Origin of the sequence: Kordiimonas gwangyangensis DSM 19435 = JCM 12864, assembly GCF_000375545.1 — a bacterium.
GTDB classification, from domain to species: Bacteria; Pseudomonadota; Alphaproteobacteria; order Sphingomonadales; family Kordiimonadaceae; genus Kordiimonas; species Kordiimonas gwangyangensis.
In genome coordinates this window covers 1-57,671 of record NZ_AQXF01000005.1, presented here as the reverse complement: position 1 = coordinate 57,671, position 57,671 = coordinate 1, and the positions used below count along the sequence as shown (strand labels likewise).

The 57,671-nt window shown below is 55.6% G+C and carries 49 protein-coding genes and 2 tRNA genes (1 of these 51 running past the window's edge); 38 read left to right on the top strand and 13 right to left on the bottom strand.

What is annotated here, in order from left to right; all coding sequences use genetic code 11:
* Positions 1-62 carry the 5' portion of a JmjC domain-containing protein gene (locus tag B150_RS0114305; RefSeq protein WP_020400623.1) on the bottom strand. It extends 1,129 nt beyond the left edge of the window, so the window shows 62 of its 1,191 coding nt (coding positions 1-62); it begins with the start codon at positions 60-62; its stop codon lies beyond the left edge, outside the window.
* 462 nt (positions 63-524) lie between these two features.
* Between B150_RS0114305 and B150_RS21250 the strand changes: the two genes are divergently transcribed.
* The 6 genes from B150_RS21250 (at position 525) to B150_RS0114275 (ending at position 6,996) form a co-directional block, all read left to right on the top strand.
* Positions 525-2,111 carry a diguanylate cyclase gene (locus B150_RS21250; protein ID WP_025895921.1) on the top strand — a complete coding sequence of 529 codons (1,587 nt, stop codon included), beginning with the start codon at positions 525-527 and terminating at the stop codon, positions 2,109-2,111.
* Complete coding sequence (locus B150_RS21245) at positions 2,098-2,964, top strand: patatin-like phospholipase family protein (RefSeq protein WP_020400621.1); 867 nt, start codon at positions 2,098-2,100, stop codon at positions 2,962-2,964. Before B150_RS21250 ends, B150_RS21245 begins: the two co-directional genes overlap by 14 nt.
* A 122-nt stretch (positions 2,965-3,086) precedes the next feature.
* Positions 3,087-4,331: a cytochrome P450 gene (locus tag B150_RS0114290; protein ID WP_020400620.1), complete on the top strand. Its 1,245-nt coding sequence runs from the start codon at positions 3,087-3,089 to the stop codon at positions 4,329-4,331.
* Between the two features lie 3 nt (positions 4,332-4,334).
* On the top strand, positions 4,335-4,991 hold the full coding sequence (locus B150_RS21240) for a hypothetical protein (RefSeq protein WP_025895924.1): 657 nt from the start codon (positions 4,335-4,337) through the stop codon (positions 4,989-4,991).
* Positions 4,988-5,563: a hypothetical protein gene (locus tag B150_RS0114280; protein WP_020400618.1), complete on the top strand. Its 576-nt coding sequence runs from the start codon at positions 4,988-4,990 to the stop codon at positions 5,561-5,563. Before B150_RS21240 ends, B150_RS0114280 begins: the two co-directional genes overlap by 4 nt.
* Entirely contained in the window at positions 5,563-6,996 is a 1,434-nt protein-coding gene (locus B150_RS0114275; protein WP_020400617.1) for a Dyp-type peroxidase, read from the top strand. Before B150_RS0114280 ends, B150_RS0114275 begins: the two co-directional genes overlap by 1 nt.
* A gap of 46 nt (positions 6,997-7,042) precedes the next feature.
* Here B150_RS0114275 and B150_RS0114270 read toward each other — a convergent pair whose 3' ends face one another.
* The 4 genes from B150_RS0114270 to B150_RS0114255 form a co-directional block, all read right to left on the bottom strand.
* Positions 7,043-9,076 carry an alpha/beta hydrolase family protein gene (locus tag B150_RS0114270; RefSeq protein WP_020400616.1) on the bottom strand — a complete coding sequence of 678 codons (2,034 nt, stop codon included), beginning with the start codon at positions 9,074-9,076 and terminating at the stop codon, positions 7,043-7,045.
* Positions 9,077-9,142: 66 nt separating this feature from the next.
* Complete coding sequence (locus B150_RS0114265; RefSeq protein ID WP_020400615.1) at positions 9,143-10,978, bottom strand: MFS transporter; 1,836 nt, start codon at positions 10,976-10,978, stop codon at positions 9,143-9,145.
* Between the two features lie 10 nt (positions 10,979-10,988).
* Positions 10,989-11,894 (bottom strand): ABC transporter ATP-binding protein, encoded by a 906-nt coding sequence (locus B150_RS0114260; RefSeq protein ID WP_025895929.1) that lies wholly within the window; start codon positions 11,892-11,894, stop codon positions 10,989-10,991.
* Positions 11,895-11,904: 10 nt separating this feature from the next.
* Positions 11,905-12,324 carry a GntR family transcriptional regulator gene (locus tag B150_RS0114255; protein ID WP_035920693.1) on the bottom strand — a complete coding sequence of 140 codons (420 nt, stop codon included), beginning with the start codon at positions 12,322-12,324 and terminating at the stop codon, positions 11,905-11,907.
* A gap of 392 nt (positions 12,325-12,716) precedes the next feature.
* Between B150_RS0114255 and B150_RS21235 the strand changes: the two genes are divergently transcribed.
* The 7 genes from B150_RS21235 (at position 12,717) to B150_RS0114220 (ending at position 22,777) form a co-directional block, all read left to right on the top strand.
* Positions 12,717-13,325 carry an RNA polymerase sigma factor gene (locus B150_RS21235; protein ID WP_020400612.1) on the top strand — a complete coding sequence of 203 codons (609 nt, stop codon included), beginning with the start codon at positions 12,717-12,719 and terminating at the stop codon, positions 13,323-13,325.
* Complete coding sequence (locus B150_RS0114245; protein ID WP_081611471.1) at positions 13,312-14,403, top strand: FecR family protein; 1,092 nt, start codon at positions 13,312-13,314, stop codon at positions 14,401-14,403. The genes B150_RS21235 and B150_RS0114245 overlap by 14 nt, the downstream gene beginning before the upstream one ends.
* Before the next feature lie 117 nt (positions 14,404-14,520).
* Positions 14,521-17,241 (top strand): TonB-dependent receptor, encoded by a 2,721-nt coding sequence (locus B150_RS0114240; protein WP_020400610.1) that lies wholly within the window; start codon positions 14,521-14,523, stop codon positions 17,239-17,241.
* A gap of 29 nt (positions 17,242-17,270) precedes the next feature.
* Positions 17,271-18,665 (top strand): FG-GAP repeat domain-containing protein, encoded by a 1,395-nt coding sequence (locus tag B150_RS0114235; RefSeq protein WP_020400609.1) that lies wholly within the window; start codon positions 17,271-17,273, stop codon positions 18,663-18,665.
* Complete coding sequence (locus B150_RS0114230) at positions 18,640-19,131, top strand: hypothetical protein (protein WP_155860085.1); 492 nt, start codon at positions 18,640-18,642, stop codon at positions 19,129-19,131. Before B150_RS0114235 ends, B150_RS0114230 begins: the two co-directional genes overlap by 26 nt.
* A 1-nt stretch (position 19,132) precedes the next feature.
* Positions 19,133-21,199, top strand: coding sequence for a protein-disulfide reductase DsbD family protein (locus tag B150_RS21230; protein WP_040565484.1), 2,067 nt, complete (start codon positions 19,133-19,135; stop codon positions 21,197-21,199).
* Between the two features lie 516 nt (positions 21,200-21,715).
* A complete protein-coding gene (locus B150_RS0114220; protein WP_020400606.1) occupies positions 21,716-22,777 on the top strand; it encodes a hypothetical protein in 1,062 nt (353 codons plus the stop codon).
* Positions 22,778-22,833: 56 nt separating this feature from the next.
* Here the strand turns inward: B150_RS0114220 and B150_RS0114215 are convergent, their stop codons facing one another.
* The 3 genes from B150_RS0114215 to B150_RS0114205 are packed head-to-tail and all read right to left on the bottom strand — an operon-like array spanning position 22,834 to position 27,007.
* Positions 22,834-25,356, bottom strand: a complete 2,523-nt coding sequence (locus B150_RS0114215) for a TonB-dependent receptor (protein ID WP_155860084.1) — start codon at positions 25,354-25,356, stop codon at positions 22,834-22,836.
* Between the two features lie 3 nt (positions 25,357-25,359).
* Complete coding sequence (locus B150_RS22555; RefSeq protein ID WP_020400604.1) at positions 25,360-26,385, bottom strand: FecR family protein; 1,026 nt, start codon at positions 26,383-26,385, stop codon at positions 25,360-25,362.
* A gap of 55 nt (positions 26,386-26,440) precedes the next feature.
* Positions 26,441-27,007, bottom strand: a complete 567-nt coding sequence (locus tag B150_RS0114205; protein ID WP_020400603.1) for an RNA polymerase sigma factor — start codon at positions 27,005-27,007, stop codon at positions 26,441-26,443.
* Between the two features lie 186 nt (positions 27,008-27,193).
* Between B150_RS0114205 and B150_RS0114200 the strand changes: the two genes are divergently transcribed.
* The 3 genes from B150_RS0114200 to B150_RS0114190 all read left to right on the top strand — a co-directional run bounded on the left by B150_RS0114200 (position 27,194) and on the right by B150_RS0114190 (position 30,785).
* Positions 27,194-28,354 (top strand): inositol-3-phosphate synthase, encoded by a 1,161-nt coding sequence (locus tag B150_RS0114200; protein WP_025895945.1) that lies wholly within the window; start codon positions 27,194-27,196, stop codon positions 28,352-28,354.
* Between the two features lie 101 nt (positions 28,355-28,455).
* Positions 28,456-29,328, top strand: coding sequence for a CDP-alcohol phosphatidyltransferase family protein (locus B150_RS22550; protein WP_020400601.1), 873 nt, complete (start codon positions 28,456-28,458; stop codon positions 29,326-29,328).
* Positions 29,325-30,785 carry a lipopolysaccharide biosynthesis protein gene (locus tag B150_RS0114190; protein ID WP_081611470.1) on the top strand — a complete coding sequence of 487 codons (1,461 nt, stop codon included), beginning with the start codon at positions 29,325-29,327 and terminating at the stop codon, positions 30,783-30,785. The genes B150_RS22550 and B150_RS0114190 overlap by 4 nt, the downstream gene beginning before the upstream one ends.
* Here the strand turns inward: B150_RS0114190 and B150_RS21215 are convergent.
* On the bottom strand, positions 30,772-31,497 hold the full coding sequence (locus B150_RS21215) for a phosphocholine cytidylyltransferase family protein (RefSeq protein ID WP_020400599.1): 726 nt from the start codon (positions 31,495-31,497) through the stop codon (positions 30,772-30,774). The two genes, B150_RS0114190 and B150_RS21215, sit on opposite strands and share 14 nt — an antisense overlap.
* A 313-nt stretch (positions 31,498-31,810) precedes the next feature.
* Here B150_RS21215 and B150_RS21210 point away from each other — a divergent pair, with 313 nt between their 5' ends.
* The 5 genes from B150_RS21210 to B150_RS21205 all read left to right on the top strand — a co-directional run bounded on the left by B150_RS21210 (position 31,811) and on the right by B150_RS21205 (position 38,048).
* Positions 31,811-34,186: a TonB-dependent receptor gene (locus B150_RS21210; RefSeq protein ID WP_081611469.1), complete on the top strand. Its 2,376-nt coding sequence runs from the start codon at positions 31,811-31,813 to the stop codon at positions 34,184-34,186.
* A 179-nt stretch (positions 34,187-34,365) separates the two neighbouring features.
* Complete coding sequence (locus tag B150_RS0114175; RefSeq protein WP_020400597.1) at positions 34,366-35,604, top strand: glycosyltransferase family 4 protein; 1,239 nt, start codon at positions 34,366-34,368, stop codon at positions 35,602-35,604.
* A gap of 17 nt (positions 35,605-35,621) precedes the next feature.
* Positions 35,622-36,800, top strand: a complete 1,179-nt coding sequence (locus tag B150_RS0114170) for a glycosyltransferase (RefSeq protein ID WP_020400596.1) — start codon at positions 35,622-35,624, stop codon at positions 36,798-36,800.
* 26 nt (positions 36,801-36,826) lie between these two features.
* Entirely contained in the window at positions 36,827-37,525 is a 699-nt protein-coding gene (locus B150_RS0114165; RefSeq protein WP_020400595.1) for a glycosyltransferase family protein, read from the top strand.
* Positions 37,518-38,048, top strand: a complete 531-nt coding sequence (locus B150_RS21205; protein WP_162139708.1) for a DUF2141 domain-containing protein — start codon at positions 37,518-37,520, stop codon at positions 38,046-38,048. Before B150_RS0114165 ends, B150_RS21205 begins: the two co-directional genes overlap by 8 nt.
* Here B150_RS21205 and B150_RS0114155 read toward each other — a convergent pair.
* Positions 38,045-38,980 (bottom strand): hypothetical protein, encoded by a 936-nt coding sequence (locus tag B150_RS0114155; protein WP_020400593.1) that lies wholly within the window; start codon positions 38,978-38,980, stop codon positions 38,045-38,047. The genes B150_RS21205 and B150_RS0114155 overlap by 4 nt on opposite strands.
* A 189-nt stretch (positions 38,981-39,169) precedes the next feature.
* Between B150_RS0114155 and B150_RS0114150 the strand changes: the two genes are divergently transcribed.
* The 12 genes from B150_RS0114150 to B150_RS0114090 all read left to right on the top strand — a co-directional run bounded on the left by B150_RS0114150 (position 39,170) and on the right by B150_RS0114090 (position 52,795).
* Positions 39,170-40,351 carry an LptF/LptG family permease gene (locus tag B150_RS0114150; RefSeq protein ID WP_020400592.1) on the top strand — a complete coding sequence of 394 codons (1,182 nt, stop codon included), beginning with the start codon at positions 39,170-39,172 and terminating at the stop codon, positions 40,349-40,351.
* Positions 40,352-40,388: 37 nt separating this feature from the next.
* Complete coding sequence (locus B150_RS21200; RefSeq protein WP_020400591.1) at positions 40,389-41,141, top strand: DUF2334 domain-containing protein; 753 nt, start codon at positions 40,389-40,391, stop codon at positions 41,139-41,141.
* Positions 41,142-41,379: 238 nt separating this feature from the next.
* A complete protein-coding gene (locus B150_RS23640; RefSeq protein ID WP_425311195.1) occupies positions 41,380-41,553 on the top strand; it encodes a DUF6980 family protein in 174 nt (57 codons plus the stop codon).
* Positions 41,554-42,308: 755 nt separating this feature from the next.
* A complete protein-coding gene (gene yfcC, locus B150_RS0114130) occupies positions 42,309-43,772 on the top strand; it encodes a putative basic amino acid antiporter YfcC (RefSeq protein ID WP_020400589.1) in 1,464 nt (487 codons plus the stop codon).
* 10 nt (positions 43,773-43,782) lie between these two features.
* Complete coding sequence (locus B150_RS21195; RefSeq protein ID WP_020400588.1) at positions 43,783-45,039, top strand: cyanophycinase; 1,257 nt, start codon at positions 43,783-43,785, stop codon at positions 45,037-45,039.
* Positions 45,036-45,953, top strand: a complete 918-nt coding sequence (locus tag B150_RS0114120; protein WP_020400587.1) for an isoaspartyl peptidase/L-asparaginase family protein — start codon at positions 45,036-45,038, stop codon at positions 45,951-45,953. Before B150_RS21195 ends, B150_RS0114120 begins: the two co-directional genes overlap by 4 nt.
* 43 nt (positions 45,954-45,996) lie before the next feature.
* A complete protein-coding gene (locus tag B150_RS0114115; protein ID WP_020400586.1) occupies positions 45,997-48,273 on the top strand; it encodes a TonB-dependent receptor in 2,277 nt (758 codons plus the stop codon).
* A gap of 67 nt (positions 48,274-48,340) precedes the next feature.
* Positions 48,341-49,927, top strand: a complete 1,587-nt coding sequence (locus B150_RS0114110) for a tetratricopeptide repeat-containing sulfotransferase family protein (RefSeq protein ID WP_162139707.1) — start codon at positions 48,341-48,343, stop codon at positions 49,925-49,927.
* A 542-nt stretch (positions 49,928-50,469) separates the two neighbouring features.
* Positions 50,470-50,607 (top strand): hypothetical protein, encoded by a 138-nt coding sequence (locus tag B150_RS0114105; RefSeq protein ID WP_155860083.1) that lies wholly within the window; start codon positions 50,470-50,472, stop codon positions 50,605-50,607.
* Positions 50,608-50,619: 12 nt separating this feature from the next.
* Positions 50,620-50,979, top strand: a complete 360-nt coding sequence (locus tag B150_RS0114100) for a GntR family transcriptional regulator (protein WP_020400583.1) — start codon at positions 50,620-50,622, stop codon at positions 50,977-50,979.
* An 11-nt stretch (positions 50,980-50,990) separates the two neighbouring features.
* Entirely contained in the window at positions 50,991-51,866 is an 876-nt protein-coding gene (locus tag B150_RS0114095; RefSeq protein ID WP_020400582.1) for an ABC transporter ATP-binding protein, read from the top strand.
* Positions 51,863-52,795, top strand: a complete 933-nt coding sequence (locus B150_RS0114090; protein WP_020400581.1) for a hypothetical protein — start codon at positions 51,863-51,865, stop codon at positions 52,793-52,795. The genes B150_RS0114095 and B150_RS0114090 overlap by 4 nt, the downstream gene beginning before the upstream one ends.
* Positions 52,796-53,020: 225 nt before the next feature.
* Here B150_RS0114090 and B150_RS21190 read toward each other — a convergent pair whose 3' ends face one another.
* A complete protein-coding gene (locus B150_RS21190) occupies positions 53,021-53,878 on the bottom strand; it encodes a methyl-accepting chemotaxis protein (protein WP_020400580.1) in 858 nt (285 codons plus the stop codon).
* Between the two features lie 215 nt (positions 53,879-54,093).
* Between B150_RS21190 and B150_RS0114080 the strand changes: the two genes are divergently transcribed.
* Together B150_RS0114080 and B150_RS0114075 are read left to right on the top strand one after the other, a co-directional pair.
* Positions 54,094-54,441, top strand: a complete 348-nt coding sequence (locus B150_RS0114080; RefSeq protein WP_025895961.1) for an ArsR/SmtB family transcription factor — start codon at positions 54,094-54,096, stop codon at positions 54,439-54,441.
* An 11-nt stretch (positions 54,442-54,452) separates the two neighbouring features.
* On the top strand, positions 54,453-54,878 hold the full coding sequence (locus tag B150_RS0114075) for a VOC family protein (RefSeq protein WP_020400578.1): 426 nt from the start codon (positions 54,453-54,455) through the stop codon (positions 54,876-54,878).
* A gap of 54 nt (positions 54,879-54,932) precedes the next feature.
* Here B150_RS0114075 and B150_RS0114070 read toward each other — a convergent pair whose 3' ends face one another.
* Both B150_RS0114070 and rlmB read right to left on the bottom strand, forming a co-directional pair.
* On the bottom strand, positions 54,933-55,361 hold the full coding sequence (locus B150_RS0114070; RefSeq protein ID WP_020400577.1) for a cupin domain-containing protein: 429 nt from the start codon (positions 55,359-55,361) through the stop codon (positions 54,933-54,935).
* A gap of 31 nt (positions 55,362-55,392) precedes the next feature.
* On the bottom strand, positions 55,393-56,364 hold the full coding sequence (rlmB, locus tag B150_RS0114065) for a 23S rRNA (guanosine(2251)-2'-O)-methyltransferase RlmB (RefSeq protein WP_202899284.1): 972 nt from the start codon (positions 56,362-56,364) through the stop codon (positions 55,393-55,395).
* Between the two features lie 214 nt (positions 56,365-56,578).
* Here rlmB and B150_RS0114060 point away from each other — a divergent pair.
* The 3 genes from B150_RS0114060 to B150_RS0114050 all read left to right on the top strand — a co-directional run.
* Positions 56,579-56,663: transfer RNA gene (locus B150_RS0114060), tRNA-Tyr, on the top strand.
* Between the two features lie 83 nt (positions 56,664-56,746).
* Positions 56,747-56,820 (top strand) — tRNA-Gly (locus tag B150_RS0114055).
* A gap of 120 nt (positions 56,821-56,940) precedes the next feature.
* Positions 56,941-57,671 (top strand): elongation factor Tu (locus B150_RS0114050; RefSeq protein WP_020400575.1); only part of this gene is annotated, 731 nt, incomplete at its 3' end.

The following is a 57,671-nucleotide window of genomic DNA, read 5'->3' as shown; positions in this document are numbered from 1 at the left end:
GTGTCGTATGGCACCGGCATCAGCAACTTGGACACAATGTCCTGTGCTTCCCGCAAAATCATCGAACGTTCCCCGCGTTGCCGCGTATTTCCTTCTCAATATCCCGCTGTTCTGATGGGCGGTGACCAACCTGACTAGACCATAGGGCTAGCAACGCGCCATGTATAGTTCAAGATCGTTTTCAACGTGAAATTTGATGATGGTAAACAATATCGTTCGTGTAAAGTTTCCGCAATGCACCATTCGAAGAGGCTTGACACTATGAACCTTCTTGGGTGACACCGTGCGCAATCTCTTAAAAAAGTTGCAGATTTTACCGTTTAATTTGCTAGCATGCCCGATATTGATCTCGATGGGGGCATCGTTGCGGATGAGGTCGGTTTCAAGTTTGGTGAGGTCTGCCCATGTGGATGGGCACTTAATCGGTTAAGACTGTTGTGAAACTGACAAAAGCATTTTTTTGGGTTGTTCTGCTGTGCATTTCACCTTTGGTGCATGCGGCGCCAGGGCTTGAGCTCGAGGCTTTGCCGACAAAAGTAGACCTGACCCCCTATCTGGCAGTGATGGAAGATCCGGACAGTCAGTTCGGTGAGAAAGACCTGCAAGACGAGGCATTTAATGCCCGGTTCAAGCGTCTGGATGCGGGCACTGCAAATTATGGTTTCTCCACTTCTGACTGGTGGGTACGGTTTTCGCTGACCAACAATGACGCTGACCTTCACAATGTTATCGTGAAGCTCGACTACCCACTTCTCGACCATGTTGAAGTTTGGGTGTTTTCGGGTGATGAGCTTGTTCGTTCATGGAAAACAGGCAACCGTCATCCGTTCACAACCCGCGCAATAGAACACCGGGACTTCCTGTTTCCTCTCAGCCTTATGCCTGAGGAAGAGCAGACGGTATATGTACGGGTGCGCTCGAAGGGCCCCATAAATATCGGGCTGAGCCTTTTTGGCGACCGCACTTTGGTGCCTGAAATTGAGCTCGAATATCTCATATTCGGCGCCTATTTTGGCGGTTTCATGCTGCTGGCGCTGTGCATTTCGCTCCTGTATCTGATGGACCGGCAGGTAGCACTTCTTTACTACCTTACCTATATCATCAGCTACAGCAGCTACATGCTGGCGTTCAACGGCTTTGCGTTCCAATACTTATGGCCCGAAGCCCCCGAGTTCGGCCAGCTCAGCCGGCCCGTCCTTCTAACGCTATCCATCATTTTCCTGCTTCAGTTCTGCCGCTCGCTTCTGGGTATTCGCAAGCTATCCTACTTCCTCTATCGGGCGGTGACTTTGCTACAACTGGTACTGGGTGGCGTGCTGCTCGCGGTACCGGTGCTGGGCTACGGTATTCTGGTCAAGCCACTGGCGGTATTTCTGCTGCTCGCGCTTGTGCTGGTCATATCCATGGGCGTCGTCGCCCACCTGCGCGGCGAGGCTGCAGCGCGCTACTATCTTTGGGCATGGTCCGTATTCCTTGGCGGGCTGCTACTGTACCTTCTCAAGGTCTTTGCCATCCTGCCGCATAATTTCATCACCCATTACGGCTTTCAGGTTGGTTCGTTTTTCGAGTTTGTCTTCCTGTCTGTCGCGCTTGGCGTGCGGGTGCGGGAGTTGCGCATCCAGTCCAATTATGACGGCCTCACGGGCCTTGCCAACAGGCGGCATTTTGATGAAGAGCTGGAAGAGGAGTTTCAGGTCAGTGACCGGCCGGAAGCGGAACTTTCCCTTCTGGTGATGGACGTTGACCACTTCAAGGATTTCAACGACCGGCACGGCCACGCGGTAGGGGACAGGGTGCTGATCGAACTTGCGCTTGTGCTCAAGAAACAGATCCGCCGCCCTGGCGTTGCGTTCCGCTATGGCGGTGAGGAGTTTGCCGTACTGTTGCCGCGCACTGGCCTTGAAGAAGCCTGCGTGCTGGCAGAGCGGCTGCGGGAACGTGCCAGTGAAGATGTGCCGTTTGAGGGGGTGACTATCAGTATCGGAGTCGTCAGTCGGCAGGACGGCGAATTCTCCGACGCCGCAGAATTTTTTGATGCGGGCGACAAGGCGCTCTACCACGCCAAAAATACCGGTCGCAACCGGGTAACGGTATTTCATGACGGCGTTTGATAATCTGGTGTTCGAGGGTGGCGGTGTGCGCGGTATCGCTTTTGCGGGCGCGCTGAAAGCGCTAGAGGAACAGAGGCTGCTCACCTCGGTGCGGCGGGTGGCCGGTGCGTCTGCCGGCGCATTTGCCGCACTTCTGGTCAGCATGGGCGCAACATCGGAGGGGCTGGCGTCCGCACTCAAGTCAATCCACTTCGAGACATTGGAAGACAGCCCAAACCCACTACGCCTCGCTACGCACTACGGCTTATATAAAGGCGATGTGCTTTATAACTGGATCGAGGCACAGGTGACAAATGCGGGCCTGCCTGCTGATGTCACTTTCAATGGTCTTGCCGCGAGCGGTGCGCGTGACCTCAAAGTTTTTGCGACAGATCTCACGTCCTGTAATACCCGTGAATTTTCTGCGGAATGTACGCCAGATACTTCGGTTGTGGGGGCCGTGCGGGCTTCCATGTCTATCCCGCTGATGTATTCAGCATGGCAGTTTCCTGATGGCAAGCCGGATAACAACATCTATGTGGATGGTGGTACGGTCTATAACTACCCCATTGACGCATTCGATGGCCTTGGCGCGGGGGCGGGTCAAACCCTTGGCTTCTGTTTCCGGAATGCGGCAACGCCCTCAAGGCCCATTGATGGTATGTTCAGCTTTGCCAAAAGCCTTTTCGCAGCACTCCTGAAAGCGCAGACGATCGACTTTATGCAAGACCCTGCGCTTGTGGCGCGTAGTGTGTTGATTGACGACCTGGGCTTCCATGCCACAGACCTTACGCTGTCTGATGATGGGTTCGATCAGCTGTTTGCTTCTGGCTACAAAGCCACAGCCGACTATCTGGCTGTCACAAAGATATAACCTCAAACATAGTTAATGGACACTGGACAGTAACTCAGGCCTTGGGTACTCTCAACCAGTGGGTGTTACACATATCCCTGGGGGCGGGGGCGTTGCATGCATATGCAAAAGAGGGGGAACATATGGCACCTCAAGCCGACAGCGGTAACAAGTTCAGCCTGGATGATACCCGTCCGGGACCTATTGCCCAATTTTTCACTACTCTGCTTGTGCGGCAGCTTATCCCGTTCACATTCGGGATTTTGCGTAAATTGGCGCCAGTTTTTCGCTTTCCATTTACCAACACCGTGATTGTCACCAGTTTCGACAATGTGCAGGAAGTGTTTCAGCGCCAGAATGATTTTCCGGTGCCGTACCAGCGGCAGGTGAACTATCTGGACTGGAACCCCACCTTCCTTCTCGCCATGAAGGATACCCCTGCTTACTGGGAAACTCTGAAGCAGGTGAAGGAGCTATGGCGCATGAGCGACCTCGACTTCGTGCGCCAGATTGCGCGTGAGGTGAGCGAGGAGGAGCTTAAAAAGGCCGGTGGGCGCATCGATGCGATCCAGGGCCTGATGGTACCCGTCACGGAAGCTGTGATTGAGCGGTATTATGGCGTTCCCATCCCTGAAGAGGATAAACAAAGTTTCTTTGACGGCTGTATGCATGTGGCCGGGTTCCTGTTCGGATCGCAGTCCCTCGCGCCCAAGGTGGTGGAAAGCGCGCAGCAGGCCATTTCCATTGTCTGGAAAGTGATTGATGAGGCGATTGCCGCAGCACACAAGAACCCGCTGCCGGACACAACAATCATTGGTCGCTGCCACGCGCAAAAGATTGTCGATGACCAACATCTGCGATCCTACCTCATGGGTATGATCATGGGCTATCTGCCTACCAATACGCTGGCGAACGGCCACGCCTTCGACACCATCCTGCATAACAAGGACGGTTACCGCTTTGGGCTTGAGGCTGCGGGCGCCGGCGACCGAACCGGCATGTTGCATGTGGTGAAGGAAGCGCTGCGCATAAGCTATATCCTGCCCGGTCTATGGCGCACTGTGCCGGAGGATCAGGAAATCGGCATCGGCAGCACCAAGACCTACAAAATCAAAAAAGGCCGCATGGTCTATATCTCCGGCATGTCTGCGATGCTTGATAGCCGCCGCATCGTGAAGCCTTATGAATTCAACCCGAACCGGTCCCGCGATGTGTATCTCATCTATGGCTACCACTTCCATTACTGCGTTGGTGCCGCCATCGCTGATGTGATGATGGAGGAGATTTTCATCGCACTTCTCAAACGGGTGCCGAAACCAGTGGGCAAGATGACCTTCAATGGCAATTTCCCCTGGAATCTGGTGATAACCTACAATAGCGAGGAGTGAGGCATGCCGCTAATTCCAACGCATTTTCAAGGTAAGGCGTTCCCGATGACGGTGATAACGCCGATCCGTCGTGGTTGGCGGAGCCTTGGTTCCCGCATCATACTCCTTGTGTTCAAACATCTGCCGCTCACCATCGTGGGGCAGCTTGCCTTCATTCATTTTGCGCGCTGGATCACGGTGCCGGGCAATAAGCTGCCGCGCCTGAGTGCCGATCAGCCGGTCGAACATTGGCCGTATGATCTTTATGTCTTCACCACCAACTTCAATGGCTCGTGGGACCAGTATATCGATGCCTTTGGCCGCATTCATGCGGTCAGCAAGGGCCTCAATATGCTGTGGTACACAAGTGCGGGCTTCCCGGGGCCTTGGCCCATGCGGCTGTTCAAGCAGTATATCCGCTACTACCAGCAACCGCAGGACCTTTACTATAACGCCTATCCCGGTGCCTCGGTGCGCGATATCGCCAAGGCGAATGAGCTTGAACCGAAGCTGGATGCGTTTCTGGCTGCAACGCATGATGAGCTTTCGAGTGAAGAGTTCGGCAAGCTCTACCGCGCTTTTGTAACCGACGTGTCGCCAATGATCGCAACCACCGGTCAGCTTGAGGCCAGCCAGTCGGCGCTTACCTACCGTGCGCGGCCGCTGGAGGTGACAACATGACCGACCATAGCTTCCTGACCGCCCTGTCGCCCATTTGCCATCACCGGAATGATCCCGGTAACAAGATGCAAAAGCTGCGTGACACGTTGGCCGCCCACGAACAGGAAAATAGCCCGTTCAGCGATTGCCCCATGGTCCATATGGCGCGGCTGCAAATCCTTGACCAGTTGATACCGCCCATGGGCGATACGTCTGGCGCGCATATCAAGACCAAATACCTGCTTTTTGTGGTCGACCTTGATGGCCACATCGATGATTTCCTCGATTGCCTGTACCGCGTGCAGCCATCGTTTGTTGAGGCCGTATGGGGCCAGTGCATTGGCTACCCGGACTATAAGGGTTCGGTCTTTTTCCGGCGCTATATCGCGCGCTGCATGTTCAACAATCCGCTTGGCTATGCAGGTTTCCCGAACAGCGTGCAGGACACGCTGAAGGCTGTATCGCGCAAACAGATGCTGGGGGACTGGGTTTCGGCCCATGAAGGTCTTTCGGACGCCAAGCTCAAAAACGCATGGCAGAAAGACCGCGAGAAATTTGTCCATCCCGATATTCCGAAACCCGGGAGCTTCTGATGACATCACCGGCATCTATCAATACCAAAGACATTCAGGCGCTTTTCAAGGGTATCGGGCTTGGTTGGCCCAAGGGGCGGTTTTATTACTGCGCCTATAAAACTGATGATGCGGGCCGACGGCTCCTGCGCCACCTCAGCCCGCTGACAACGATCCATGACCTTGCCGACAAGCCAGATATTTGTGTCAACGCGGCGCTGACCCATGCAGGGCTGACGGCACTCAAGCTCGATAACGACCTGCTGTTCAGCATGCCGGAAGACTACCGCGACGGCATGCGCCGCCGCGCAGCCATCAACGGTGACTTTGGCGCCAGCAGCCCTGAGAAATGGGATGCCATATGGGATGGGCATCAGGTCCATGTCTGGGTCGGTGTTTATGCGCGCAGCGACGAGAGCCTTGAGGCATGGTGCGCGGGGTTCGAGAAATGGGTGAAGGGTGCGAAGGGCGTTGCCATTGTTGGGCAGCAGGATACCTCGCGCATTGTCTCAAGCCCCGACGTGCCGGTTTATATCGATGACCCCAAAAGCCAACCGGACAAGCCGTCCCTTCTGGAGCAGTTCGGCTTCCGTGACGGCATGGGCAACCCGCCTATCCGCGGCATTATGGATAAACATGTGGTCGGTGGCGGTGTGCTGGACCCAAAAGGCAAATGGCACACCTTTCCGCCCGGTGAGTTCCTGTTAGGCCACATAGATACCAACGGCGAAATTCCACCTGCTCCCAAACCGCCTGCTTTTTCGTGGAACGGTTCCTTCATGGTGCTGCGTAAACTGGCGCAGGACGTTGACCTGTTCCGCGACTATCTGAAGGGGCAGGCCAAAAAGCTTGGCCGGTCCGGTGATGATATTGGCGCGCGTATGGTTGGCAGGCGGCGGGACGGTACACCGCTGATGGCTTCCAAGGGTGACTATGACTTCACCTACGCGAGTGATCCGGACGGACGGCAATGCCCCATGGGTGCACACATCCGGCGCACCAACCCGCGCGACAGTTTTGGCGCAGATTATGGCTCGCTCCTCGTTGACCGGCACCGCATCCTGCGCCGCGCCATCACCTATGGCGACCTCGTGCCGCGCAACAAATCGCAAGCAGAGGTCAACGGCGAGGAAGGGCAGGGCATCATGTTCATTGTTCTCAATGCCAGCATTTCGCGGCAGTTTGAATTTGTGCAGCAGCAATGGGTGAATTACGGCAACGACTTCAACCAGGGCAACGACCGTGACCCGATCGTGGGTACGCAGCTGGAGGACGGAAAATTCATTGTGCCCGGCGACGAAAGTGCGGGCCGAAATACCATGGTCTGCAACGAGTTGAAGCAATTCGTAACGTGTCGCGGTGGCGACTATTTCTTCCTACCCGGTATTGCAGCATTCGAAGCACTTTCAAGCGACGACTGTGATTGGCGGCAGACGGACAACGCTTCCTATTAGGGAAGTCACTGTGGCGGCAAATAATCGTCGCCACAGTGTCATCTTGCTAGCGCAGTTCTCGAGAAACGCGCTTTAGGTGACGCGCCAAGCGCTCATTTACTGGCTCAGGCTCTGGCCCGCCCAGATGGGTCGCCAGCGCTTTTTCCACCATGTAGAAATACGCTTCTCGCGCCATGGGCTCTTTGGGGCTGTGACCTGCTCGCGGTTCTTCGAGGTATGTTACCGCTTTGCCTGCATGCTGCAGTCTGAGCACATAGTCCCGCACATCCAGGACAGACACCTTGAGGTCTTGGGCTCCTGCCCAAATGTATAGGGGCTTGTTTATCTTCTCCCAGTGATAGTCGGGCGATTTCATGTGCATTTTGCGCCGGTCTTCCGGATCATCCGGGTTGACGGCTTGGTCCTTGTAAAACTCGAAGCTCATGCTGAAGTCACCATCATCGCGATTTTTGCGGTAGTGATCGATGGCCTTGGCGAGGTCGGCGGGTGGTGCCCCTGCGATACCGACTTGGTACATATCGGGTGCGAAAGACAATGCACTGAGGACTGAAAAGCCGCCGAAGGAATGACCGAAGATGGCCATGTTGCCCACGCGACCAATCCCGCGCGAAAGGATATAGTTGGTGCCGTCCAGAATGTCCTGAAGCACGCGGCCATCGCCAAATTCACGTTTGCCGCTTGTCATGTATTTGAGGCCAAAGCCCATGGAGGCGCGGAAGTTGGGCTCAAACACCGCATAGCCGCGATTGGCGAGAAACTGGGCACGACCATCGTAGGAACCGTCGACCCGGCCCCAGGGCCCACCATGCGGAACCACAACAAGCGGCACCGACGCCGGGTCACGGCCAAGCGGCAGCGTGACATAGCCTTGCAACTCCATGCCATCGCTTGCGGTGAACCATATCGGGATGCGAGGCGCGACGTTGTCGCGGTGGTTAAGCTCAGCGGCTGTTGCAGGGCTCGCGAGGGGGATGGCGGTGAGCTTCTGTTCGGCGACTGAGAAGAACGAGACTTTCCTCTCGGGCTCATTGGTGCTTTGGTCGATCACAACGAAATGCTCAAGCGTCGCATCAGGAATGATGTGGTAATAGTCTGCCTGCATCTGCGCTTCCAGAGCGGCCATAGCGCCCTTCATCGCATCATTGAGGCCGTAAAATGAGGTGTAGTCATCTCTGTAGCCCACCAGCGCGGGCATGCCCGTGCGCTTGTCGATCTTCACGGAATTGAGGTCGAACGTCCCACCCGGATCGCGATGGATCAACTGGTGTGAACCGTCATGAGGGTTGATTGCATAGACGCCCAGCAGGTCATCACCGAAGTGGCCGCGCATATAAAGCCTGTCTGTGGTCGCGCTATAGCTGATCAAGCCGCAATTGTCCGTTACACCGCAGGTAAGAAGTGTTGTCTCCGTTGTTCCTTCAAGGGTGAGAAGAGCAAGTTGTTTGTCTCTGATCTGGAGCGCAAAATTACGGTCTTCGCCCACGGTAAGGAAATCAGTAACTTCGGTGTCAGGCGTATAAAGCTCTTCCGTCTGACCATCCGCGAAGACACGGGTTAGAACAGGTGGCTGATCACGCTCAATACGGCGCGCGACGAGGAAAGCGTTCGGGTGAGTGGGGTCAATGCCGAAAAACTTTTCTTCAATCTTTCTGTCGAGGTTGATGACATGGGACGGGCGGTCACGTGCAGCGAGGGAGACCCGCGCAATACCTTGGTCTGTTTCCATGAAAAGGTGAGCGCCGTCGGTGGACCAGTGTATGGACCTCAGTATCCTGCTCGTGAAGAGTGTCTGATATGTGCTTTTCGCAAGATCATACAGTCGCACCTGTTTTGCATCACCAGTCTCAAAAATATAGGCGACGAGCTTGCCGTTTGGTGACAATGCAATGTCGCGCAACTCCGCGCGGCGGCTGAAAAAACTGCGGGGCAAGGGCGGTGCGATGTCTCGGGTCTGCACATATTCAATGATAGTGTCGAGCTCGTCTGCGCTTGCGCTCAAGGTCGGTGCGCTGGCGCTCAGTGCGGCGACGACGAGGGCAAAACAAGCCCGCTGCCGCACCCATGCTTTAAGGGGCGTCATGATTATTCCTATCCAAATTGCTGTGTGGTCGACGTGCCGGGCTCCATTGGCCCGGCATCTAGTATGTTAGGTGTCGAGCGCTTCCCTGCGCCATGGGTGCATCAGAAGGAATGCAACAACGGCAGGCACGCTAAGACAGGCACCAAGCAGGGTCCAGGTCACGGTCTCTGCGCGGCTGAGGCCGTGTCGGCGGCTGAGCAGGAAGTTTACCGCAGCCGACACAAGCATCAAGAGGCCTGCCATCCAGTAGATTGGCTTAGGGTACTCGCGAGCCAACAGTTCGCTCGGGCTTGTGTAGTCTGCGTTAGTTGGCTCGACCGAGCTCAGATAGGCATTGTCCATCACGTGGAGGGCAGGGGAAATCTTCTCCATGAAATGACGGACCCAGGCGGGGTGACGCTGTTCCCTATAGTGACGCGCGTTGATCACTTCCACACCGCCGCCCAGCTTGGCGTGCATCACCATGCTGCCGGGCTGGTCAAAACCAAAGAAATTGGGCCCGTAATAGGTCAGGAGATAGCCGTCCACAAGGCGGTAGGTATCGATGCTTGCGATAATGGAAACAGGGACCGGATGTTCGATGACATACTCAGGCACCGCAGCTTCATACTCATCGGCGACCTGGTGAGGGTCGAACATCAGCACATGTTTGTTGGTAACCAGTGCCACGTAGTTTTCGCCCATTTGCGGCCTGCCGATATAGTGTTCACCGGCTTCCGGAGCATGTTTGATATCAAGGCGGCGTTCCGCGAAATTGACCTGATAGATCACCTCGGGTGTCGCGAGGAACTTTTCACCCACCATCGTCGGCACAGTGTTGAAGCGGTCTGCATCTGTGGCGTCATCTGCACTGTCGATGAAACCCTGCATGCCAATCGCGCCAAGCGGCTTTTGACCAATGCGAGAATGGCCGATCATCAGCATCTGGTCGTGCGAGAACTGCCACACATCGCTGGTGCCTTTTGGTGTCAGCGCATACTGCGCATCCTGGGTATGGAGCTGGCCGCGGCGTGGGTAGGTCCATGCGCTGGTCGAAATCCAGCCCTCTTCCGCGAGTTCCGCCTGTTTGGCGTAAAAGTCCGCATTGCCATTGTCGCTGCCCTCAAGGGCATAGGCCACGCGGTCAGCGCCCTTGAGGGACCAGATGAACTCAACGGTGCCATTAATCGGGTTGTTGTCCGGGTGGGTGCCCATGATGAAACGCGGGATGTGATAGTAAATGAGCGTTGACATGGCGAGGCCATAGGTGAGCGCATAACACATCGGCAGTGCCATCAGTGCAATCGCCCACGGCTTGCGTACATGTGTGCTGAGATCAGGCTTGAAGCTGACGATGTTGAGTGCATAGAGCACGGCGAGCACAACCAGCATGGGCGCGAACTGTGCGAAATCATTCGACGGCCGCGGATTCATGATGATGAGCAGCAGGATCGCGAGGAGGATGGACCCCTTGCTGGGATTAAGCGCAGTGAGCGAGCCAACCAGATAGCCGGTGAGCGCACAAAACACCATGAAGAGCACATAGCTATAGTGGCGGGTGTCCACAACCGTAACCGTGAAAGCATCAATGCCTACAACCATGATGAGCCATGGGATGACAAGAACAAGCGCGATCGAGAGCATGCCAGCGAGCGACAGGCCAAAGTAGATCTGTTTGGGCTCCAAGGGGCGGTGCACAAGGTAAGTCCAGTGATTGGCGCGCCGGTGCAGAAGCATCTGTACAAGGCCAAAGGCCAGCGACCCGCCCACGGCGACGATATAGCTGATCGCGGTCATTTCGGGTGGCGCGCTCAGAAACGGGAACAGTTTGGCGAGGAAAGCGTATGCAGCCAGCACTGCCACCATCGCCAGAAGGGTCCATGTGCGGTAGCGCAGGAACTCACTTTTGAAAATCTGCAACATCTTGATTATCCTATGCTCTGCTGTCAGGGGCGCTATGGTTCTTTGTCAGGAATGCATTGACGGCACGTTCCAGATTGACTGGGTTGCGGGCCACTGCAGTTGCGCCATTTTTTTTGAGAAAGTCGCCAAAGTCGTTGCCTTGGTCCGCGACGAGGATATGACATTGGCCCTCAATGTCGCGGGCGTTCAGGTATCCCGGAATTTTGCCTTTATCGGGCAGGCCAGACGGTATTTCCGCCACCCAGTAAGAGACGCGTTCGACAAAATCATCCGGGCTGCTGTTGTTCTTGAGTTCGCCTCTTTCCATGATGATCAGGCGGTCGGCAACACGCTCGATCTCCTCCATCTGGTGGGAGCAGTATATGATGGTGGTGTTGGCCTCGGTCTCGGTGAACATGAGGGCCTCAAGGAACGATTGCCGCGCGACCACATCAAGGCCGAGCGTGGGTTCATCAAGGATCAACAGGTCAGGTGACTGAGCCAGCGCCATGGAAAGGTTAAGCCCGGCCCGCTCCCCGCGGGAGAGGCCGGCCACCTTCTGGTTCTGGTCAACGTCGAAGTAGCCAATGACGCTTTCAAACGTTTTCTGGTTCCATTTGGGATAAAAGGCGCGCTGGTGTGCTGTAATTTCCTTGGCTTTCATCCACAGCGGCAGCGTATGTTCCTCATTCACATATCCTACGCGGCCGCGGATTTCAGGCTGCAGGGTACGGCAGTCAGCGCCCAGAAGCCGCGCTGTGCCGGATGTTGGGGTAGATACCCCAAGAAGTAGGCGAAAGAGCGTCGATTTACCCGCGCCGTTGCTGCCTACAATCGCGTGGATGCCGCCCTGTTCAATGGTCAGGGTGAAATCCTTGAGTGCCAGTTTTTTGCCGAACCTTTTTGTCAGGTCGTTTGTTTCTATGCAGTTTTGCATTGTGCTGTCCTCAATCTCTGTCGTCGGTGCCGGGGGCACCATCCAGTTTGGTGAGCGCTTTTTGCACTTCACGCAGGATTTCCTCGCTCCCGAAGTCCAGGTACGCGACCTCGTTCACAAGGTTATCCACGGCTGATTTCAGCCTCTTTTGTTGCTCTTCCTCGCTCAGCAGCTGTCGTGGCTCGGACACAAAAAGGCCGAGGCCTTGGCGGGGCTCCACAAGCCCCTGCGCAGTCAGCTCGTTATATGCCTTGGCGACGGTATTGGCGTTGATCATCAACTGCATGGCAAGGCCGCGCACACTTGGCAGTTTGGTGCCCACGGGAAGCCCGCCCGTGGCGATTTCCATGCGAACACCGTCGACGATCTGCTTGAAGATGGGCCGGCTGTCACCGGTCACTATTTGTATCTTCACGTTACTGACGCTCATTTGACATTCTCGAATCACTGTACTGTGTGTAGTAGTACAGTGCATACAGGAGGGGTGCCGTCAAGAGCGCTTGTTTAAGATGCTGATATGAAATGGAAATTTGGCAAATTATTCGCGAGTTGAGCGCGTAAAGGCATAGTACACTCAGCGGGATGGGTGCGGGTGTACCACGGTGCGAATCGAAAAATTCTGTGCGGATTTACGGGTAAGGACAGGCGCAATTTGACGAGGCCCAACACCCTTAAACGCACGAGGAATGCTAAGCGGAAAATATTTCTTAAAAAATCTCCGCTAAGGTGAAAAATAGCCAGAATTGTGCCGTTTCTCGCGCTTTCTTCTTGCCTGATCACTGGTCCCATCACTAGGCTTTTCACCAAGTGAGGAGTGACCGCATGACCCGCGAGGCCGAGAGCCCGGCATCACCAACGCATGATGAACACCTTTCCCAAAGCCACGAGGGAGAGAATGGTGCTGCGCGTCAGGAGGTGGTCGAAAACCTCTTTCGGGAACATAATCAGGCGCTGCTCGCATTCCTGCGTGCGCGGCTGGCCAGCGATCAGGCAGCCCGCGACGTGGCACAGGAAGCCTATGTGAAGCTGTTGCAACTGGACCGCCCGCAGGAAATCAGCTTCCTTCGGGCGTATCTTTATAAAATCGCGGCAAATCTGGCGACCGACCACCGGCGTCGTCAAAAAACGCGGGACAAGGTAGCCGCCGAAACGGCGCTGTTTGAATTCGCCTATGCCGAGACCCAATTTCGAGCGCTTGAAGGCAAACAGGCCCTCGACATCATAAAAAAGGCGGTGGCGGAGCTTCCGCCCGTGTGCAGACAAGCGTTTATTCTAAGTAGGGTCAAGGGGTGGTCCAGTAGCCGTATCGGCGAGCATCTGGGCACAACCGATCGCACAGTGCGCAACTACCTGGCCCGGGCGCTTGAGCATATTCAGCTAAGGCTGACCGATAAAACATCTCTGACGGGGATAGACAATGAGCACCGATAATCGGGCCGAGACAAGAAGGGCAATCTTGCAGCAGGAAGCCAGGGAATGGTTTGTCCGCCTGCAGGATGACGACGTGCAGGTGGAGGAGATCGCCGCGTGGCAAGCGTGGCTGACGGCTGATCCTGCGCATCAGGAAATATACGACGAAGTGGAAGCGCTATGGCTTGCAGTTGCTGACGCAGACCTTGAGGAGCTTCTGGTAGATGGTGAAGCAGTAAACGTTGATGACTATGACGCCAGCATGTCCGTCAGTGACTGGCTGGAAGAGCGGAATACGGCGCAATCGTCAGGAAGCGCGACGGTTGTTGAACTGCCGCGCGCCAAGGTGCCGCTGCGCTGGATGGCGGTCGCAGCCACCCTATTGGTGGCGGTTGGCGTAACCACGCTCTTTAGCGGGCAGGGCAGTGAGCCAGCCGGGCATAGTGCAGAGCTCATAGCTTCCATATCCACGGCGCGCGCGGAACAGCGAACTGCGAAACTTTTTGATGGCTCGCAGATCGAACTGGGCGGTGCCAGCAAGGTTGCGGTGGACTTCACCGGACCCAACCGCCTGGTGCGCCTGACGCAAGGCGAAGCCTATTTTGATGTGGCGCCAAATCCGGACCAGCCATTTGTGGTGGAAACACCCTACGGCAATGTGACCGCTGTGGGCACCGCCTTCAATATCCGTCTTGTGAAAGACAGGTTTGTTGTAACCGTCACTGAAGGCAAGATTGATGTGGACCCTGTGCGCGAAACGGCAGAGCCGCAAAAGATCCGGGTTGAAGCAGGCTCCGCGCTCGCGCTTGACGATCGTACAGATGCCGCGCAGGACAGCGTGAAGCCCGCAGTGCCGGTTTCATGGCGTGATGGCTGGCTCACCTACCGGAGCGAGCCCCTTGAATATGTGGTTGAGGATATCAACCGCTATTCGGAAGTCAGGATTGAGCTTATTGGCTCAAACCTCAAAGGGCTTTCCTACTCAGGTTCCATGGACCTCGCGTCCGTTGAGGACTGGGTCTCGGCCCTGCCGGTCATCTTTCCCGTACAGATCGACCACCGGGATGGCGGCCTTATCCGTATTTTGCCCGCGTCATAGAGCGCGGGTGAACTTTTTTTGACATTCCTTTTCCGCTTGCCTGGTCTCGTGCGTTTCAGGACTGTAACGCGCTACGGGGGTGGCGCTTGGTTTGATGCGCACAGGGGAGCATTTACTGTGAAATACGAATTGTTTGGGGCATGCGCCGTTTCAGCCATCATGGTGGCAACCGCACCCGTTTATGCCCAGTCACTGAATGAAGTTGTCGCCTTTGATATCGCTGCGCAGTCGCTTGAAGATGCACTGATTGCCTTTTCCGAACAGTCCGGCGTGCAGGTGCTCGCTTCCGGTGATCTGATCTCCGGCAAGGCGACAAAAGGCCTCAAGCGCTCAGTCGCGGCGTCAGCGGGTCTCGCGGAAATTCTGAAAGGCACGGGCCTTAGCTATCAGGCACGTGGCAACAACACGGTGTCGATCATCGTGGCGCGCGCGGTACAAGCTGGCACGCGGGAGCGTGGCGATTACGCTGGCGAAAAAAGCGCTGGCGCTGCTGATAGCTCTCAGGAGGGGCCTAGTCAGAGCGAGAGCTCAAATCCCACGGTAGAACCCAGCGCGCGCAAGGGCGTGAATGAAATTGACATGACCATCCGTGAGGAGATCGTGGTCACAGGCAGTAGCATTCGTGGTGTTATCCCGGAAAGTTCCCCGCTCGAGATTTACGGGCGGGACGAATTTGCCAACCTTGGTGTCACCACCGTTGACCAACTTCTGCGCAATATCCCACAGAACCTGAGCCTGAACTCGCCCGTGGGCTCCAACACGCTTGGGCGCGCAACAAACGCGCGGGCCATCAATGCGCCCGATCTTCGCGGCTTGGGGCCAGGTGCCACGCTCACCCTCATGAATGGGCGGCGCCTGCCGCTTGCGAATGTGGGACGTGCGTCTGACACTTCCCTTATTCCCCTTGGTGCGATTGAACGTGTTGAGGTGCTCACGGACGGTGCATCCTCCATCTACGGTGCGGACGCTGTGGGCGGCGTGATCAACTTTGTGCTGCGCGATGATTATGAAGGGGCCGAAACCTCGGCCAGTTACACGACGCGCAGTGACGGCGGTTACACTATCATGCAGCTTGACCAGACGGTTGGCACAAGCTGGGACACTGGCGGTATCGTCGCAGCATTTTCCTTTCAGGATAGCGGCCCTTTTGTTGCGGCTGACGCTGACTGGGCAAATGCTGACATAACCACGCTTGCGCCCGATGATGAGCGTTATGCTGGCTTTGTATCACTGCACCAGAGCATCGGCTCCCGCGTTGAGGTATTCGCCGACGCGCTTTATTCCAGCCGTAAAACTGCGCTTGCTACCCGTGAGGAGCCGTTCGAGACCAACTATTTCAGCGAAACCGAAAGCGACCAGCTGGTGGGTACGCTGGGGTTCAGCGTTGACCTTGTAGACGATATCCGCTTCGAGGCCGTTGGCACATACGGCAAGCTGAATGACACATTGCACTATGACAGCGTTCTCGACAGCGGCGGTGGCTATTCTGGATCGAGCGCCAACGATTTCAAAACGCTCGAGCTGTCCAGCAAAATCGACGGCACGCTTTTCAGCTTCAACGGCAATGATGTGATGTTCGCGGTCGGTGGCGGCTACCTGCGCCAGCGTATGATCCGCCCACCCGTATATGATGCGGCGCGTGAAACCAAATACGGCTTTGCCGAGGTGCAGTTGCCGCTCATTGGCAAGCACCAGAACATCCCGATGATCGAGAAGCTGGAGCTGAATATTTCCGGCCGCTATACGGACACAGATGATTTTGGCAACAGCTTTGATCCCAAGATTGGCCTGTGGTGGCGCATGAACAGCGATATCGCTGTCCGCGGTACCTGGAGCCAGGCGTTCCGCGCCCCGCAGATTGATCAACTCATCCCACTCGAATCCTTCTATGAGATTTTGCCGGTAGTCTCGGGTGTCGGTAGTTTCCCCGACCCGTTCTCGCCAGATCAGTCGACCGTCTATTTCGCAGTGCCGGATGTGACCAACCCGAATTTGGGGCCTGAGCGCTCAACGGCTTTCACAGTGGGTTTCGACTATACGCCTGAAGCCATTGATGGGCTCAAAGTGTCGGCAACCTACTATCACATCAGCTATACCGACCGGGTGGCAATGCCGCCGGACGCGCTGACGATCGCGCTGACACCGGAACTATACCCGGAGCTGATCAGTGACGATGTAAGCGTGAGTGTGATCGAAGATATCCTGACCAACGCCTATGCAATCATCGACTACCGGGATTTCGGTTTCTATACCGAGTTTGACGCCGCCGAGATCGCAAATGACGTGACACACATCATCTATAACGGTCTCACCAACATCTCGGCCCAGAAGACATCCGGCATCGATGCGAGCATCGACTATAACACTCAGGTTGGTGACTGGATGGTTTCTGCGGGTACGACGTTCGTCTACATGCTCAAGAACGAAGAGGTCACCACACCCAGTGCGCCGGTGATCAAGCGGCTGGATACCATCAGCTATCCCGTTGACCTGCGCGGCCGTGCCTACTTTGGTGTGGCACGTGACGGTTGGTCTGGCCGCGTGATGGCCAACTATGTGGACAGCTATTGGAACACGGCGATTTCGCCAGAAGAGAAGATCGATAGCTGGACCACCTTTGATGTGGTGGCCTCCTACAGCTTCCCGGAATCAGATGGCGGCTTCCTTGGCGGCATGCGCCTTGGCTTGACGGTGCGCAATATCTTCAATTCAGACCCGCCATTCGCGCGACCGGCTGACCAGTTCGGTTTCGGCGCCAACTACGGCGTGCCCTACGACCCCTCAAACCATGACCCATATGGCCGCCAGTTTGTGCTGTCGCTGACCAAAACATGGTGATGTGGGAAGTCCAACAAGGAGCGAAGGTGATGAACAGCAAGTCACTGAAACGAACTCTCTCCGCAGGCCTTTGTGCCGTTGCCGTGGCGTCCGCCGCGGCAGCAGCGCCGGAGGAAATGCCCGACTGGGCGGTGGAAGTCATACAGGTGAAAAACGGCAGCAAGCCGCTTGATGCTGGTGCCAAAGACACTGGCCCACAGGGCCGGTGGTTCGAGCAGGAAGAAAAAGGCCACGCAGCCCCCATCTTCCATGACTGGGACGGTGACGGCCTGAAGGATCTGATCGTCGGTGGCTTTGCTGGCAGGTTCCGGGTGTTCAAGAATATCGGCACCGCCGATACACCAGCATTTGACGGCTATGAGTGGCTTGAGGCGGGCAGCGAAGTTGCGCATATCCGCAACTTCTGCTGTGTCGCGGCAGGCCCGCGTATGGTGGATATCAACGACGACGGGATCGATGATCTTGTCGCAGGCACCTATTCGCCAGGGCTCATCTACTGGTTCGAAGGCAGCAAGGATGGCCTCAAGCCCCGGCAGGTGCTCACGGATTGGGATGGTATCCCGGTGGTCACGCGCCTCGCGGACCTACCGAACGCTTCTTATCTCGCCTATGGCGCCAAGCCCGCTTGGATGGATTGGGACGCAGATGGTGACCCGGATCTTATCATCGGTAATTCCCACGGTGATCTGGTGCTCAGGCGCAACCATGGTCCCGCAAGCTTTGAAGGCATCACGCCCGTCTCGGGTCAGCCTGTGTTCGATAGCTTCGCTTGGTCGGAGGCTTATAGCCAGATCGATCTTTTCACCAAGATCGAAGACGAGGGCGGTGCACTCAAGAATGAGGAATACCTGTCGCCGACCGTCGCTGACTGGGACGGTGACGGGCTTGAAGACCTGATTATTGGGGTGCAGTCCGGCGCGGTGTATTTCGTCAAGAATATCGGCGAAGAGGGCGAGCCCACATTTGCGGCGCCGGTTCAACTGCTCGGGCCGCGGGCGGGCGGCGAATTTCCGCCACACCAACTGGTGAATGAAGGCGATATGGTCCAGCGCGGCAGCCGTATCTCCGTTGAGGTGACCGACTATAATGGCGACGGCAAGCCGGACCTGATGCTGGGTGACTATGCGCTCAGTCTTGTCCTCAAGCCGGGGCTCACGAGCGCGGATATGAAAGCGATTGAGGACATAAAAGTACGCCTCGTCGCGCTTGATAAACGCGCTGGGCTGAACCCGCCCTATGATCCGCTTAGGGACAGGGTAAAAAGCGCCTTCGTCTATTATGAGAACAAGGAACTGGCCGCGGAGTTGCGTGCGCTTGAGGGCGAACTGCTTCCCTACCTTGTGCCAATAAAAGATGAGCACCAGGACCGTTTGATTGCTTACGAAAGGCTGCATGGACATGTTTGGGTTTATATCCGCCGCTAGGCAACAATACCGCGTTCTGGTGGCCGTGGCCGCGACGCTCCTGCTTGCGGGAGGTGTGTATGCACAGAACTTTACCTTTTCGCAGGACGGCGAAGACGTAGTCGTTGCCCGCGCGGGTGAGGTGAGTGAGGTCTCGTTCACGCTGTCACTTGAATCACCGTGGTATATCTATGCCCCAACTGGCATCAATGAAGATCAGGGGCTTATTGAAACCCGTCTTGTGATGCGCCCGAACAAGGATATCCAGTTCGCTGATGCGGTGTTCCCACCGGCAGAGAGTTTTGGCACCTACGATGTTCTACGCGGTAGCGGCAATGTGGTCACACAGCCTTTTCGTGTCAGGCCACGCACACCCGCCGGGGACTATTCGGTGAAGGGTTTCGTCGAATATCAGACCTGTGACGGCACCATATGCCTGCCGCCCAACAGGGCCTCGGTCAAATTCACCGTACGCGTAGTGGAATAAAATGCACCAACTTCGTCTCATGATTGCCGGGCTGGCACTAGCAGCCTGTGGCCTTCTGCTTGCCCACCCGGCATCTGTGATGGCCGATGATGTGCCGCCTGTGGAGGCTGCGCTCCTCTTCACACAATCGGGCATCGCGCCCGACGGTAGTGTTGAAGCTCTCGTCCGGTTACGACACCAGAGCGGCTGGCATACTTTCTGGCAAAACCCAGGGGAAGGGGAAGCCACCAAGATCGACGTGAAGGCGGACCCTGAGGTGAAGGTGGGCGCTGTTCGTTGGCCGCTGCCTGAGCGCATCACCTCGGAGGACAATAAGGTTATCGGGCACGGCTATACAGGAGAGGTTTACCTCCCAGTACTTCTCTCCGCCGCGCCCGGTATGGCGGTGGGGCAGAGTGTGCAGGTGCATGTTAATGTCAGTTGGCTTGCCTGCAAGGCGCAGGACTGCGTTGAAGGCGACACGGCACTATCGGCGGCCTTGCCCGTTGTCGAGAAACCAGCTGCCACGCCAGCAGCCGAAGGGGCGAATGCGCAAATTTTTGCCGAGGCTCCGGTGGGGTGGCAACTGTCCGCGCACCGTGAGGGCAAGCTGGCGGTGCTTGAAATGCGCGCTCCGTCGCCTATCGCGGAGCCGCAATTCTTTCCGCTTACGGAAATGATATGGCATGATGCTGCGCACCAATACGGTGTGAACGGCAATGCCCTTAAAATTGCCATGCCGCTTGATGACTTTTTTAGCGGCGACGATAGCCTCCTGCAGGGGGTCGTGGCCTACCGGGATGAGGCGGGGGTGCAGAAGGCCGTTCAGGTTTCAGTGCCGCTCCTTGATGCGCCGCTTGAGGTGACGCCCGCCCCAATCGGTTCGTCATTTCAGTTTCTGCTGCTTGCTTTCCTGGGCGGCCTGATCCTGAATCTGATGCCCTGCGTCTTGCCGGTTCTGTCGCTCAAAGCCTTGTCGCTCGCCAAAATGGGCGGGCAGGGTGGAGGCCTCGCGCGTGCGGATGGTCTCGCCTATACCGCCGGTGTGGTGCTCAGCTTTGTCGCGGTGGGTGGTGTCCTCCTCCTCGCCCGTGCGACTTTGGGTGAAGTTGGCTGGGGCTTCCACTTGCAGCAACCTCTGGTCATCTTCTCGCTTGCGCTTCTTATGGTCGCCGTCGGCCTCAATCTCTCGGGCCTGTTTGAAATGGGCACTTCACTGCAGAGCCTTGGTGGCATAGGTGCGCAGCCGAATGGGCAAATGGGCTCGTTCTTCACTGGTGTGCTTGCGGTTGTCGTCGCCGCGCCCTGCACGGCGCCCTTTATGGCCTCAGCCCTTGGCGCGGCTTTGGTGCTGCCAGCACCCGCCGCCCTTGGTATCTTTGCCGCTCTCGGCCTTGGTCTTGCGTTTCCCTACCTCCTCCTGTGTTTCGTTCCGATAACGCGCCGTATGCTGCCAAAGCCCGGCGCATGGATGGAAACATTCCGGCAGTTTCTCGCCTTTCCCATGTACGCCACTGCAATCTGGCTTCTTTGGGTGCTGGGTGGCCAGAACGGGCATGGCGGTATGCTGATCGGATTGTCAGGGTGTCTCTTGCTTGCCTTCAGCCTGTGGGCATGGGGGAGGGGGCGGCTTGTCTGGAAACTGTGTGCCGGGGGGGCGGTTGTTGTGATTGTTGGGCTGGCTTTCATGTTGGCAACGATCCAGCCGATGGAGGTCGAAGGGCGGCGAAGTGATCCGCTGTCATCCGAGCCATATTCTGCCGCACGCCTCGAAGCGCTTCTCTCAGAAGGCCGCCCGGTCTTCGCCTATTTCACCGCTGACTGGTGCGTGACCTGCAAGGTGAATGAGCGTGTTGCAATCAACCGCGCCGAGACTGCCAGCTTTTTTGAAGCTCAGGGCATTGTGGTGCTGGTGGGGGACTGGACACGGCAAGACCCGGCTATCACAAAAATGCTGGAAACCTATGGCCGCGCAGGGGTGCCGATGTATCTGTACTTCCCGTCGGGTGCGACGGTGGCTGGTGCAAAAATCCTCCCGCAGATTCTGACACCAGCCATCATCCAGGCGTCGATTGTCCCGCGACCTTAATTCGGTCCGATCCATCCGTTAGATGATGTGGCCGCGACGAACCTTTGGCATATTCGATCTGTTCAGTGTGATGGCTGCGCTAAGAAAAACGACGCTAAAAATGTCTGAAAACTTCTGGACAGAATTACCGTCATTTTCTGCCTTTTGGGCTTTCTTAAGCTAGGCGGTTTGGGGAGGGGTAGGGGGCGAATTTCGATATTTGTTTTCTCTCGGCATAACCGGACTTCTGCGATTTTGCTATCCGCCAAGGATCTTCCCTCGATGGGACCAAATCTGTTCAAATCAGTCCACGCTCCAGACGTCGGCTCTCATGGAATCTGAGCGTATTTTCACGTTGATGGGATTTTTCACTCCCTCGCCCCCAAGGCTGGCATTCCTCTACTGGCTGCCAAAGTGCGGGTGGAGCAGGCGGGAACGGGCGATGTCCACTTGTGGGAATATTCGGGAAATTGGGCTCCAACAGGAGGTATCTGCCACGTTACTCCGTTGTACCTTTGGTAGGCAAAGGAGTATGCAGTGCGGACTAATCTTCTTTTCAAGATACTAATACTTGCAGCAATGTGTTGGGTGCCGACTGCAGCGGCTGATACGGACTTCTATCCAACGCTGGAGAACGAGAAACAGTATAGTGAATACTGGGAACAACAGTATTTGTTCGATAGTGGCGCTCTTCTGACGAGCCAATTCCTGATCGCCAACTTACCCATAAGCGAGCATCACGGTATGGTTGTCGCGACATTGAAGCTGCCAGAGCGCGAAACAATTGTTGTCAAGAATGGTCGAAACAGGGAGGGCTGGAGTTACAATCAGGCATCCCGAGGGCTTGGTATCTTTCAGCACAAGATTTGGCCAGAAAATGACGCCTATCTGATGCGGCTGAAAAATACCGCAGCTGAGGTAGATGCTGCTATTTCAATCGTCCCCGACACCGCCGTTATAATGCCTGAAGGTAACGCCTATGGCCTCCCGAACATTACCCTCTATGCTGCACCAGCCATCGCGTTCGGGCGTTGGCGGGCTGGCCCAGAAATAGGGGGGGAGGGTAGCGAAGGCGACTGGGTTCGCCTCGGTTTAGGGGTAGGGTATGGACTTCATGTGCGCCAGAGTAGGGCTCCAAATGCCGTGATCAAACGGTGGCAAAAATTTATACCCATAGAAAATTCATCAGCCACAGTCCCGATATTGAACTTTTTCGAATTTTGGGACGGCCGCACAGTGGCCGTAGTATTGCTTCATCAGGAAAAAAGCGGTTGGTTGCGACAGGTATTAGAATGTTCGACCGCTACAGAGATAGCGGACGCGTCTGTAACATGCAGCAATGATGAAACATCCATCGAGGGAAGCTTCGGTACAGCCATGCAAATCGAAGAGTTCAATCTGCAGGATGAACTCAATGTCCTTGAAAAAATGGCTGCTGGTTCTCTGGCGGACATTTCTCGGACGCGAGCAAAGGTGCCATACCAACTGAGAATAAAAATTGATCAGGATGACCTGGATTTGCAGGGGGAGGCGCTTGTGGAGGACAATGAATTCAAGGCATATGATGAGGGGCAGCGAAAAAAACGGCGCCGCCGCTAAATGGTATCCAGCCGCATGCGAATGTGTTCATGATTGGTCATGTTTGCGCCAGGACCTCAAAATTTCCGCTCCAGATATATTCCAATTGTACGCGGTCTTGGTGGCGTGACCTGGTTGTTTCTGGAGACCGTAAAAGGATTGCCGTAGGAAAAGGTATTGGCTCGGCTGTCAGTTAAATTGTCGGCGTAGAGGCCGACTTTCCAGATCGTATTCGAGAGCTCAAGGCGCGCGTTTACGATGCTGTAGTCTCCCATTCTGGCACTGTTTTCTTCGTCAAACGTGATGACAGAGTCCCCGGTAAAGCTGTATGTCGCGCTCACCGTTGCAAGCCAGTTGCTATTGACGTCAAACTGATACAAAGCTGCGAGGCTGGCGGTGGGCTCGGGGATGGCAGGAAGTCTGTCACCAGGCTCAGCGCCGAGTGACGAGTTCCCGCTTAGCAGCTTGCTGTCATTCCAAAACAACGTGCCGCTGACTTCCAGTCCAGGAATGGGCCGGGCAGAGAATTCAACTTCAAATCCCAGGTTCCGTGCATCGCCCACGTTGGTGACATAAGGCAAGCCAGAGTAACCAAGTTGATCAGACTGGATATTGAGCCAGCTGATATAAAATGCGGCAAAATTGAGGGACAGGTCTCTGTTGAACCAATAGGATTTGAGACCGACTTCGTAATTGAGCAGTTCGTCTGATCGCAATTCCACAGGCTCGAAATCGTCACTTTGATGACTGCCCGCGTCAGGCCTTGCAAACACTTCGTAAGGAGAGAGAATGTTGAAACCGCCTTCTCTGTATCCCATGCTGATCTGTGCGTAAGTCTGAATATCCTCTGACCATTGATAGCGTGCCGCGATCCTCGGGATGAGTTTTGTAGTGGCTTTTCGTTTTTCGTGGGCTTGTGGTTCTTCAGCAAGTGCAAACTCAGATGTATAGTCGAGTGCAATGGTGTTGCGGGCATATCGGATACCCGCTGTGACGCTGAACTTACTGTTGACAAGATATGTGGCTTCACCAAAAAGCGCCACGTCATCAGCTTTCTCTACCCGCCCTTCAGCGAGAATTATGCCCGGAATGCCGTTTTCTGTCGCTGCCAACATCAATCTATCACTACTGCTCGTGCTGTGAAGGTAATAGAGGCCCGCAAGCCACTCAAATTGAGAGCCCCCGCTTGATTGCAGCCTGGTTTCATGCCCGAACGTGTTTATGTCTTCGCGTGTGAAGTAGCCCAAGGTTCCCGCTTGCGCATCGCCCAGAAAATCATGACCGTCCCCGATCTCAACCAGGTTGCCGGGAAGATATTCATCCGAGGAAAGGTTTTTCAACTGCTCGGCGAATGGCAAGCCCTCTGTCGCATCAAAGGTTTCGCTTAACGTACGGTCGACAAACGACGTAGCACTCGTGAGCTGGAGTGAACCCATTTTGCCTTTAAGAGTGACGGCGCCATGCACGAAGTTGTCGCCATAAGGTTCTGATAGTTGCAAGGAGCGCTTATTGCGCCCCAGTTCCTCAAAATAATACTGGCTGTCGTCATAGCGAATAGCCTGCAAATTTATGGATGTATCCAGTACCCAGGCGTTGTTGATTTGCCACCGGACACTTGGCCGAATTCCGTAGATATCCAGGTCGTTCAGGTCTTCAAGCCCGCGCACTACATCGTCGATATAGCCGCCGCGCATGTGGCCATAACCGGATATGCGAACTCCTAGCTTGTCAGTCTTGAGCGGGGTGTTGAAGACCACATCAATGTTTCCGTTATGCCCGCCTTTCTTGGTGATGCCAACGCCCAACCTCGCCTTACCGAAGGTATCGTTCAGCACCGGTTTCGCTGAAACCACGCGGTAAAGACCACCGAGCGATCCCGATCCATAAAGCGTGCCCTGTGGTCCTCGCATCAGTTCAACGCGTTCTACGTCAAACAACCGAATGTCAGGGTTGGTGTCACTGAAATTGATGGGGGTGTCGTCGAGATAGACACCGACCATGGTTGTCGTGCGGTCCGCATACGGGCCGTCAGACAGCCCGCGAATAAAAATCTTGTTGCGTCCCGGGCCCAGGTTGGTGGTCGAAACACCTGCAAGGTGAGCGGAAAGAGATTGCAGGTCATAGGTGCCCAAGTCTTCCAAAACCAGCGACGAGACACCGGAGACACTTGCAGGTAGCCCAAAGCTTGTTTCTGGCCTCTTGGTGGCGGTGACGACCAGGTCTTCCACATAGCCGGGTCGTTCGTCGTTCACCTCGAGCTCGGAAACGTCCATTTTTTTTACCGTGTTCTGTTCAGGCTTAAAAATCTGCACAGAACTTGTTGTAATGAAGCGGAAAGAGAACCCGGTGTCTTTTAAAATTGATCTTAAAGAGGCTTCTTTGGAAAGATTTCCAGATGTGCCAATTGATTGCACCGCCCCAAGATTGAGGCCCGAGAAACTGATGGATACCTTCGCCTCTTCAGCGAACGTATATAGGACAGTATCCAGCGGTCCTGCTGGAATTTCATAAGACTTGATCTGGACGAGCGCCTGAGCAGATGACGGCGCGAGTACACAATTTGCGGTTAGCAACGCCGCTATGGCTACGGATGTTTGCACAGGTTAGTCTCGTGCTTCATCCAACCAATAGCCGTTACTATCTTTTCGCACAGTGAGATCGAGGAATGCAGCGAGACTTGCCAGCATTTCTTCGAGATCAGATACAACCAACGATCCGGAGAAGCGTTTTGACGCGAGACCCTGATCCTCAATTCTAATTGAGGTGTCCGGGAACATAATTTGAAGTTTCTCCACAACGGTTGCCAGCGGTTCATCTTGGAAAGCGATCGAACCGCTCGTCCAAAAGCCTATCATTTCAACAGGGGTAGACTGAATTTCAGGGATGTTCTGACCTTGGCGGTAGAGCGCGATGGTGCCCGGTTCAATGAGCAAGGGGGCTTGTTGGGCAAGCTCTGGGTTCGGCGAGGACGATACCGCTACGAGCCCCTCATTCACCGCAACCCGGTCGAAATTCTCCCCCTTGATGACTTCAAAACGTGTGCCGACCACCCGGACCTTTCGCGAGCCAAGGTCTACGGTAAACGGCCGGCTCGAATCTGAGACAACGCTGAAAAAACCACGCCCACGCAGCAGATCAACGTTTCGTCCCGCGGAGTTTATGCGCACGCTGATACTGCTACCAGCAAACAGCGTAACCCGGGAACCGTCGGCCAGCTTCACGTTCCGCACATCTCCGGCATCGGCAGAGTATATCTGCTCAGATACCTGTGTATCGTAGAATGAGCTGCTGGGAAAAATTACCACAAAGAGGAGGGCCGCAACGGCCGCAAGCCCTGTTGCAAGTTGAGGCCATCCCCAACCGGACCAAAACGGCTTGTCGTGAACAGTCTTTGCCGGGGGAGCCAAGTCCTTTGCAAAGGCTGTACGTAGTTGTGTTTCGTACGAAGAGATATTTCGCATAGACATAGCAACCTGCTCGTACGCGAGTGGATGTGAAGGGTCCTCCAGCAGCCACTCCATATGTGCTGCATGGTCTGCCTCAGAGGCATCGCCCGTGCTCAACAGAGCATACCATTCTGAGGCACGCTCAATCGTTGCAGGGGTTATATGTCGGTCTTCGTTCGACATCCCACTTACTCTTTCATTCACCATTAAAACGGAAACAACGTCGTATTGCCTCCAATTATTCGTCCTTCAGGGTAGCGATCGCCTTAATCCCTCTGATCATGTGTTTTTCAACGGTACTTCGAGGGATGCCCGTCCGCTCCGAGACCTCCGCGTGTGACAGCCCTTCGAGCCGGTGCAACAAGAATATCTTTCGGGTTTTTTCAGGCAACGTGTTTAGTACCCTTAACACCGCTTCAACCTGCTGTTTTGCATCAAGTGCTCTGGCTGGATCGACACTTTGCTTATGGCTTAAAGAATCGTCAGCACCGGCTGTGTGCAACTTACCCCAGGCGTCCTCTCTTGCCGCGCGCGCATTTTTGCCCCTTACCCGGTCAATCACCAGATTTGAAATGATGCGCGCCAAAAGCGCCTGAGGTGAAGCAATGGCATCAGCGTCGTAGTTTTTTTCAAATCGAATAAACGCTTCCTGGACAACCTCGTCTGCTTCATCCGTGTCCTTGAGTTTGGATATGGCAAAGCGGAGCAATGAGGCCCTATGAGTTCGAAAAAGAGCATCAATCGAAGCATCGGATGATGCATCGACCTTACCCGTTTTCCTATCGCTTTTTTTCCAGTCGAACATATGAGCCGTTTTTCCGTCAATCTCGGGCGGAGCCTACCCCATGAGGTCAGGTTTCGAAAGCTTAGAAACCTACCTGAAAGTTTTTTGATTTTCCGTGGAGGTGGTGGTCCGGCCACGCCGTTTCCTATCTAACGCATCAACGAATGCTTCCTATCCAACGCATTAACCACCACTTGGAGTAACTCTATGACTGCAAACAATAAAAGGCCGATCAACGTAGCCATAGTTGGCTTGGGTAACTGTGCGAGTTCACTTATCCAAGGCATTTACTATTACGCGTCTGATCGCGAAACGGATGCATCTGGGTTAATGCACAGAGAGATTGGCGGCTACAAACCGTCAGACATTAAAATCGTTGCAGCGTACGATATTGATGACCGTAAGGTGGGCAAGGATGTGGCGGACGCTTTGTTTGCAGCGCCAAACTGTACGACAGTCTTTTTCCCCGACATTCCCCAGCAAAACGTGATTGTTCAGATGGGTCAGGTTCTGGATGGTTATTCCGATCACATGCGGGATTATCCGGAAGGGCGACGCTTTATCCCCTCTCAGGCACCGGAGCCGACGAAAGAGAATGTGGTGGCCCATCTCGGGGCAGCCGAGGTAGATGTGATGATGAACTACCTACCGGTCGGAAGCCAGAAAGCGACAGAGTTCTACGCTGAATGTGCGCTCGAGGCTGGTGTTGCCTTCGTCAATAATATCCCTGTTTTCATTGCCAGCGATCCCGTGTGGGCGGGGCGTTTTGAAGATGCGGGCATTCCGATCATTGGGGACGATATCAAGGCGCAAGTGGGTGCGACGATTGTGCACCGCGTGCTGACGGATTTGTTTGCAAAACGCGGTGTCGCGCTTGACAGAACATATCAACTCAACACTGGCGGCAATACCGACTTCCTGAACATGAAAGACCAGAGCCGGCTGGCATCCAAAAAGAAATCAAAAACCGAGGCCGTTCAGTCGGCCGCTGCCGAGAGGCTTAGCGAAGAAAATATTCATGTCGGCCCAAGCGACTATGTTGCCTGGCAGAACGACAATAAGGTCTGTTTCATTCGAATGGAGGGTCGCCTGTTCGGCGACGTGCCGATGAATCTCGAACTGAGACTTTCGGTAGAAGACTCCCCGAACTCTGCAGGGGTAGCTATCGATTCCGTACGCTGCGCGAAGGTCGCTCTGGATCGCGGTCAGGGCGGGGTTATTGAAGGACCTTCGGCTTTCTTCTGCAAACACCCCCCGATACAACACACGGATGAATTGGCGCGACTGATGACCGAAGCCTTTATTGCGGGAATTCATGTCGAAACGCTGGCTTTCGACACTGATGTTTCAAGCGCATTGGCGGGTTAGGTTTGCGGCCGTGTGCCCACAGCCTCCCTGGGCCTTCCTCCCTGGGTGTTAGGTAGGCTGTGGGCATTTCGTGATGCCGTTGAATGATCTAGGACAATTTCATGCTTTCGGAAGATGCACACTCAACACCGCAGTATGGGCGGCCCGTCGAGATAGAGGAGGCCTCAAACTACTATTGTATTCACCGCCTCGCGAACGTGGTGGTTTCAATGAGTTTGAAGGTGGGAGTGAGCCCGAATGCGATTTCGCTCGCCGGTCTGTTTTGTGGCCTGGCCGCTGCGTATTGCTATTACCATTTGCCGCAGCCGCAGTTCGTTCTTGCAGGTTTTGCATTGATGATCGGCTGGCACATCCTTGATGGCGCGGATGGCCGTCTTGCCCGGGCGACCGGAAAAGCAAGCGCCTTTGGCCGCATAATTGATGGTGTTTGTGACCATCTGGTGTTCGGGGCGGTCTATATTGTCTTCGCGCTCCATCTTATGGAAACAGGGCGTGGTTTGTCCTCCTGGTGGTTGGTTCTTGCCGCTGGTCTTTCGCACGCGGTTCAGGCCGCTGGGTACGAAGAGCGACGTCAGAAGTATCAGCGCCGCCTGAAACAGTTGGATCGTGGGCAAATGCAAGGCGGTTTGCTTCATGTTCGAGGCAGGAAATCGGTATTGGCGACGATTTACGACTTCGCTCAGAAACTGGTTTCTGGCGGCGACTATGGGCTGGACGATGCGTTGGTGGCACAGAAAAAAGATGATGCCCGTGAGATTATCCGAGGCACAGCGCCTATGGTTCGTGCATGGGCCATATTGAACGCCAACAACCGAACCTTCCTCATATTTATTTTCGCGTACATGGGTAAGCCCGCGCTGTATTTCATGTTCGAATTAACAGTGTTCAATGCGGTGATGCTTGGCTTGCTCTTTGCCGAGCGGTGTCAGGAATCGTCGCTTTCCGCCCGTCTTTCGGCCTCCCCTGATCCATGATGCAGTCGTTGGAGGATATCCGGGATATCTTGCGGGGCGCGGCCGCTTCTCTCGGAGGTTTTGGTAGCCGGTTGATCGCACGCCTGGTGTTGATGGTGATTGCCGGCACACTGTACGGCGCGGAACCTGTCGGCATTCTGGGGCAGGTCGCGGCAATCGTCGAGATACTGGCCGCAGTCGGTACCTTGGGTTTGAAGCGAAGCCTGCCGCACCTGCTCAGTGAAAGCGCGGATACGACGAAACAGCTGCAGATTATCAAATGTGCATTGGGTGTATCCCTTTTGCTTGCACTGTCCATGTCCGGTGCGCTGTATCTGGTGTGGCCACTGCTGTTTCCCGACGTGGACATGCCAGTATTATTGCTGCTTGTGGTGCCCTCTCTGATATTCGCAGAAGTGGCAGGGGGAGCCATTCGCTTCAAACGCATCATCCGGTTTGAAGTATTGGCCCGTTGCGTTCTTGAACCGTGGAGCTTTTTGTTTGCGGCCGTCGCCCTTCATTTTATTGGCTACAAGGCGGAAGGCTTGCTGCTGGCATATGCGATTTCCATGTTAGCGGCAGCGACCGGCCTTGGATTTGGGATATCAGCCGCTTACTCCATGCGGGCGATGCTGGCAGTACCGGTCAATAAAAAGCTCGCCGGCTTGGTGGTGCGCCGAAGCTTTCCCATGGGAATGACCGAGCTGGGGGTCATAATGCTCAGGCGGCTGGATATACTGCTCCTGTCGCTGGTGGCGGGCCATCAGGCGACGGGCGTTTATTATATCGCGCAGCAAATTGTAACGGTGCCGCATAAAATCCATCAACTGTTCGAGCCAATGATGTCGCCTGTGCTTGCCAAACTGCATTACGCGGGTGAAGTGCGCACGACCCAAGCCAAACTGGCGGGCCTTTGCCGTTGGGTATTTATATTGCAGCTCGCGCTGACAGTACCCTTTGTGGCTTTTTCGGATGAATTGTTGGGGCTTTTTGGAGACGGGTTTGCAGTTGGCGGCCTGGTTTTGGCGTGCCTTCTGGTTGCGGAACTGTTTGATGGCAGCTTCGCTCTTTCCGAAATTGCGCTGCAATACGCAAAGCCTGCAGTGCCGCCCCGGCTGGTGATGGCAGTGCTTGGTATAGAAATAGTCGCAGTTTACTATTTGGGTGCGCACTGGGGGGCAGAGGGAGCCGCGCTGGGCTTTTTGATTGCGATGGTGTTTTTTGCTGCCGCAAAGCTTGTAAGTCTCAGAAAATACTTGGGCATATCTATCGTCGATGTGGCTTATCTGCCGCCCTTCATAATAGCGGTCTGCCTCCTGGCGCTCCTGGTCATGCTTCAGGGGCAAATGAATTTTCAGGCATCTTCAGCGATATTGGGCAGTATCATTCTCTCTGTCGCTTTGTATCTGTGGGCCATTAGCAAAATCGCCATTACAAAACAGGACAGGGCAATCTGGGCGCAGCTTAAAGTGCGGTAGTTGCAAGCCAGTTTGACGCAAGCTCGTACATTTCGGGGCAATCGACATCAATCCACTGGCTATCACCAATGTCTACACCAATGGCCTTGCCTTCAGCAGCCAACAGTTTCATGCCGCCAGAGATTGAACAATCCCCGCTGTCATTCAGGCTTCTCGCTATCGCGTCGAACAAGCTTGCATTTGCGTGAAACACACCGGTGTCGAACGCATTGTACATTGCAATGTCTTTGCCGATATTACGGATTTTTTTGCCAGCCAGCCTTACCTTCGTAACGTCGTTCAGATCGACGAACGGGTTGGCCAAGCGCCTGTCCACCCCTAAAGCAACTTCGTGAGGGCCGAGCGGCTGTGCCAGAAGCCGATGATATAAGCTCGGCTCTACAAGGTGATCACACATCGTCAGACAGAAGCGATCACCCAGTAGCGGCGCCGCTTTCAATACGGAGAGGCCGTTTGCATACATAAAGTCCGGGTTGAAAATGGTCCGGATAGTCCATCCCCTACGGTTTGATAGTTCACTGAGAAACTCTTCAAGCACGCGGTGCTGGTACCCTGTCACGACAGTAATATTTGTTATTCCCGCAGCGCAGGCCGTTTCTATGGCCCGTTCTATCAGCGGGACGCCTGCCAGACTTACCAGTGGTTTGAGAATGCCTTTGGCCTTGAGCCTTGAGCCCATGCCAGCGGCGACAATTAAAAGGTCTGTCGTCATATTATATATTCCACTGAAGCTTCGAGCTGCCGCTTCATCCGCTTTCATCGCTTCGGGTTTGTTATGAAAGAAGGACCGCGCTGGTCATGGGAAAGCCACCCCAGAAACGGGAAGGTTTCCTGATCCACTATGCGGGGTCAACGGAATGACTAGTAATGCACCTCCATGCAGTGGGTGGGAAAATCACTCAATTTTAATTCCGGCAGATTTTTTTGAGTGCCAACCCCAAAAATATGGAGGCGATCTCCCCCATCCTTCGTTTGTCCAGCAGAAGTAACTCGCAACCCAGAATGGCAAAACGACAGGATCATTTATGTCTTCGCTAAACTACCTACTTGCAGCTGCGTTAACCACAGCCGTTTCGACTGTCGCTATCGCACAAGAGAGCAGGATATCCGGACGCATTATCAACGCGGAAACCAAGAGGCCAGCGGCTGGCGCCACGGTTACAGTTACCGACAGACAAGGTGAGGTGATTGCTTCAACCCTTGCCGACGAACAAGGTAATTTTTCCGTCAGTACCAACTCAAGTGGGCTGGTGACGGTAACCGTAGAAAGCGGCGGCTATCAGTCAGCGCGCGAAAACAACGTCGACCTGTTTGCAGATAAAGGTACGATTGTGGATTTTGCGCTGCGCCCTTTGGACGACATTGAAGAGATCAACGTAGTGGGAAGCCCTATCGCAACATCGCGTCAGGGCTCCATTACAAGCCGCACTCTTAGCCGTGAGGAAATTCGCCGGGCGCCGGGCACGGCGGGCGATATTTTCCGCGGTCTGAATGCTTTGCCTGGCGTGAATGCGACAGGCGCGTTTTCCAGCTTTTCGGTGCGTGGCCGAGGCCCAAAAGACAATATCATCTTGGTTGATGATATCCCGTTTGGCCGCACCACCCATTTCGACAACTCTATCGGTGAAGAAGATGAGGTTGCCAATGGCGGGCGCTATTCGATTTTCGGTCAAAACGTGGTGGGGCAGGCCGAGTTCATACCCGGTGGCTGGGGCGCGGCTTACGGCGGCCTCAACGGTTCGCTGTTGAAACTTAAATTGGCCGAAGGTAACCGCGACACACCCTTTGTAAGCGGTAAGGTCGATCTGGCAGGGGCCGAGCTTCTGTATGACGGCCCGAGCGGTATCGATGAAAACACAAGCATGCTGCTGTCGGTGCGGCACTATGACTTTGGGCGGTTGCTTGACCTGATTGGTGCCAAGGATGTTGGCCGTCCGGTGATGACCGACGTGTTGCTGAAAACTGTGACCCGCATTGACGAAGACACCAAATTGAAGGTGATTGGTATCTTTGCGCCGGAGAAAAACACTCGGGATACCTCCCATGTCGTGGAAGCTGAAGCACCGCTCGACTACATGCTATTTGAAAGCAAACAGGATGCAGGCGCGCTCGGGGTCACCCTCGAACAGCTTGTCGGGGACACCGGCGAATGGCGCAACACGGTGTATTACCGGTTTGGCAAGGAAAATACGTACCAAGGGGAAGCTTACCCTGAGCTTAGCGATTCACCCAAGGACCCCGACGCTATCCCTGTTGAAGAGCGCATTATCTCATCGCGTGAAGATGAGAAGGAATTCGGCTGGCGGAGTGACTATTCGCAAGACAACCGGTTCGGTCGCTTCCAGGCGGGTTTGAGGCTTACGCAGATCTCTACCGATTATCGTCAAAGTCTGAGCAGGGATTATGTCCAGTATGTCTACGACACGGACGATTACCGTCCGTCAGAGGATCAGAAGTACATCCTGCTGACACCTGAGCTGTATAACTCCGCTTTCAAGAAGAGCGGTATCCGTGGTGCGGCTTATGTGGATCAATCGTTTGACTATGGCAGCGTTACTGTGACACCGGGCGTGCGGTTGGAGTATGACGACTTGCTGTCGTCAACAACCGTCTCGCCAAGATTGCAGGTGGATTGGCAGGTGAATGAGCGGGCCCGTGTTAATATGACGGGCGGCCTCTATTACCAGGCGCCGAGCATGCTGGAAATTGCAGCGGACCCCGCCAACGTGGATCTGGACCATGAGCGCACGCTCCAATTCAGCACAGGGCTCGATTATTACCTGGGTAATAATTACTCGATGCAAATCGAGGCATACTATCAGGATATGGATAAGCTTATACCGGACGGCGACCGGGTATCTGGCCGCTTGTTCAACAGCGGAAAGGGGTGGGCCGCAGGTTTTGACTGGGTTGTCCGCAAGGATTTCTCGGACCGTTGGTCAGCCTCCGCGCGCTATAGCTACAACAAGACCAAAATTGATGATGGCGATGGCAACGGATACCACCCGTCGAAGTTCAACAGGCCGCACCTTGGCAATATTACCCTGAATTATGAGCTGAATGAAAACTGGTCGTTCGGTTTGCAGTATCAGATCGCCTCTGGCCGCCCGAGCGAAGCTTACATCATTCATGAAGATGTTATCCCTGAATCTGGCCTGTTGCGGTATTCGCGGGAGATTACGGACTCATACTTTGGCCGGAACGCCTATTTCTCCACACTGAACTTCAGGGCTGACTACCAAACCCAGATCGGCGGTGTTCGGGTGAGAGCGTTCCTCGACATCGTAAACGCGCTGAACCGCAGCAACATCGACGACGTCGACTTCAGTGAAATCGACGGGTTGGTCGGTACCGAAGGCATGGGAATTATACCGCAATTCGGTCTTGCATTCGAGTTCTAGAGTTACCCTGAAAGACTCTCGAACTTGCCGGGCAGTGGCGCTCCCACCACTGCCCGGCCTCGCCTTCTCGTTCAAATGACCGCGCAGATTCAAACGTTTTATCAGGCGAAAACAGATCCGGCCCGGCCGTTTCCCGAGGCTTGGAAACCAAAAACAATGAGACTTAGGTTGAAGTTGCCATGAACGACGAGACAGTGAATTTTAACGGAAAAATTGAAAAGCTCCCCGCCATTGCACCAAGCAGGGCTGCGCTACCTAGCGCCAGTAAGCTGCGTGTCGCCTTGTTCTCGGGTAATTACAACTATGTAAAAGACGGCGCCAACCAGGCGTTGAACAAGCTTGTTGCGTTTCTCGAAACTCAAGGAGCACAAGTCCGTGTGTATTCTCCTACCGTGGAGGATCCTGCTTTTCCGCCGGCGGGGACACTCATAAGTGCGCCGTCTATTCCCGTACCGTTCCGTACCGAATACCGGATAGCTCTTGGTTTGCCGCGATATATTCAGCGCGACCTTGACGCATTCAAGCCAAACATCATCCATATCTCCGCGCCTGATCCATTATGCAGGGGCGCGGTCAAATACGGCAGGAAGCGTGGCCTGGTGACGGTTGCCTCCGTCCACACGCGGTTCGACACCTACCTTCGCTATTACCGGCTGGGTGCGCTGGAGCGGTATCTCAGTACCAAAATTAACAAGGTCTACAACCAGTGTGACGAGATCTATGTGCCGACGCCGTGCATGGAAAACACCATGCGGGAAACCGGCGTGACTGTTCCCATAAAAAAATGGAGCAGGGGTGTTGACGATAAACTTTTCAACCCGACACGGCGTAATCTGGCGTGGCGCGAAACGCTCGGATTTGAAAAGCAGGATGTTGTTATCAGCTTTGTCGGCAGACTAGTTCTGGAGAAGGGCCTGGAGCAATTCGTTGCGACGATTAATTTGCTGCGGAGCAAAGGCATTACACCGCATGTCATGGTGGTCGGTGACGGCCCGGCGAGAAAATGGTTCCAGCAGAGACTGCCTGACGCAAAGTTTTTGGGCTTTCTGACAGGTACAGAGCTTGCCCGCGCATATGCGTCGTCAGACATTTTCTTCAATCCTTCCAGAACCGAAGCTTTTGGCAACGTAACACTTGAGGCAATGGCATCGGGTGTGCCCCAGGTTTGTGTAGATGCGACCGGGAGCCGTTTTCTGGTGCAGCATGCCGAAACCGGCTTCCTTGCGCCGCCTGATGACGCGGCCGCGATGGAGCAACACCTTGAAGAACTGATTACAAACCCCGGTTTGCGGAGTGCCTTCTCCGCGGCAAGCGTGGGGCGTAGCCGGCAATTCCACTGGGACAATATTTTGCTGGAGGTGCTCAGCCATTACCAACGTTCACTAGTGGGCAAAGCGGGACAAACCAACATCCTTTAAAGACATAAGGGCGAACGATGAAATTATTAGATGTTGCCGAGTTTTACAGTGATCACGGTGGTGGCGTAAAAACCTATATTCAACAAAAGTTGCAAGTCAGCCATCATCTCGGGGTCAAGACCGTCATTGTGGCCCCGGGGACAGAGGACCGTCGCGAACAACGTGAACATGGTACGATTATTTGGCTGAAGTCTCCCCCAATTCCCGTCGACAGGCGCTACCACTTCTTCAACAATTACCGCGCCATCCATGAGGTTTTGAACTCTGAAAAACCACAAATTGTAGAGGGCTCTTCTCCCTGGCTTGGCGGTCGCGCGGTTTCCCGGTGGCAGGGAGACGCCGTTAAGTCGTTCTTCATCCACCAGGATCCGGTTTCTTCATACCCGCAGCTGTTGCTGGAAAATATTCTCAAACCTCAACATGTAGATTGGCTCTTTGCCTGGTTCTGGCGGTACATGCGCCGGTTGGGCGATACTTTTGACACGACGGTCGTCAGTGCTCCCTGGTTCGCCGACCGGCTGGCCGGGCTAGGGTTAAGGCGTCCCACGCCTATCCCTTTCGGCATTGAAAAAGGCCTGTTCTCCCCGGCACTCAGAAATGAAAACTTGCGTCGTCACCTGCTGGAGCAGTGTGGCATAGATGACCCGGATGCCCGGTTGATACTGAGTGTATCCCGGCATCACCCGGAAAAGCGCATTGGTACAATGATCGACGCCGTAGCGCAGGTGAATAAAAGCCGTCCTGTGGGGCTGTACCTGATCGGGGACGGCCCTCGGCGAAAAGCCGTTGAAAAACACGCCCGGTCCGTAAAAGGAGTTCATGTTGCTGGGCAGGTGAGAGACAGGCATCTGCTTGCGAAAATTTTGGCCAGCTCGGATGCAATGATCCACTGCTGTGCTTCGGAAACCTTCGGCCTCGTGATTGCCGAAGCGCTCTCCTCGGGTCTGCCCCTGATCGTGCCAGATCGTGGCGGCGCCTTTGATCTCGCAGATAAAGGCTATGCGGAAGTCCACAAGGTCGGCGATGCCCGGTCTTGCGCTGATGCCATTGTTCGTCTTTTCGAGCGGAACCAGGCCCAACTGCGAGCGGCGGCCGCACGCGCCAACGTTCGGACATCTGCTGATCACTATGAGCACCTGTTCAACCATTATGCCGGCCTGATGAACGCCTCAGGCCGAGAGCTGCAAGCTGCTTGATCGCCACCGGGAAGGGAAAATCAACCGTGACCGAAGCAACCTTTGACGTCGCCATGCTGGCAACACCGGAAATCGACTATTATGCCGATGACACCAGCGAGAACTGGCGATCCTATTGCCAAAGGCACGGATACAATTTCGTGCTTTGGCGAGAGGCTGTCCTGCCGGATATGCATCTGATCTGGTCAAAGATCGAACTCATGCGCAGACATATCGAGCAAACGGAAGCCGACTGGCTTGTGGTTGTCGATGCCGATACTACCGTAAACTTGCCAGACCTTCCCCTGAGCCATCTGGTAGAAAAACATCCGAACAAAGACTTTATAATTTCCGAAGACGTCTCCCGGCGGATGGGGCTGCCCGTTCCTCTTTGCACTTTGTCCGTGCGGCTGTCGCGCAGTTGGCGTGCCCCTAATTGCGGTTTCATGATGATAAGGGCAAACGAGTTTGGCCTGCGATTTGTCACTGAATGGCTTCAGCATGGCCGCGGTGACTGTGCTCATGTGGCTGATATTTTTCCGCGCGAACAGCGCGTTCTCTGGATGACATTGTTTCAGACAGAAGCGGAAAAAATCGCGGTGCTGGGGCCAGAAGTCATGCGAGTTGGCAATAACACTATACTGGATCGCTATTTCACGAACTGGGATGGCGCCTTTGTCCTGCACGACAAGAGGCTACCCCGAAACGTTCAGAAACCGACGCTTGGGCAATTCCCGGATGGCTAAGACAAAAAGAAAGCCCATGCTTTTTCCCGTCGTGTTGGCGCTACTGGCAGTGTCGAGCCAAGTCTCTGCCGCCGACACAGGCTGTGATGAAAAAGGGGATCAATGGCTTGAAGTGCAGGTCGAAGGCCTGATGGATACACGGGGTGACGTTGTTGTTGAATTGCACCCTGATGTTGAAGGCGATTATCTGGACGTATTAGTTGATAGAATTCGCGTACCAACCGCACAGGCATCTCAGACATTATGTTTGGCCATACCGGAGCCAGAAAGCTACATCGTGGTGGTGCTTCACGACAGGAATGCCAACAAAAAGCTGGACATAATCGACGACGGTTTTGGCTTCTCGCAAAACCCCACATTAGGTTTGGGAACGCCAGGCCGCGAAGAGGTCGCCTTTGTCGCAAGGCCGGGCCGCAATGCAATGGTCATCATTCTGAACTATCTGCAGGGGTTTGGCGCGCGTCCGCTTGACCAGGAAAAGCGGAAGCAGATTGAGCAACGGCGCAGGTCCAAGCGCCGCTAACACACTTCGGCGCGCTTGCGAGAAAAGTCCCTCACGCCCGTCACCAGCAAAACCACAGTATTCAAAACCTGTGTGATGGCGGAACTGGTCAGGAAAAGTGCCCCCAACGCAGCCGCTGCGTTCGGCAGATACTCCGACAAGGTCACCGCAAGGCCCAGCAGGATCAATTCTTTATTCGGCAGCAGCGGGATTCGAGTGAGCACCATGCGAGCTGCGATAAAGCCCACCCACACGCCTAAAGGAATGTCTGGAATTACAATACTCCATTGGATCACCAGCAGGCTTTCGAAAACAACAATCCTGGCGCCGTGCAAGGTGGCAATGCGTAGGATCTGTGGTTTGGGAAGCGTGATAATGTGGTGTCCAAAAAAAGCGAGAAAAGGGACGAGCAATAATCCGAGCGTCGCAGGGCCTACGATGGTGGGCAGGGTGCCCGGGGCGTGATGTGTCAGGAGCCCGAGCTGACCAGAGAACATAAAAAACACCACTATGATCAGGGCTGCGGCGGCGGATACCGCGGCCGAAATGAGATTGTTGTCTTTAACGACGTTAAAGGCTGCCTTCATGGTCACGCCGATATTCTGTTTGGCCCATAGGAGGAAGAAGGCTTCGCCGCTATAGCCGATGATCACATCATTCAGCGCCTGCTTGCGTAACAGAACTGCAAGTATTGCAGCGCCTTTTGAGTGGAGATCAGGCCAGAGCGGACGGTAAATCAACAGCTCGCTGCAGGGCAGCAGCAAAAAGCTCGTGAGCAGAATACAATAGTATGCAGGGGTGGTAGGCACGTTTTCCCACAGGTCTTTCCACCCAATCAGGGAAAGCTCATGCAGAAGGTATAAACACAGCCCGCAAAGCAACAATAGTTGCAGCAGCTTCGCCACATGTTCAGCTACCGGCGACGCCATAAAGCGTGAAAATTTTTCTGTCATCCACCTTCCAGTCAAAGTTCTAGCTGCCGTGTTACGAGAGCTAAAACGCCGCGGACAGGCAAACACCTCCAACCTGCCTGTTTGTGCATGCTGGTATTAAGTGGGCGTTTTTTGAAACTTCTTTGGAGGTGACCATTAAGGGGGGACGTCTACTGTTCTGAAGCTCCAAAAAATTGCCTGCATAGCTGAATGATCATCGACCTCTATATCGCCAAGCATGTTTCAAAGCGGCTTATCGCCATTATGCTGCTTATCGTTGGGTTATTGCTGATCGAGAATATGTTCAGCCTGTTCCAGTTCTCGTTGCAGACCGGCGCACCAGCAACCGCCGCTGCGGCCATGCTTGTGTTTCTGCTTCCCGAATATCTGGCGATTGGAATTCCGATAAGCCTGATGTTGGCGATCATGCTTACTTTCCTTAAGCTTTCGAAAGACAATGAGCTGACCACCATGTCTGCGGGGCAGGTCTCCCCCTTCCGGCTTCTTCGCTTGCCTTTGGGGTTTGGGATACTTCTTGCCGCTTTGAACGCGCTCCTTGTTGGCTATGTGGAGCCGCTGGCGGAATTTCGATTTGCGGAACAGAGCTATAAAACACGAAGTGGTGCTTTTGGAAAAGCTATTGCCGCAGGCGCTTTTACCTCAATCGGCGCGGACCTGACATTACATGTAGGCTCGATCTCGCCACAAAGCGGGGAGTTGAGCGGTATATTTCTGGAGTTCAAGGAAGGCACCGAGAGGGTTTCATATCTGACAGCTTCTCGCGGTATTTTTGTTCAGTCCGGAAATAAGGATTTTATCATTTTCCGGCTCTATGACGGGCAGATACTGACAACGGAAAATGTCAACGAGACAAAACCTGCGACAATGGAATTTGACCGCTACGACCTAGCTGTGGCGCTGCCGGATATCCCCCAGTTCAGAAGCCGCGGCGAGGCGGAAAAAGAACTCACCTTCATTGAATTGATTGAAAGGGCCAGAGGTGAAGGAAGCGAGCTTCTTGACGCCCGAAGCCTGCTGGGGGAGGCTCAGCGTCGGCTTATTCTGGTGTTGGTGCCACTGCTCATTCCGTGTCTGGCTGTCGGGCTTGCAGAGCCACCCGTGAGAAGAAATTCTTCCCTTCAGTTGATGGTCGGGGTTCTCGTCTTGCTGGTTTTGATAAAGGCGCTGGATTTTGGTTCGAACATCACATCCGTCACGCCGGCTGTCGTTCTGTGGCCCGTCTTTTTTGCTTTTGCGGTATTCAGCATCAGGGTTTTTTACGTTTTTGGCTTTACCGCGAGCCGCCACCCTCTCGCCGCATTATACGCTTTTACAGATACCGTAACGAAACTGATAAAAGGCCGAAAAAGCCCTTCAGTTTCAAATTATTAGTATCCCGCTTCCAACGTGCTTTTCAGGTCATATGAATATGAAAAAATTGTTATTCAGTATCCACGATGTGACGCCACGGCATTTTGACCGGCTGCTGGAAATCGATTCATTTTTGCAGCGGACCAGCATCGGGCATGATTATGCGATGTTGGTGGTCCCGAATTTTTGGGGCGAATGGCCACTGGAGAAACATCCTGAATTTTGTGAATGGTTGAGGCAAAAGTCAGACCGTGGTGTTGAGATGATCCTGCACGGGTTTTTCCACAAAGACGATTGCCAGCACCACAATCATATTGATCGCCTCAAGGCCCAAAGGCTCACCGCGGGCGAAGGAGAGTTCCTGGGCCTGTCTGCTTCAGAAGCGGTCGATAGGGTGCAAGCAGGGCAGAGATGCCTTGAAGGCGTCCTTGGCTACAAAGCTTCCGGATTTATTGCCCCTGCGTGGCTATATGGAGAGGCAGCGCTGAATGTGCTGCATGAGCAGGGATTTAAATTTGCAGAAGATCATTGGCGTATATGGTCCCCGGCAACGGGAAAAGAACTGCTTAAAAACTCGCCGGTGATTTCCTATGCCAGCAGAAGCGTGCCAAGGATCACCAGTTCACTTATTTGGTCTAAACTTGCCACAAAACTACTTGCGCCTATGGATGTTATCCGGATGGCTTTGCATCCTCACGACTTTGACAAAAAGGCCCTTGTGAACGAAATTGACCGGGCTCTCAACGCTCTGCTGAAGCACCGTAATTCGGTTACTTATAACACGTTCTTGGGTCTAAATGGTGTGGGCTAAAACCTTTTCATGGAGCGCCTTGTGTATCTTGCCATGGTGCTTGAACTCTATTCCCGCCATCAGAGCTTTAGGAGGCATACGAAGCTCGCTGCTACAATTTACATTTTCGAGAGCAGGGCGTGTCCCGCGACCTTAATTTTGTCCGCCCTGATCTCTAGATGATGTGGTTGCGACAAACCCATAGCATATTTGAGCTGCTGGGCGTGCTCTCGGGGGCGACCCTGCTGACTATCCTTGTCTGCACACGGCTTATTACAGTCAGCATCGTTGTGACATTCACGATGACGCAGGGGATTGCCCCGATACGATGTTAGTTCGCTGTGAGGATAAAAGCTTCGGACTGCCGGTCCGCGATGGCGGCACGTCCCTAATCGCCATAAGTCACTGCCCTTGGTGTGGCATAAAGCTATAAAGCCGCTTTTGTCTGGATATTATCTCTAGTGCGGCAGAGCCTAAGGTTCGCTTTGGGTCGAAAGCGTTGTCGCACGCCAGCCGCCATGACAATGATATGCTGCGTTCGACTACCCCGGTCCGGTTGATTCGAGCACTGCTCATATGTTGTCCGACTAAAGTATCATCCGAGGTGTGGACTAATTTCCGCATTGGCGAGCCTATTAAGTCCTAATATTGGAAAGATTATTTCGTTGGGGGTGTCGCTTTGGTAATAAGTTGAAAAAATACCCCTCTTGACCAAAATATAAAATCTGCTTAGCTCATTGTGACGGCATGTGTCGTCGTGGAGAAACAAGTGATCCTGCATCAAAACACCAAGGGGTATCTGATTGCTGCGTCGCAGACCATGCGCCGTCCGCAAATCCTTGGTCGTTGTTTCGACTTCTGCCTCAGCGAGTGGTTCGACGAATGATATTTCCCCGGGCAACCGGCGCGACATGTCTCACCTCGCATGACTGGCATATCTGAGATTTCCAGATAGCTTCCAGCCCCTGTCTTGCCTGAACGCCGAGCGTTCAGGGCATGAACTTGTGTGAACCTGCTCCCCCGGACTGCCCGGCCAAAGGCCTATCCGGTCGCTCTTACCCAAAAGCGAACCAGTCTGAGGGAGAATTCCATGCCGCATGTATACGGCCTGGATACATGTGTGAAAGCCGGTGAGTTGGCAGAATTTCGCCACGCCGCCGTCACACTGTCACATGCGGGAGCACAGCCATGGCTGGGCACCTGAACCATTCAGCCAGCAGCCCAGATACCAGCGCCAAAAGCCTGGATACACTGGTCATTCTTTTTGTGCTTGCACTCCTCGCTTATGGCGCAGGTTTTGTGGTGGCCCCCGGCTATTTCGATACGCCGGAGGGGGCATCATTGGCCGTCGACCAGTACCGCGTTGCGGATGACGCCAAGGGCGGCATGCCGCTTTTTTCTGCAGGCGAGGAAACCGGCTTTCTCAATTTCCTGTTCGAGGGGCTGGTATCTGGCACACGGAACGGTGCCACGATTGGCCTGATGGCTTTCCTGCTGATCGTTGGCGGCGCATTTGCCATGATCATGCGCACCGGTGCGGTTGAGGCTCTTCTGGGTCACTTCATCCGCGCAGACCGCACGCCGTCAGCCATGCTTGTCCCCGGCCTGTTCCTGAGCTTTTCACTCTGTGGCGCTATTTTTGGCATGGGTGAGGAAGCCATCGTCTTCACCCTTGTACTAGTGCCTGCGCTTTCCAAAGCGGGCTATGATGCGATTACGGCGGTCCTTGTCACCTATGTCGCAACGCAGGTCGGCTTTGCGACCTCATGGATGAATCCGTTCAGCCTTGTCATTGCGCAAGGCATTGCCGGCGTGCCTGCGCTTTCCGGCATGGAATACCGAATAGCTGTCTGGGGCGTGTTCACCCTTTTTGGCTGTGCGTTCACATACCGTTACGGTCAAAGCCTGTTGCGCAAACACGGCCAGGTGGCTGTGACGACTGACACCACAGACACCACTGCATTGTCACCGTCCCTGAACCGGTCCCAGATTATGATCCTCGCTATTGTGGCGGCGGGCCTCGTGTGGGTCATGTGGGGCGTGGTGGCCGAAGGATACTATCTGCCCGAGATTGCGACCCAGTTTCTGGCGATGGCGCTGGCGTCGGCCCTCGTATCGCTACTTTCCCGCACGGACGGTATGACCGCTAGCGATTTTGCGGCTGCCTTCCGTGACGGTGCTGCACAAATGGCACCAGCGGTGATTGTGATCGCTTTTGCCAAGGGCATTGTCTATCTGCTCGGCGGTGACGACGCCGGCGTACCGAGCCTATTGAACACTCTCCTCTATCATATCGCCGGGGTCACGAGCGGCCTGACAGACTGGCTGTCCGCCGCGGCTATGCTGCTGTTCCAGAGCTCGATCAACTTTGTTGTGGTGTCGGGCTCGGGCCAAGCGGCACTTACCATGCCGCTCATGACCCCGCTTGCTGACCTGTCCGGCGTTAGCCGACAGACCGCGGTTTTGGCGTTCCAGCTTGGGGACGGGCTGACTAACATTATCTGCCCGGCTTCTGCCGCCCTGATGGGATGCCTGAGCGCCGCGAAGGTTGAATGGGTCACATGGGCGAAGTTCATCTTCAAATTTCAGCTCATGTTGCTCGGCCTCGCGCTTGGCGCGGTTATTACCGCCGCCTTCATCGGATACAGCTAGGAGCCCGGAAATGCTGAAACTCAGTTCTCTCATTGCAGGTCTCATGATCTTCGCCTCAGGTTCTGGATTATCCGCGGTGCAGGCGGACACCGGCACCCTGTTGATCATCGGCGGCGCACTTGATGCTGAGAATGTGGAAGTGCACGAAGCTTTTCTGAAGGGAAGTGGTGCATCAGGCACCATCGCAATTATTCCGGCGGCATCAGGAAGCCCCGCCGGCTCAGCCGCTTATATGGTGGAAAGATTGGCGGCATTTGGTGCCAACCCGGCGCGTATCAGCACCGTGCGACTGGCGACAGAAGATGACACATCCACCCCCGATGCCGATGAAAGTACATGGTGCGGGAATGCCTATGATGATCGCGAGATTGCCAAGCTTGAAGCGGCGTCTGCGGTATGGTTCACAGGCGGCGATCAAGCGCGCATTGTCGCCTGCCTCATCGCGGAGGATGGTAGCGATACGCCCATGCTGGCGGCTGTTCGCGGCGTTCTGCAGCGCGGCGGTATCGTCGCGGGCACCAGCGCCGGTGCCGCCATCATGTCCCGCACTATGATGCTGGGTGGGGAGAGCATTGAGGCCCTTACCGGCACCGCACCCTCGGACCCCAGTGACGCTTTCAAGCTTGGTATCGGTCTTGGTTTTCTCGCCTGCGGTGTTGTTGACCAGCATTTTGGCCAACGTGCCCGCCTCGGGCGGCTGGCAATGGCACTCGCCGCGCAAGAACAGCCGGACCGTCTCGGCTTCGGGATTGATGAAAACACGGCGTTACTTGTTGATCCCGCGCAGGATACCGCCACGGTGCTGGGCGCGGGGGCCGTTACTGTCCTTGACGGCCGACAGGCCAGCTTCGGCGCCGCCCCGGTGTTCGCCGCTACCAACTTTGTGCTCAGCATGGCAGTGGGTGGCGACCGGATCGCACTCGCTACGGGCGCGATATCACTCGCACCAGGCCGTAAGCCCACCGTGGGCGGGGAATACTACAGCCACGCGCCGCAAGAAGGTGGCGGCCTTGCACTGCCGGCGGCCAGCCTTGACCGACTACTTGGCCGTGACCTTCTGGACAACAGCTCCAGCGCGTCAGTTAGGGCGCTCAGTTTCCTGAACAGTGGCAGGGGCGTGCGCTACCGCTTCACGCAGACGGCGCAGTCGGCTGCTTTCTGGAGCGAGGCTTCTCCCGACCACTACACCCTCACTGGCGTGCGCTTCGACATAGAGCCTGTGCGCGTCGTTATCCAGTCAATTCCCAAGAATGAGGCCAGCCAATGAGCCCAGTTTCAACGAAATACTCCCTTGTCCTCCATGGCGGTGCCGGTGCCCGCGCGGGCCGCGACTATGCCGAGGTTGAGGAACACCTGCTAGCGCTTGAACGCCGGGGGCTATCCATGCTGGAGGCCGGCGAAAGCGCAGTTGATGTGGTGGAAGCCATGGTGCGCGATATGGAGGCCACCGGCTTTTATGTCGCCGGGCGGGGCGCGGCGCCCAATAGTGCCGGGCACGTGGAACTGGATGCTTCGATCATGGACGGTGCACATGCGCGTGCCGGTGGTGTTGCCGCCATCCGCGATGCGGCGCATCCCATATCCGTTGCACGCGCAGTCATGGACCATACGCCTTACCTGCTGCTCGCGGGCGTGGGCGCGGAAAAGTTTGCACGGAGCCAGAAGCTCGATTTTATCGAGGACCCGACGAACTACTACCGCACGCCTGTTGGCACGACGAAGGAAGAGTTGACCACTGAGGAGCTTTGCCACGGCACCGTCGGGGCTGTGGCTTGTGATCGGCGAGGCTATCTCGCGGCCGCCACCTCCACGGGTGGCCTGTTCGGTAAGCCGGAAGGCCGCATTGGCGATACGCCGCTTGTGGGTATCGGCACATGGGCGGACGGGCAGGTGGCCATTTCCTGCACAGGCATTGGCGAGGCATTCATCATGGCGGGCGGCGCACGCCGGATTGCCGACCTTATGACACTTAAGGGCATGGGTCTTGCCGATGCCGTCCAGCATTTCCTGACAGACGTGAAAGCATTGCGCGGCGACGGCGGCATCATTGCCGTGACCGGGCAGGGCGAGATCGTTTGTTCCTACAATTCGGAAGGCATGAAGCGGGCTTGGGGGAGCCAGCACCGTCCCGCCGAATCCCGGACTTTCGGAACATCCGAAAATGTCTACCCCGCTGTCTGAACTTGTTACCCAGCCCACACACAAAATCTTGAGGAGGAAAACCATGGGCCAGTACACAAAATGCAAGTCAATTGCACTGTCTACCACCATCCTGAGCGCCATCAGCGGTACTGCCTTTGCGGCGGACGCCGAGAATGTCGTCTTTGAGGAAATTACCGTTACCGCTACCCGGCGGTCGGAGAGCATACAGGACATTCCCTATAATATCTCAGCCGTCACAGGCGCAAGCCTTGAGAAGGTTGGCGCGCAGGATATGACCGACCTGTCGCGCATGGTGTCCGGCATCCAGTTCATCGATACCGGCGCACGCTCGAACGGTAAGTTGATCATGCGCGGCCTGTCGGACGGCGACCTTCAGGCAGCCGAAAACCAGGGCTCGGGCAGCACGGTTTCGCGCTATGTGGGGGATACCCCCCTGACCGCGGACCTCAAGCTCTTTGACATCGAACGTGTTGAAGTGCTGCGGGGGCCGCAGGGCACCCTTTATGGGCGCGGTGCCATGGGCGGCACTGTGCGTTATATCCCGAACGCCCCCAAAACCGACGGCTTCGAAGCCTCGGTGGATGCGGAGCTATACGGGCGCAAGGCCAGCAAGGGCATTTCCTACGAGCTTACCGGCATGGTCAATGTCCCGGTCAGTGACCGCGTCGCCATCCGCGCTGCGGCCAACTATCTGAAGGACAAGGGTTTCGTTGACTATGTCAACGTGCTGACGAACCCCGGCACCAGCAACGAGACCAAAGTGGTCAAGGATGCCAACGGTGAGGAAACACTCAACCTCAAGATCTCAGCGCTGGTTGAGCTGAGCGAGAAAGCCAGCATCACCGCATCCTACTATCTGCAGGATCAGGATGCCGAGGGGCGCCAGGCGGTGAACCCTGAGTTTACCGGCGACAAGTATTCCTCCGCGCTACGCTATGAGGAGCCGCGCACCAATAAGGACGAGATCGCCAACGTAACCCTGAACTGGGACCTTGATGCGGTGAGCCTGACATCCACCACGTCCTACTCGAACTACACCGGTCGCGGCCAACGGGACCAGACCGACCTTCTGGTGGTGGATATCTATCCGGGTTACGCCAACTTCCCCTATTTCTCGAGCTTTACCGAGGAAGTCACCCTTGGTGACGAGGCATGGGTGCATGAAACCCGGCTCGTTTCCAACAATGAAGGCCCGCTCAACTGGATCGCTGGCATTTACTATGAGCACCTGAACGATAAGGGCGGCCACTCGAAAGAGTTTACGCCCGGCTATCAGGACTGGGCAGGTATCGACACTGGTTACGGTGAACTGGAATACTGGTCCTATGGCCGTGACACTTTCACCGAGAAGGCAGTGTTCGGCGAGCTGTCCTATGACGTGAGCGAGCGCTGGAATGTGACCGTTGGCGGCCGCTACTTCCACCAGAAAGTGGATGTGAAAGAATCCTGCGACCTGATCCCGATCTACTGGTACTGGAGCGGCGTCGACCCACTCGTGCCTGAATGTTCCGGTAGCGACTATGATGGCGACACGGGTGTGAACACGGTCAAGGACCAGGTCTTCAAGATCAATACGTCCTATGACATCACGGATGACGTCAAGGTTTATGCCACCTGGGCCGAAGGGTTCCGCCGCGGCGGTGTGAACTTTGGCTTGTTGCTGACTGACGAGGAAAAAGGCTTCGGGCCCGACAAAGTGACCAACTATGAATTTGGTTGGCACTCAACCCTTGCGGACGGTCGCGTGCAGTTTAACGGAGCGCTTTTCTATATCGACTGGACGGGCATTCAGGTTGGCACCAAGTCGGAAGTGGCGGCGATCAACATCACCAGGAATGGCGGCAAGGCCACATCAAAAGGTGCGGAGATCGACACCAAGTGGCAGGTCAATGACAACTTCCAACTGGGCGGCAGCTTCACCTATACCGACGCCAAAATCGGTGAGGGGGCTGACGCTGTTGGCGGTGTTGAGGGCAACAAGCTGCAAGGTGTGCCGCAGGTCTCCTGGAATGCCTATGTGGATTATAACCGCAACTGGATGGACGGAGAGATGTTCGCCAATGCCTCGATCTATCACCGCGGCAAGATCAAGACCCGTCTCAACAGCCTTGCAGTGTTCAATAACGACGATCAGCAGATCCTGCCGAGCTTTGAGGTTGTGAAACTCACCGCCGGCTACAAGCGCGACAATTGGAGCGTGAAGCTGTTTGCAGACAACCTCTTCAACGCCTATGGTCAATCTGGTGGCCGCGGTGCAGGCCGGTACGGCGTGCAGGGCTCGTTCGTCTATGTGATCGCGCCACGTACCTTTGGTCTCAGCTTCGGCTACGACTTCTAGGCCGGTACCAGCAAGTTATGGCCGGTGGGGTCCGCCCCGCCGGCATCAGTTTCAGATGGACATAAACGTGACATTGCGCCCCGATCAGATCGCCAGTATCAAGCATCATCTGCAAGCAGGTTTTCAGGCTCTGCGCACGCGGCGGTTTGAAGATGCTGTCCGGCACGCGCACGGCGCGCTCTCGCATGACCGCGGTGCGGTTGAAGGCCACATGCTGATGGGCTTTGTGGCCACAGAACGGGAGGACTGGGGCATCGCCCGCGAGGCATTTGCAACCGCCATCCGCCTCGACCCCCGCCTTGCTGACGCATGGGTGATGCTCGCGCGCACACTGCTTGTCACCGGCGAGCATGTGGATGCTGAGAAAGCTGCCGGAAACGCCGAAAAGCTCGGCCTTCGCTCGGTGGAAATGCTGGATACCTTGGGCACCGTCTTCTCCCAGCTTGGCTTTCAGGCCCGTGCATTGCCATTCTTTGAAGCTGCGCTAGAGGCGCGGCCAGACTATGCGCCTGCGCGCCTCAACCGCGCCAGTGTACTGACCTTCCTTGGCCAAAACACAGAGGCCTGCCGGGACCTCGAAGCTGTTTTGGCGAAGGACACCAAGAATGACAAGGCACACTGGATGTTGGCCCGGGCACGGCCGGCAGACGGGGAGGCTCACATTGAGGCGCTTGAGGCGCGACTGGCGGACCCTGCGCAGTCCAAAGTGGGCCGCGCCATGATCGGTTATGCGCTCGGCAAACTCTACGAAGACCAAGGCGCATGGGATGCCGCTTTCAAGGCTTATGAGATCGGCGCAAAAGCAAAACGCGGAACACTCTCCTATAACGAAAAGCAGGAGGTTGACGCCAGCGCCGCGCTGATCGCGCACTGCGACCGCGATTGGCTTGATGCCCAGCAAGGTCATGACGAAGCAGGCCCTATTTTCATCATCGGCCAACCGCGTACCGGTACCACACTGGTTGACCGCATCATATCTGCCCACAGCGACGTCACGTCCGCCGATGAACTCCAGCAGTTCGGGATTTGCCTTAAACGGGCGAGTGGCGTGCGTGCCGAGGGCACGGTCGATGCGGCCATTGTTGCATCAGCAAAGGACACTGACGTAGCAAAAATTGGCCGCGCCTATCTGGACGCCGTTGCAAATATTCGGGGCACTACGCCCTATTTCACCGACAAACTGCCGCAGAATTTTTTCCATCTCGGCTTTATTGCGGCGGCCTTGCCTAAGGCACGGTTTGTTCATCTCACGCGCGACCCGATGGACAGTTGTTTCGCAAGCTACAAGCAGCTCTTCGCGCACGCTCACCAACATTCCTACGACCAACAGGAAATGGCACGACACTATGTGCGCTACCGGGCGCTCATGCGCCACTGGCATAAGGTAATGCCAGGGCGCATCCTCGATATCGCCTATGAAGACCTGGTTACGGACACGCCCCGCGCGGCACGGCGGATCATCAGTCATCTGGGGCTCGGTTGGCAGGACGCCTGTGCTGAGCCACACACAAACCACACAGCAGTTGCTACCGCTAGTGCACTACAAGTGCGGGAGAAGGTGCATACCCGCTCCGTCGGGCGCTGGCGTCATTTCAGGCAGCATCTGTCGCCGATGCGAGAAACCTTGTGTTCCGGTGGCATAGAAGGGGCCTGACGCCTCGGCGGAGGAGTTTCGCTGCGGTACTTGAGTCGATATTTTCGGGTGTTTAGTGCCTACTATAACACCTGATGAGCGTCTTTTATCTCTTCGAGGCGTTCTGTTGGTTAGGAAAATATTCAACAAATACATATATTTATAATGTTCTCTGATTTTTCTTTTCAGAATCCTCTTGTCATATCCGCTTAGGTGTTATACATAACTAATACACCGGCACGATAAAACGCCCAAACAGACACGACGCCAACTTCCAAGCACGGCGGAATAAGATGACTAGGGCTCAGCGAGGAAAACGTGCCGGTGGGGCAACAGGTAAAAATACCAGGCCCGAGTGACGAGAGCGAGAAAACAAAAATACCGCGAGAGACCGTCACGACAGTGAGGAGATGAGCAAGGGGGCCGGGAAAAATGGCCAAAGATGCCAACCGGCCCCTCCGGCTCTTTAGAATAAAACAAAGCGCGAAACGCGCATGAATACGACAGCAAAAGAGCAACGCCCGAAAGAGGGCCATAACAATAAAAACAGCGAGGAGAAGAAAATGTCACTGCGTTCCTATCATTATGCAAAACGGTCACACCGCCGCACCCGCCGCCTGGCACGTGAGGCAAGCCGAATTGCTGCGCTCGATAGCCAGTTTCGGGGCCAGTCTGACACATCGTTCACCACTTTTGCCTAAGGGGAAGAGCCTATGACGCCGGATTGGACGGATGACCAGCCGATCTACCGGCAACTGAAGGACAAGGTAGTTGCGGCCATCATGGAAGGCTCGCTTCGCGAAGGTGAAGCCCTTCCGTCAGTACGCAACGTAGCTGTGGATTTGCAAATTAATCCTATCACTGCCTCAAAAGCCTATCAGGAGCTGGTAATGGACGGTCTGGTTGAAAAGAAACGCGGACTGGGAATGTTCGTCGTTGACGGTGCACGCGACCGGCTTATGGAAGCCGAGCGTGACCGTTTCATCAAAGAAGAATGGCCGCGCGTGCTGGAGACAATCCGCCGCCTTGGCCTCAACGCTGAAGAGCTGCTCAAAAGCAGCCAGAAACACTAGGGGAGGCTGGAATGACAGGACAGACATCAGGTACCCCGGTTGTTGAAGCCCGTGGCCTTGCCAAACGCTTCGGCAATTTCACCGCGCTCAAGGGCGCAACTTTCACCATCCCACTCGGCCGCATCGTTGGGGTCATCGGCGCAAACGGCGCCGGCAAGACCACCATGCTCAATGCCGTGCTCGGCCTCTCATCCTATGAAGGCGAGCTGAGGGTTCTCGGTCATGATCCGTCAAAGGAGCGCCCGGCGCTGATGCAGGATATCTGCTTCATCTCCGACGTGGCGACCCTGCCGAAGTGGATGAAAGTTGTTGAAGTGCTCGATTTTGTGGAATCGGTGCACCCGAAGTTCGACCGCGCGAAGGCGATGAACTTCCTCAGCCGGACCAAGGTGCCGCTTGAGCGCAAGGTTCGTGCGCTCTCGAAAGGCATGACCGTCCAGCTTCACCTGGCTGTGGTCATGTCGATCGACGCGAAGCTTCTGGTGCTGGATGAGCCGACACTCGGCCTCGACATCATGTTCCGCAAGCAGTTCTACCAAAGCCTGCTTGAGGAATATTTCGACGAGGAACGCACCGTCATCATCACCACCCACCAGGTGGAAGAGGTGGAGCATATCCTCTCGGATGTGATGTTCATTCGTGACGGTGAGATCGTGCTCGAAGCGGAGATGGATGAGCTTACGCAACAGTTCATCGAGGTTCTGGTCGCGCCCGGCAAGGAAGCCGAAGCGATGGCCCTCAAGCCCATCTCGAAGGGTACGACATTCGGGAAATCAACGTGCGTCTATAAAAATATCGACCGCGAAACGCTTGCCAAACTGGGCGAAACGCGCCGCCTTGGGCTCGCCGATATCTTCGTGGCGACAATGACAGGAGAGGGGCAATGAACACATTTGTAGCCCTGGTGAAACGCGAGGTACTGGACGGCAAGAACGGGTATATCCGGGTGCCGGTGATCCTGGCGGGCCTGACGGTCCTTCTGGTGATCTGCTCGAGCCTCGGTTTTGGTAACATGCTGTATTTCGACGGCATGGAGCACGAAGGCATCGAGAATCTGGCGGATGCGATGAACAAAGCCGCCGCCCGTGAGCCCGATGAATTTCCCGCAGCCATTACAATCGGTTACTGGATGATGAGTGTGCTGGCGTGGGTTGCGCTGCCGTTCGTGATCTTCTTCTCGCTCCTTGGGGCGCTGTATGAGGAACGCCGTGACCGTTCGATCCTGTTCTGGAAATCCATGCCGGTTTCCGACTGGCAGGAAGTGCTGGCCAAGTTCTTCACGCCGATCGTTGTTGCGCCCATCGCTTTCCTTGGTGTGGCCATTGTCGCGCAGTTGGTGATTGCCGTTTTCCTGAGCATTCTCATGGTGTTCCAGGGCGGTCCGGTGCTTGACTTGTGGCCTGTGGGCCTGATGATCACCAGCTGGTTTGGTGTTCTGTCCCACTTCCTCATCTCGATGATCTGGGCGCTGCCGCTGTTGGCTTGGGTGCTGTTTGTTTCGGCATATGCCTCCCGGATGCCGTTCCTGTGGGCGATCCTGCCACCCTTCGTGGTGATGATTGTTGAGGAACTGTTCCTTGATAGCCATGTGATCGCAAGCTGGGTTGGTACCCACATGGGCGGTTGGCAGGACGGCGCATTCCGCGACATGCCGAACGACTTCGACGGCCCGCGTGATCTGCTGATGGCACTGGTAAATGGCCTGCAATGGCAAGGGCTTAGCTACAGCTTCGCCAACCCGCAATTCTGGCTTGGCATCGTGATTGCCGGTGGTTTCCTGTGGGGTGCCGTAGAGCTCCGGAAGCGCGCGATCTAAGTGCCGCCTTCCATAAGAAAGACAGAAAGGTCGCCTCTGGCGGCCTTTTTTATTGGCTCTGTCAGGTGAGGGTGAATGTGCCTGCCTCAGGGTACCAATGTGTGCAAAAGCTGTGCGGGAAGTGTGCGGGAAATTGGCCGAATGTGTGCGGAAATGCGCGGAAAGTGTGCATGAAAAAGGGCCGCGCCGTGCAGCCCTTTTTGACCTCGGTTGCCCGGCTATATTCTAGCGCAGTTTGGACAGGAAGTCCTGCACGCTGTCGCGGAGACTGAGGCCGTTTTCCTGCAGCGCACGGATTTTGGAAGACACTTCCTCCGACGCCTGACCGGTGCGGTGGGTGGCGTCCTGCATGCGGGCGAAGTCGCCGATCACGCCGCTGGTGCCTTCGGCTGCGAGCGCAGCACTTTGGCTGATCTCTTGCGTAGCAGCAGCCTGCTGGCTGACGGTCGATGATACCTCGTTTGCGATCTCATCCACTTCCGTGATGCGGGTGCTGACACGCTCAAATGCGTTTACAGCATTGTTGGTCGCGCCCTGCAGTTCGGCGATCTGCTGCGAGATTTCGTCGGTCGCCCTCGCGGTTTGGGTCGCCAGCGCTTTCACCTCGCTCGCCACCACGGCAAAGCCGCGACCCGCTTCACCGGCGCGTGCCGCCTCAATGGTGGCGTTGAGGGCCAGGAGGTTGGTTTGGGATGCGATGTCGTTAATCAGCTTGATCACGTCGCTGATTTTTTTGCCGGATTCGTTCAGGGTTTGAATAAGGCGCGCCGCCTCCGACGCTTCCTTGAGCGCGGCTTGCGTTACCTCTGCCGCGCGGCCCATATGCTCGCTCACGTTCGCGACCGAGGCTGAAATCTCTTCCGTTGCGCTTGCGACTGCGTTCACGCTTGAGCCAGCGCTTTGCGCCTTGTGTGACGCCTCGGTCATGCCGCTGCTGGTTTCTTCTACCGCCATGGACATGGCCGCCGACGCGGCTTCGAGTTCATCCGCCGTGCTCCCAAGGCGGTTGATCGCCGCCATGACGGATTTCTCAAACGCTGCGGAAAGTTGTTCGATCGCAGCGCCAGCCTCAAAATCACTCATCTTGTAGTCCCCTCCGTGCAAGCCGGCACTGCCCGTGCCGTAACCTGTGACTTTGCCCCCGCCAGGCACCCCAATGCCCGGCTTTTGGTTTCATGTGATGCCACCCTAGGGGAAAAGTGCAGTGGAAAAAAGGGGGCAGTGCATCATCCTTCAAATGAATTGATTTTGTCAGGGCAGGGCTTGACGATCACAATTAATTGTATATATGTACAAATATGCAAATAAATGACGCCATATCGATTTTAAGCGCCCTGGCGCAAGACACACGGATGCGGGCGTTCCGCCTTCTGGTGCGCTTTGGGGATGAGGGTTTGCCTGCGGGCCGTATCGCAACCGAGCTGGATGTGAACGCCACCACCTTGTCACGCCATCTGGCGCAGATGGAGGCGGTGGGCCTGCTGACATCGCGGCGCGACGCAAGGCAGGTGATCTACCGCCCGGACTTTAACGTCATGCGTGGCCTGATGGCCTACATGATGGAAGACTGCTGCGCCGGCGAGCTTGGCTTGCCGGCAAAGGGTGAGGAACTGAACCAAGAGAATCGCACGTGTTGCGACAAGTGAAGGATGGGAAAATGAAAAGACTGCATGTTCATGTAGGCGTGAAGGACCTGGACGCCGCGATCAAATATTATTCCGCCATGTTCGGCGCGGAGCCCGTCAAAGTGAAGGACGATTATGCCAAATGGGCGCCCGATGACCTTGCTGTCAATTTCGCGGTCTCCAAATCCTGCGGCTGCGGCGGTGAAAGCCGCGGGGTAGGGCACTTGGGCGTTGAAGTGCAGTCGGACGAAGACCTTGCCACGCTCGGTACGCGCCTGAACGGTATTGAGGCACCGATGCGGGTGGATGGTGACGTAAGCTGCTGCTACGCCAAATCCAAGAAGGCATGGTCCGAAGACCCGGCAGGGGTAAAGTGGGAGCTGTTCCGCACCTACGACGAAAGCGATGCCCTCGCGCCCACACAGATCGGTGAGCAGAACCTGAAGGGCTTCAACTAGGTTTTCAGTGTTGAGTAAGAGTAGGGGCGGTGCTGCGGTGGTGCAGTGCCGCCCTTATGCTTTTGAGGGATGCCAGCCGCGTTCGGCCAGTTCATAGCTCATGAATTCAAAGCCGGGGGAGACGGTGCAGCCGCATAAGGTCCAGTCGCCCTGGCTTTGAGCGTGCTGCCAATGGTTGCCGGGCACGAGCGTTTGCGGGCGCATGCCGCCTTTAAGGTCGGACCCCAGCGTGTGTTCTTTCACCTTGTTGTCGCGGTCAGCGATGGAGAGGGTGAGCGGCGCGCCGGCATACCAGTGCCAGATTTCGTCCCCGTCCGTGCGGTGCCACAGTGCATCCTCGCCGCCCTCCAGTAGGTAATAGATGGCGGTGGAGTATCCCCGCTCAACCGGGCCTTCCTTGTGCTGGTAGGTGCGGCGGTAGAAACCGCCTTCCGGATGTGGCTCAAGGCCGAGCAGGTCGATGATGTCTTGTGCGCTGGTCATGGTCTCTCTTCGTCCAGAACGTGCGTCTGGATCACTTCATCAGTTCATATAGGGCGATTGCCGCCGCGTTCGAGACATTGAGGCTCTCGACCCGTCCGCTCATGGGGATTTTGGCGATAGCGTCACAGTGCTTGCGCACAAGCGGGCGCAGGCCTTTGCCTTCCGAGCCCATGACGATGACCAGATTGTCGCCAAGCTTGATATCAGCGAGTGCGGTGTCAGTGTGGCCGTCAAGCCCCACATGCCAATAGCCAAGGTCACGGAGCGCATCAAGCGTCTGGCTGAGGTTCGCGACCCGTAGCCACGGCATCACCTCAAGCCCGCCGGAGGAGGCGCGGGCAAGCGTGCCGCTTTCGCCGGGGCTGTTGCGGTCCTGCGTGATCAGCGCACGGGCACCAAGGGCTGCGGCCGAGCGCAGGCACGCGCCCACATTATGCGGGTCGGTGACCTGATCGAGCATCAGGATGATGTTCTTTTCGCCCTCAACGGGTTCCAGCTCTGAAATGTCATGGCCGGGCAGGGGGCGCACTTCCATGAGGATGCCCTGATGGGGAGAATCAGAGGGCACGCTGGCACGCAGCACGGCCTCATCTTCCACTCGTTCCACCTTCACGCCGGGGCGGAGGGAGAGGAGCTCATCCGATAGCGCTTTTTCAAGCGCGATGATGCGCACACATTCGCGCGCCCGGTTTTTGAGCGCCGCCTCAACCGCGTGGCGACCAAAGAGGAAAAAGCCGTCTTTTGATTTGGGGCTCAGGCCCTTCGCGCTGGGGGCCGCGCCGCGCCCATCTTGGCGCCTGTCGCCGCGCGCCTCATTACGGCTCTCATGGCGGCCCTCATAGCGCCCTTCATTTCGGTTATCACCCCGGCCTTCAGGGCGGTGGCTGCGCTGGCCATCCGCCCGGCCATGGCCTTGCCGTGCCTGCCCGTCTAGTCGGCCACCTTGCTTGCCAGATGGCTTACCAGAAGGCCTACCGGGCCGCATATTTCCTGTCTTTTTCATGGTCGTCCCAAGCGTGTGGGTTGTGTGGTGCACGGCGCTGCGCGCACTTGCCTTATGCCTGTCACATACGCGAAAGAGCCACCTATATAAAGCAGTTTGAAAAAAATGAAGATAGTTCCGAAGTTGCTGTTGACATGCCCTCAGATATGCGCATATTGCGCCTCACCGCGACGCTGGTGTGTGAGTATGCACAGGCGTAAATAAATTACATAGTGGAGGGGTTGGGGAGCGGTCAAACCCAACAGACTGTAAATCTGTCGCCTTCGGCTTCGCAGGTTCGAATCCTGCCCCCTCCACCACTTATCCTTCCTCGACCAAAGCCCGATGTAGAGGGCTTTTGCCCTGGAAGGCTTGTTGTGTTCGAGAGGAGCCGCTGGCTTGTGCGGGTGTAGCTCAATGGTAGAGCAGAAGCCTTCCAAGCTTACGACGAGGGTTCGATTCCCTTCACCCGCTCCAAAATAACGTCCCTCTCGGGCGCGGAATTCATGTGGCAGTCCATGGGTGGGTTGCTGCGAATTTGACACAGAGAAGCTCGCCCAACGCACGGGCGTGGTTGCTTGCAAAGGTAAACGGGCAATGGCAAAAGCAAAGTTTGAACGTAACAAGCCGCACTGTAACGTTGGCACGATTGGTCACGTAGACCACGGCAAGACGACGCTTACGGCTGCGATCACGAAAGTTCTGGCAGAAGCAGGCTTCGGTGAAGCTGTAGACTTCGCGAACATCGATAAAGCTCCAGAGGAGCGCGAGCGTGGTATCACGATCTCGACCGCACACGTTGAGTATGAGACGGCTAACCGTCACTATGCACACGTAGACTGCCCGGGTCACGCTGACTATGTTAAGAACATGATCACGGGTGCCGCCCAGATGGACGGCGCGATCCTCGTAGTGAACGCAGCAGACGGCCCAATGCCGCAGACGCGTGAGCACATCCTGCTTGCCCGTCAGGTAGGTGTACCGGCGCTTGTCGTGTTCATGAACAAGGTTGACCAGGTTGACGACGAAGAGCTTCTCGAACTCGTTGAGATGGAAATCCGTGAGCTTCTCTCTGAATACGACTTCCCGGGCGACGATATTCCGATCGTATCCGGTTCTGCGCTTGCAGCGCTTGAAGGCCGTGACGACAACATCGGTAAAGAGAAGATCCTCGAGCTGATGCAAGCAGTTGACGACTACATCCCGCAGCCTGAGCGTGCGATCGACGGTGCATTCCTGATGCCTGTTGAGGACGTATTCTCGATCTCTGGCCGTGGTACGGTTGTTACCGGTCGTGTAGAGCGTGGCATCGTTAAAGTTGGTGAGGA

What these genes read in the sequence shown, in the direction of transcription:
- B150_RS0114255 (WP_035920693.1), bottom strand. Translation starts at nt 12,324, where the DNA reads ATGAGCGTCAGTAACGTGAAGATACAAATAGTGACCGGTGACAGCCGG.
- rlmB (WP_202899284.1), bottom strand. Translation starts at nt 56,364, where the DNA reads ATGAAAAAGACAGGAAATATGCGGCCCGGTAGGCCTTCTGGTAAGCCA.
- B150_RS21215 (WP_020400599.1), bottom strand. Translation starts at nt 31,497, where the DNA reads ATGACGACAGACCTTTTAATTGTCGCCGCTGGCATGGGCTCAAGGCTC.
- B150_RS0114230 (WP_155860085.1), top strand. Translation starts at nt 18,640, where the DNA reads ATGTTTGGGTTTATATCCGCCGCTAGGCAACAATACCGCGTTCTGGTG.
- B150_RS21245 (WP_020400621.1), top strand. Translation starts at nt 2,098, where the DNA reads ATGACGGCGTTTGATAATCTGGTGTTCGAGGGTGGCGGTGTGCGCGGT.
- B150_RS0114115 (WP_020400586.1), top strand. Translation starts at nt 45,997, where the DNA reads ATGGGCCAGTACACAAAATGCAAGTCAATTGCACTGTCTACCACCATC.
- B150_RS0114150 (WP_020400592.1), top strand. Translation starts at nt 39,170, where the DNA reads ATGATCATCGACCTCTATATCGCCAAGCATGTTTCAAAGCGGCTTATC.
- B150_RS0114190 (WP_081611470.1), top strand. Translation starts at nt 29,325, where the DNA reads ATGATGCAGTCGTTGGAGGATATCCGGGATATCTTGCGGGGCGCGGCC.
- B150_RS0114075 (WP_020400578.1), top strand. Translation starts at nt 54,453, where the DNA reads ATGAAAAGACTGCATGTTCATGTAGGCGTGAAGGACCTGGACGCCGCG.
- B150_RS21205 (WP_162139708.1), top strand. Translation starts at nt 37,518, where the DNA reads ATGGCTAAGACAAAAAGAAAGCCCATGCTTTTTCCCGTCGTGTTGGCG.
- B150_RS21235 (WP_020400612.1), top strand. Translation starts at nt 12,717, where the DNA reads ATGACCCGCGAGGCCGAGAGCCCGGCATCACCAACGCATGATGAACAC.
- B150_RS0114200 (WP_025895945.1), top strand. Translation starts at nt 27,194, where the DNA reads ATGACTGCAAACAATAAAAGGCCGATCAACGTAGCCATAGTTGGCTTG.
- yfcC (WP_020400589.1), top strand. Translation starts at nt 42,309, where the DNA reads ATGGCTGGGCACCTGAACCATTCAGCCAGCAGCCCAGATACCAGCGCC.
- B150_RS0114100 (WP_020400583.1), top strand. Translation starts at nt 50,620, where the DNA reads ATGACGCCGGATTGGACGGATGACCAGCCGATCTACCGGCAACTGAAG.
- B150_RS0114070 (WP_020400577.1), bottom strand. Translation starts at nt 55,361, where the DNA reads ATGACCAGCGCACAAGACATCATCGACCTGCTCGGCCTTGAGCCACAT.
- B150_RS21240 (WP_025895924.1), top strand. Translation starts at nt 4,335, where the DNA reads ATGCCGCTAATTCCAACGCATTTTCAAGGTAAGGCGTTCCCGATGACG.
- B150_RS22555 (WP_020400604.1), bottom strand. Translation starts at nt 26,385, where the DNA reads ATGTCGAACGAAGACCGACATATAACCCCTGCAACGATTGAGCGTGCC.
- B150_RS21190 (WP_020400580.1), bottom strand. Translation starts at nt 53,878, where the DNA reads ATGAGTGATTTTGAGGCTGGCGCTGCGATCGAACAACTTTCCGCAGCG.
- B150_RS0114275 (WP_020400617.1), top strand. Translation starts at nt 5,563, where the DNA reads ATGACATCACCGGCATCTATCAATACCAAAGACATTCAGGCGCTTTTC.
- B150_RS21200 (WP_020400591.1), top strand. Translation starts at nt 40,389, where the DNA reads ATGAAAAAATTGTTATTCAGTATCCACGATGTGACGCCACGGCATTTT.
- B150_RS21210 (WP_081611469.1), top strand. Translation starts at nt 31,811, where the DNA reads ATGTCTTCGCTAAACTACCTACTTGCAGCTGCGTTAACCACAGCCGTT.
- B150_RS22550 (WP_020400601.1), top strand. Translation starts at nt 28,456, where the DNA reads ATGCTTTCGGAAGATGCACACTCAACACCGCAGTATGGGCGGCCCGTC.
- B150_RS0114290 (WP_020400620.1), top strand. Translation starts at nt 3,087, where the DNA reads ATGGCACCTCAAGCCGACAGCGGTAACAAGTTCAGCCTGGATGATACC.
- B150_RS0114235 (WP_020400609.1), top strand. Translation starts at nt 17,271, where the DNA reads ATGAACAGCAAGTCACTGAAACGAACTCTCTCCGCAGGCCTTTGTGCC.
- B150_RS0114095 (WP_020400582.1), top strand. Translation starts at nt 50,991, where the DNA reads ATGACAGGACAGACATCAGGTACCCCGGTTGTTGAAGCCCGTGGCCTT.
- B150_RS0114260 (WP_025895929.1), bottom strand. Translation starts at nt 11,894, where the DNA reads ATGCAAAACTGCATAGAAACAAACGACCTGACAAAAAGGTTCGGCAAA.
- B150_RS0114090 (WP_020400581.1), top strand. Translation starts at nt 51,863, where the DNA reads ATGAACACATTTGTAGCCCTGGTGAAACGCGAGGTACTGGACGGCAAG.
- B150_RS0114245 (WP_081611471.1), top strand. Translation starts at nt 13,312, where the DNA reads ATGAGCACCGATAATCGGGCCGAGACAAGAAGGGCAATCTTGCAGCAG.
- B150_RS0114175 (WP_020400597.1), top strand. Translation starts at nt 34,366, where the DNA reads ATGAACGACGAGACAGTGAATTTTAACGGAAAAATTGAAAAGCTCCCC.
- B150_RS0114105 (WP_155860083.1), top strand. Translation starts at nt 50,470, where the DNA reads ATGTCACTGCGTTCCTATCATTATGCAAAACGGTCACACCGCCGCACC.
- B150_RS21230 (WP_040565484.1), top strand. Translation starts at nt 19,133, where the DNA reads ATGCACCAACTTCGTCTCATGATTGCCGGGCTGGCACTAGCAGCCTGT.
- B150_RS0114080 (WP_025895961.1), top strand. Translation starts at nt 54,094, where the DNA reads ATGCAAATAAATGACGCCATATCGATTTTAAGCGCCCTGGCGCAAGAC.
- B150_RS0114265 (WP_020400615.1), bottom strand. Translation starts at nt 10,978, where the DNA reads ATGTTGCAGATTTTCAAAAGTGAGTTCCTGCGCTACCGCACATGGACC.
- B150_RS0114120 (WP_020400587.1), top strand. Translation starts at nt 45,036, where the DNA reads ATGAGCCCAGTTTCAACGAAATACTCCCTTGTCCTCCATGGCGGTGCC.
- B150_RS0114155 (WP_020400593.1), bottom strand. Translation starts at nt 38,980, where the DNA reads ATGACAGAAAAATTTTCACGCTTTATGGCGTCGCCGGTAGCTGAACAT.
- B150_RS21195 (WP_020400588.1), top strand. Translation starts at nt 43,783, where the DNA reads ATGCTGAAACTCAGTTCTCTCATTGCAGGTCTCATGATCTTCGCCTCA.
- B150_RS0114205 (WP_020400603.1), bottom strand. Translation starts at nt 27,007, where the DNA reads ATGTTCGACTGGAAAAAAAGCGATAGGAAAACGGGTAAGGTCGATGCA.
- B150_RS0114170 (WP_020400596.1), top strand. Translation starts at nt 35,622, where the DNA reads ATGAAATTATTAGATGTTGCCGAGTTTTACAGTGATCACGGTGGTGGC.
- B150_RS0114270 (WP_020400616.1), bottom strand. Translation starts at nt 9,076, where the DNA reads ATGACGCCCCTTAAAGCATGGGTGCGGCAGCGGGCTTGTTTTGCCCTC.
- B150_RS0114280 (WP_020400618.1), top strand. Translation starts at nt 4,988, where the DNA reads ATGACCGACCATAGCTTCCTGACCGCCCTGTCGCCCATTTGCCATCAC.